The 57,671-nt window shown below is 41.9% G+C and carries 44 protein-coding genes, 1 tRNA gene and 2 pseudogenes (2 of these 47 running past the window's edge); 23 read left to right on the top strand and 24 right to left on the bottom strand.

Going from position 1 to position 57,671, the window contains the following annotated elements:
* Window positions 1-2,482: the 5' portion of a hypothetical protein gene (locus GUY17_RS07670; protein ID WP_162022777.1), read on the bottom strand. The gene continues 17 nt to the left of window position 1, outside the view; the window shows 2,482 of its 2,499 coding nt (coding positions 1-2,482); its start codon is at window positions 2,480-2,482; its stop codon lies beyond the left edge, outside the window.
* A gap of 223 nt (window positions 2,483-2,705) precedes the next feature.
* On the opposite strand from GUY17_RS07670, the gene GUY17_RS07665 reads away from it, so the two are divergent.
* Window positions 2,706-4,016: a dicarboxylate/amino acid:cation symporter gene (locus tag GUY17_RS07665; protein ID WP_277949095.1), complete on the top strand. Its 1,311-nt coding sequence runs from the start codon at window positions 2,706-2,708 to the stop codon at window positions 4,014-4,016.
* 200 nt (window positions 4,017-4,216) lie between these two features.
* Window positions 4,217-4,894 carry a LysE family translocator gene (locus GUY17_RS07660; RefSeq protein WP_059745481.1) on the top strand — a complete coding sequence of 226 codons (678 nt, stop codon included), beginning with the start codon at window positions 4,217-4,219 and terminating at the stop codon, window positions 4,892-4,894.
* A 140-nt stretch (window positions 4,895-5,034) separates the two neighbouring features.
* Here the strand turns inward: GUY17_RS07660 and GUY17_RS07655 are convergent, their stop codons facing one another.
* Genes GUY17_RS07655 through GUY17_RS07645 form a run of 3 tightly spaced genes read right to left on the bottom strand, consistent with a single transcriptional unit; the run spans window position 5,035 to window position 8,141 of the window.
* The gene (locus GUY17_RS07655; RefSeq protein WP_101088031.1) at window positions 5,035-6,552 is read right to left on the bottom strand and encodes an ABC transporter permease; all 1,518 of its coding nucleotides are present in this window, start codon (window positions 6,550-6,552) and stop codon (window positions 5,035-5,037) included.
* 57 nt (window positions 6,553-6,609) lie between these two features.
* The gene (locus GUY17_RS07650) at window positions 6,610-7,287 is read right to left on the bottom strand and encodes an ATP-binding cassette domain-containing protein (RefSeq protein WP_101088029.1); all 678 of its coding nucleotides are present in this window, start codon (window positions 7,285-7,287) and stop codon (window positions 6,610-6,612) included.
* A complete protein-coding gene (locus GUY17_RS07645) occupies window positions 7,287-8,141 on the bottom strand; it encodes a putative selenate ABC transporter substrate-binding protein (protein ID WP_101088027.1) in 855 nt (284 codons plus the stop codon). The genes GUY17_RS07650 and GUY17_RS07645 overlap by 1 nt, the downstream gene beginning before the upstream one ends.
* Window positions 8,142-8,381: 240 nt before the next feature.
* Here GUY17_RS07645 and GUY17_RS07640 point away from each other — a divergent pair, with 240 nt between their 5' ends.
* Both GUY17_RS07640 and GUY17_RS07635 read left to right on the top strand, forming a co-directional pair.
* Window positions 8,382-9,056: a response regulator gene (locus GUY17_RS07640; protein WP_101088025.1), complete on the top strand. Its 675-nt coding sequence runs from the start codon at window positions 8,382-8,384 to the stop codon at window positions 9,054-9,056.
* On the top strand, window positions 9,047-10,399 hold the full coding sequence (locus GUY17_RS07635; RefSeq protein WP_101088023.1) for an ATP-binding protein: 1,353 nt from the start codon (window positions 9,047-9,049) through the stop codon (window positions 10,397-10,399). Before GUY17_RS07640 ends, GUY17_RS07635 begins: the two co-directional genes overlap by 10 nt.
* 70 nt (window positions 10,400-10,469) lie before the next feature.
* Here the strand turns inward: GUY17_RS07635 and GUY17_RS07630 are convergent, their stop codons facing one another.
* Window positions 10,470-11,165 carry a 2OG-Fe(II) oxygenase gene (locus tag GUY17_RS07630; protein ID WP_101088021.1) on the bottom strand — a complete coding sequence of 232 codons (696 nt, stop codon included), beginning with the start codon at window positions 11,163-11,165 and terminating at the stop codon, window positions 10,470-10,472.
* Window positions 11,166-11,280: 115 nt separating this feature from the next.
* Between GUY17_RS07630 and GUY17_RS07625 the strand changes: the two genes are divergently transcribed.
* Window positions 11,281-12,531, top strand: a complete 1,251-nt coding sequence (locus tag GUY17_RS07625) for a DUF3391 domain-containing protein (protein WP_101088019.1) — start codon at window positions 11,281-11,283, stop codon at window positions 12,529-12,531.
* A gap of 158 nt (window positions 12,532-12,689) precedes the next feature.
* Here GUY17_RS07625 and corA read toward each other — a convergent pair whose 3' ends face one another.
* Entirely contained in the window at window positions 12,690-13,637 is a 948-nt protein-coding gene (gene corA / locus GUY17_RS07620; protein ID WP_101088017.1) for a magnesium/cobalt transporter CorA, read from the bottom strand.
* A gap of 450 nt (window positions 13,638-14,087) precedes the next feature.
* Complete coding sequence (gene yejK, locus GUY17_RS07615) at window positions 14,088-15,116, bottom strand: nucleoid-associated protein YejK (RefSeq protein WP_162022776.1); 1,029 nt, start codon at window positions 15,114-15,116, stop codon at window positions 14,088-14,090.
* Between the two features lie 183 nt (window positions 15,117-15,299).
* Between yejK and GUY17_RS07610 the strand changes: the two genes are divergently transcribed.
* The 3 genes from GUY17_RS07610 (at window position 15,300) to GUY17_RS07600 (ending at window position 17,748) form a co-directional block, all read left to right on the top strand.
* Window positions 15,300-15,512 (top strand): YejL family protein, encoded by a 213-nt coding sequence (locus GUY17_RS07610; protein ID WP_011637946.1) that lies wholly within the window; start codon window positions 15,300-15,302, stop codon window positions 15,510-15,512.
* Between the two features lie 85 nt (window positions 15,513-15,597).
* Window positions 15,598-17,388 carry a DUF3413 domain-containing protein gene (locus GUY17_RS07605; protein ID WP_162022775.1) on the top strand — a complete coding sequence of 597 codons (1,791 nt, stop codon included), beginning with the start codon at window positions 15,598-15,600 and terminating at the stop codon, window positions 17,386-17,388.
* A 283-nt stretch (window positions 17,389-17,671) separates the two neighbouring features.
* Window positions 17,672-17,748 (top strand) — tRNA-Pro (locus GUY17_RS07600).
* Between the two features lie 116 nt (window positions 17,749-17,864).
* Here GUY17_RS07600 and GUY17_RS07595 read toward each other — a convergent pair.
* The 4 genes from GUY17_RS07595 to GUY17_RS07580 all read right to left on the bottom strand — a co-directional run bounded on the left by GUY17_RS07595 (window position 17,865) and on the right by GUY17_RS07580 (window position 23,911).
* Window positions 17,865-19,304: an ankyrin repeat domain-containing protein gene (locus GUY17_RS07595; RefSeq protein ID WP_162022774.1), complete on the bottom strand. Its 1,440-nt coding sequence runs from the start codon at window positions 19,302-19,304 to the stop codon at window positions 17,865-17,867.
* A gap of 116 nt (window positions 19,305-19,420) precedes the next feature.
* Complete coding sequence (locus GUY17_RS07590; RefSeq protein WP_162022773.1) at window positions 19,421-21,499, bottom strand: hypothetical protein; 2,079 nt, start codon at window positions 21,497-21,499, stop codon at window positions 19,421-19,423.
* A 957-nt stretch (window positions 21,500-22,456) separates the two neighbouring features.
* The gene (locus GUY17_RS07585; protein WP_162022772.1) at window positions 22,457-22,768 is read right to left on the bottom strand and encodes an EthD family reductase; all 312 of its coding nucleotides are present in this window, start codon (window positions 22,766-22,768) and stop codon (window positions 22,457-22,459) included.
* A gap of 288 nt (window positions 22,769-23,056) precedes the next feature.
* Window positions 23,057-23,911, bottom strand: a complete 855-nt coding sequence (locus tag GUY17_RS07580; protein WP_162022771.1) for an AraC family transcriptional regulator — start codon at window positions 23,909-23,911, stop codon at window positions 23,057-23,059.
* 392 nt (window positions 23,912-24,303) lie between these two features.
* Here GUY17_RS07580 and GUY17_RS07575 point away from each other — a divergent pair, with 392 nt between their 5' ends.
* Window positions 24,304-24,960, top strand: coding sequence for a glutathione S-transferase (locus tag GUY17_RS07575; protein WP_162022770.1), 657 nt, complete (start codon window positions 24,304-24,306; stop codon window positions 24,958-24,960).
* Between the two features lie 184 nt (window positions 24,961-25,144).
* Here GUY17_RS07575 and GUY17_RS07570 read toward each other — a convergent pair whose 3' ends face one another.
* The 3 genes from GUY17_RS07570 to GUY17_RS07560 form a co-directional block, all read right to left on the bottom strand.
* A complete protein-coding gene (locus GUY17_RS07570; protein ID WP_162022769.1) occupies window positions 25,145-25,903 on the bottom strand; it encodes an ATP-binding protein in 759 nt (252 codons plus the stop codon).
* Window positions 25,904-26,333: 430 nt separating this feature from the next.
* Window positions 26,334-27,218, bottom strand: coding sequence for a DMT family transporter (locus GUY17_RS07565; protein WP_242445193.1), 885 nt, complete (start codon window positions 27,216-27,218; stop codon window positions 26,334-26,336).
* A 345-nt stretch (window positions 27,219-27,563) separates the two neighbouring features.
* Window positions 27,564-29,270: an AMP-binding protein gene (locus tag GUY17_RS07560; protein WP_162022768.1), complete on the bottom strand. Its 1,707-nt coding sequence runs from the start codon at window positions 29,268-29,270 to the stop codon at window positions 27,564-27,566.
* A 582-nt stretch (window positions 29,271-29,852) separates the two neighbouring features.
* Here GUY17_RS07560 and GUY17_RS07555 point away from each other — a divergent pair.
* From GUY17_RS07555 to GUY17_RS07545, 3 genes are all read left to right on the top strand, one after another.
* Window positions 29,853-33,188: an MHYT domain-containing protein gene (locus GUY17_RS07555; RefSeq protein ID WP_162022767.1), complete on the top strand. Its 3,336-nt coding sequence runs from the start codon at window positions 29,853-29,855 to the stop codon at window positions 33,186-33,188.
* Between the two features lie 14 nt (window positions 33,189-33,202).
* Entirely contained in the window at window positions 33,203-34,198 is a 996-nt protein-coding gene (locus GUY17_RS07550) for a two-component system response regulator (protein ID WP_174839634.1), read from the top strand.
* 115 nt (window positions 34,199-34,313) lie between these two features.
* Complete coding sequence (locus tag GUY17_RS07545) at window positions 34,314-35,519, top strand: MFS transporter (protein WP_123882708.1); 1,206 nt, start codon at window positions 34,314-34,316, stop codon at window positions 35,517-35,519.
* Window positions 35,520-35,871: 352 nt separating this feature from the next.
* Here GUY17_RS07545 and GUY17_RS07540 read toward each other — a convergent pair.
* Together GUY17_RS07540 and GUY17_RS07535 are read right to left on the bottom strand one after the other, a co-directional pair.
* Window positions 35,872-36,959: pseudogene (locus tag GUY17_RS07540) on the bottom strand (IS3-like element ISShfr8 family transposase).
* Window positions 36,960-37,026: 67 nt separating this feature from the next.
* Window positions 37,027-37,317, bottom strand: a complete 291-nt coding sequence (locus GUY17_RS07535) for a hypothetical protein (protein ID WP_174839633.1) — start codon at window positions 37,315-37,317, stop codon at window positions 37,027-37,029.
* Between GUY17_RS07535 and GUY17_RS07530 the strand changes: the two are divergent.
* Window positions 37,294-37,524: pseudogene (locus tag GUY17_RS07530) on the top strand (IS110 family transposase); the annotation flags it as partial. The gene GUY17_RS07535 and the pseudogene GUY17_RS07530 sit on opposite strands and share 24 nt — an antisense overlap.
* A gap of 33 nt (window positions 37,525-37,557) precedes the next feature.
* Here the strand turns inward: GUY17_RS07530 and GUY17_RS07525 are convergent.
* Window positions 37,558-37,854: a hypothetical protein gene (locus GUY17_RS07525; RefSeq protein ID WP_162022766.1), complete on the bottom strand. Its 297-nt coding sequence runs from the start codon at window positions 37,852-37,854 to the stop codon at window positions 37,558-37,560.
* Window positions 37,855-38,093: 239 nt separating this feature from the next.
* Between GUY17_RS07525 and GUY17_RS07520 the strand changes: the two genes are divergently transcribed.
* Together GUY17_RS07520 and GUY17_RS07515 are read left to right on the top strand one after the other, a co-directional pair.
* Window positions 38,094-39,332 (top strand): cation diffusion facilitator family transporter, encoded by a 1,239-nt coding sequence (locus tag GUY17_RS07520; RefSeq protein WP_162022765.1) that lies wholly within the window; start codon window positions 38,094-38,096, stop codon window positions 39,330-39,332.
* Between the two features lie 8 nt (window positions 39,333-39,340).
* A complete protein-coding gene (locus tag GUY17_RS07515) occupies window positions 39,341-39,748 on the top strand; it encodes a MarR family winged helix-turn-helix transcriptional regulator (protein ID WP_011637970.1) in 408 nt (135 codons plus the stop codon).
* Window positions 39,749-39,924: 176 nt separating this feature from the next.
* Here the strand turns inward: GUY17_RS07515 and GUY17_RS07510 are convergent, their stop codons facing one another.
* From GUY17_RS07510 to GUY17_RS07490, 5 genes are all read right to left on the bottom strand, one after another.
* Complete coding sequence (locus tag GUY17_RS07510; RefSeq protein WP_101087984.1) at window positions 39,925-40,260, bottom strand: DUF6488 family protein; 336 nt, start codon at window positions 40,258-40,260, stop codon at window positions 39,925-39,927.
* 55 nt (window positions 40,261-40,315) lie between these two features.
* Window positions 40,316-40,837 (bottom strand): hypothetical protein, encoded by a 522-nt coding sequence (locus GUY17_RS07505; protein ID WP_162022764.1) that lies wholly within the window; start codon window positions 40,835-40,837, stop codon window positions 40,316-40,318.
* 13 nt (window positions 40,838-40,850) lie between these two features.
* Window positions 40,851-41,549: a HupE/UreJ family protein gene (locus GUY17_RS07500; protein ID WP_162022763.1), complete on the bottom strand. Its 699-nt coding sequence runs from the start codon at window positions 41,547-41,549 to the stop codon at window positions 40,851-40,853.
* A gap of 157 nt (window positions 41,550-41,706) precedes the next feature.
* Window positions 41,707-42,687, bottom strand: a complete 981-nt coding sequence (locus GUY17_RS07495) for a M56 family metallopeptidase (protein WP_162022762.1) — start codon at window positions 42,685-42,687, stop codon at window positions 41,707-41,709.
* Window position 42,688: 1 nt separating this feature from the next.
* On the bottom strand, window positions 42,689-43,072 hold the full coding sequence (locus GUY17_RS07490; RefSeq protein ID WP_101087978.1) for a BlaI/MecI/CopY family transcriptional regulator: 384 nt from the start codon (window positions 43,070-43,072) through the stop codon (window positions 42,689-42,691).
* 410 nt (window positions 43,073-43,482) lie between these two features.
* Here GUY17_RS07490 and GUY17_RS07485 point away from each other — a divergent pair, with 410 nt between their 5' ends.
* The gene (locus tag GUY17_RS07485; RefSeq protein ID WP_157822828.1) at window positions 43,483-43,656 is read left to right on the top strand and encodes a DUF6435 family protein; all 174 of its coding nucleotides are present in this window, start codon (window positions 43,483-43,485) and stop codon (window positions 43,654-43,656) included.
* Between the two features lie 241 nt (window positions 43,657-43,897).
* Window positions 43,898-44,227, top strand: coding sequence for a hypothetical protein (locus GUY17_RS07480; protein WP_102037716.1), 330 nt, complete (start codon window positions 43,898-43,900; stop codon window positions 44,225-44,227).
* A 12-nt stretch (window positions 44,228-44,239) separates the two neighbouring features.
* On the opposite strand, the gene msrQ is transcribed toward GUY17_RS07480, so the two are convergent.
* Both msrQ and msrP read right to left on the bottom strand, forming a co-directional pair.
* Window positions 44,240-44,845, bottom strand: a complete 606-nt coding sequence (msrQ, locus tag GUY17_RS07475) for a protein-methionine-sulfoxide reductase heme-binding subunit MsrQ (protein ID WP_162022761.1) — start codon at window positions 44,843-44,845, stop codon at window positions 44,240-44,242.
* A complete protein-coding gene (msrP, locus tag GUY17_RS07470) occupies window positions 44,845-45,882 on the bottom strand; it encodes a protein-methionine-sulfoxide reductase catalytic subunit MsrP (RefSeq protein WP_101087972.1) in 1,038 nt (345 codons plus the stop codon). Before msrP ends, msrQ begins: the two co-directional genes overlap by 1 nt.
* Window positions 45,883-46,191: 309 nt before the next feature.
* Here msrP and rmuC point away from each other — a divergent pair, with 309 nt between their 5' ends.
* The 6 genes from rmuC to recC all read left to right on the top strand — a co-directional run.
* Window positions 46,192-47,688 (top strand): DNA recombination protein RmuC, encoded by a 1,497-nt coding sequence (gene rmuC / locus GUY17_RS07465; protein ID WP_101087970.1) that lies wholly within the window; start codon window positions 46,192-46,194, stop codon window positions 47,686-47,688.
* 155 nt (window positions 47,689-47,843) lie between these two features.
* On the top strand, window positions 47,844-49,772 hold the full coding sequence (locus GUY17_RS07460; RefSeq protein WP_101087968.1) for a transglycosylase SLT domain-containing protein: 1,929 nt from the start codon (window positions 47,844-47,846) through the stop codon (window positions 49,770-49,772).
* Window positions 49,773-50,185: 413 nt separating this feature from the next.
* Window positions 50,186-51,097 (top strand): MoxR family ATPase, encoded by a 912-nt coding sequence (locus tag GUY17_RS07455; protein WP_101087966.1) that lies wholly within the window; start codon window positions 50,186-50,188, stop codon window positions 51,095-51,097.
* A 12-nt stretch (window positions 51,098-51,109) separates the two neighbouring features.
* Window positions 51,110-52,228, top strand: a complete 1,119-nt coding sequence (locus GUY17_RS07450; RefSeq protein ID WP_101087964.1) for a DUF58 domain-containing protein — start codon at window positions 51,110-51,112, stop codon at window positions 52,226-52,228.
* Entirely contained in the window at window positions 52,225-54,294 is a 2,070-nt protein-coding gene (locus GUY17_RS07445; RefSeq protein ID WP_162022760.1) for a DUF3488 and transglutaminase-like domain-containing protein, read from the top strand. The genes GUY17_RS07450 and GUY17_RS07445 overlap by 4 nt, the downstream gene beginning before the upstream one ends.
* A 103-nt stretch (window positions 54,295-54,397) precedes the next feature.
* On the top strand, window positions 54,398-57,671 hold the 5' portion of the coding sequence (gene recC / locus GUY17_RS07440; RefSeq protein WP_162022759.1) for an exodeoxyribonuclease V subunit gamma. It continues 542 nt past the right edge of the window; the window shows 3,274 of its 3,816 coding nt (coding positions 1-3,274); it begins with the start codon at window positions 54,398-54,400; its stop codon lies beyond the right edge, outside the window.

The raw sequence follows: 57,671 nt of genomic DNA, 5'->3' as shown, positions 1-57,671 counted from the left end.
CAATGGATACCACTGGAGTAACCAGACCATTTGGCGACTCAACTTCAACGAGGAATACACCAGAGTTTGGTTCATCTTCGCCTTTAATGGTTGTAGTAAACTGACGACCACCATTGTAATTAGTACTTGGCCATGTATATTCGCTTGAACTCACCACCGAGCCCGCTGATGTGGTAAATCTTACGATCGAACCGGCTGGCATTTGTTGGTTATGTAAGTCAGAGATAGTAAATGTTGCAGAAGCAGCACCTTTGCCCACGATGATCATGTCACTAGCACCAGAGTGTGTTCCTGTGCTATCAACAACCACTATATTGGCAGGATTAGTAGCATACGCTGCACTACCAGACATCACTAAGGTTAAGCTTCTGCGGACAAACAATGACTTTGAATCACTGACGCCATCAGCACATGCACTGTGTACAGGGTCTGAACAAAGCACACCATTATATTTACCGTCTTTGACATCAAATGTACCGTTGGAGTTAAAATCGATTAACTCTTCCAATGTGCCACCAGCTTGGCCACCGGTTTGCTGCGGATTAAATAAACCGTCTTCATTGTAGTCGTTATAAGCATCATTTAAATCAAATGCTTGACCAGTGACATCTGTCCCAGTAAGAAACGTATTTGCTTCTGATGCATCAAAGCGACCATTACCATTTAAATCCGGGAAAGACTCTTCACCAATAGCAGTTGCGGTAACCGTTGCACGGCCACCATATTTTTGGTCATAAAAATTGCCATAAACAATATTGGCATTAAGACAAGTGATATCTTCGGAACCATCGCTTAGGTTGTAACATTTTAAGCTAGCTTGAGGGTTTTTCACTTGTACGCCTAACCCATCAAAAAGAACAACACCTTCAGGTCTTGGTAACTGGCTTATCCAAGATACCGAACATGCACCATCTACGGTTTGACATGCATCTTCAATAGAACCACCTTCAGTGGTAAAAGATACCGTTGTGCCATCGGGTACAGGGTTGTTAAACGCATCGGCCATACGAGCGGTAACCTTAACAACAGTACCATCTACATCCCAACCTTCTGCATTAAACAGTTCAGCCGATAAAGAAAAACTGTCTTGATCAGGAATACCCGTAGACACAATTAACTGGCTAGACTGACTCGATACTGCAGGAACTGCACCATTGTCTACCGTCGCAGTCACTCGTAAAGAAGTCGCGACTGTACCTGTGGTTACTACCGTTTGCACAATACCACTATTATCTGTAGTAGCTTGCAGGGGATCAATTTTAACCCCACCTACAGTAGTATTTAGTGCAAATTTAACATTTTGGTTAGCAACCACATTGCCATTTTTATCCAAAACTTTAAATTTAACCACTGATGATTCAGTACCACCAGTACCTAGAATACTTATGTTTTCAGGAATCGCTGATACAAACACAATACTGCCAACATCAGCCTGCAGTATATTGATGGTACCAACTGCAGATAAACTGATGCCACCGGCATTGGCTGTGACATTAATTTGATCTTCACCAACACAGCCCTCGGCACGATACGTTGAGGTTGCGACGCCATTACTTGACGACACAGGCGAGCTAATCACTGCTTGCGCAGGGCTTTTGGTCGCACAAGTAGATGAAAAGTTTACATCCACAGGTTGTGTAAAGGCATTACCTAAATCATCTTGAATAGACACGGTTACCGTTGCCGTTCCACCCGCAGATAAATCAGTAGCACTAATAGCTGCGACACCTTCAACAAATGGTGTACCACTGCCCATCACGACGTTGGTTGCTCCAACAACAACAATAGTTGAACCGGTTTCATTGGTTGATAATGTCGCAGTTGCTTCACCAGCACCTAACGAACTGCCAGCATAAATATCAACGGTAGCTTTACCTTGTGCATTAGTTACTGCAGTTTTAACGGGTAAATCACCAATTGGGCTAGCAAATGTAACAATTGAAGACTTTGTAATACCAGTGACTGTCGCAGTTAATTTACCTGGTGATAAAGTGCTAATCGATTGAACAGCGTTACCAGCGGCATCAGTTAACACCAATGACACTTGAGCCCCACCACCTGCAACACCGCCATCACCCGTCATAGTGACAAATAATGATGCACTTTCACCAGACGTGGTAGTCGCGGTTACTGTTGCTCCGGTATTAATCTCAGCCGTGTTGAGTTGGATAGTGGCGACACCGCTTGAATTGGTGACAACTTCACCGGTACTTGGCGCAAATGTACCGTAATCATCATTATTAAGCGTAAATGAAACAAGCGTACTGACAGCGGCACCTGTTGAGTCTTTTACGGTTGCAGTAATAACTGCAGGTTCTGCAACAGAAACTTGAGTGTTGTCGATACTTAACGAAATAGATATGGTTGGGTCTGGTGTAGTCCCACCTCCGGTTCCATCATCGGTTATACTGCCACCGCCGCCACATGCGACGAGAAAAAAAGAACATAAAAGCGCAAAATAAACTTTATATGCTGACCTCATTGTCAGGCTCCCTGTTACATTAAAATAAACTTAAGAATTATTATAGTTACTTATACATTAACAATACGCAAACATCTTATAACTTTAGCATAACTCTACTATTTTATTCGCTATTTATTGGCGAAAACTTTCACTTTTATGCCATTTCCTAAGTTGCCGATACCTGCTAATCTTTAGCGCATTCAATAAAGACATAAAATAATATGATGAGAAGGAACACTCTGTGAGTAATCAATACAAGCTCGGACTCACGAGCAAAATTTTAATTGGCATGGCATTAGGCATTATATTTGGCCTAGCATTGAGAAACTTTTTCCCTGGTAGTCAATTTATTCAAGAGTACATTACCGATGGATTCTTACATGTCATTGGTACTATCTTCATCTCAAGCTTAAAAATGCTTGTCGTACCTTTGGTATTTATCTCATTAGTATGCGGTACTTGCTCCCTTAGCGATCCATCTAAACTGGGACGTCTTGGTGGCAAGACCATATCCTTCTATTTATTCACTACCGCTATTGCGCTTACTATTGCGATTCTAGCAGCCGTGTTAATCCATCCAGGTAATGCAAGTTTGGCCGGTAACGTATTAGAATACTCGGCAAAAGACGCGCCTAGCCTGTCTGAAGTCATTATTAATATTGTACCGACAAACCCTATGCAAGCCATGAGTGAAGGCAATATGTTGCAGATTATCCTATTTGCAGTTGTTTTTGGCTTTGCCATCTCACATATTGGTGAAAGAGGTACGCGTATAGCGTCATTTTTTAACGACTTAAATGATGTGATTATGCGTGTGGTTACCTTAATTATGCAGTTAGCACCTTATGGTGTGTTTGCACTGATGGCGACCCTCAGCTTAACGTTGGGCTTAGAAACCTTCGGTAGTGTTGTCAAATACTTCCTCCTGGTGGTTGCCGTTTTATTTATCCAAGGCTTAGTGGTTTACCCTACTCTACTAAAACTGTTCTCGGGTCTCAGCCCGTTGATGTTTTTACGTAAAATCCGCGACGTACAGCTGTTTGCTTTTAGTACCGCAAGTTCCAACGCAACATTGCCGGTAACCATTGAAACCGCAGAGCACAGAATGGGCGTCGACAACAAAATCGCGTCATTCACCTTACCACTTGGTGCCACTCTCAACATGGATGGCACCGCCATTATGCAGGGTGTTGCAACGGTATTTATTGCCCAAGTATTTGGTATTGAACTGAGCATCATGGATTACGCGACTGTAGTGGTAACGGCCACACTGGCATCTATCGGTACTGCGGGTGTGCCTGGTGTCGGCCTTATTATGCTGGCAATGGTGTTAAACCAAGTAGGCTTACCGGTTGAAGGTATTGCCTTAATTATTGGTGTAGACAGAATGCTAGACATGATCCGCACTGCAGTAAACGTCACTGGTGATGCAGTGGCTACGGTGATCATTGCCAAATCAGAAGGCGAATTTAATGAAGAAGTCTTCAACGATTCGCAAGCAGGTAAAGCAGCCAAAAGTTTTGAAGAACAAGTGCTTAACGCCAAAAAATAACACTTAAGTTCACCTTATATAAAAAAGCGCTAATTTAGCGCTTTTTTATTATCTTTTTCCTACATAAATGTGCCATTATCATCAACTTACATTGAAATAAGCTCTCATAGATATCAACAAATGGATATCAACAAATGGATATCAACAAATGGATATCAACAAAATCTAGCCAGCTTTAACTTATAAAAAACGGAATAAATATGGACATGACTTTATTGGCGGGTTTAGCGGTTATTCACATTGTGGCATTAATGAGCCCAGGACCTGACTTTGCCATTATCGTTAAAATGGCTACGCAGCAAACACGCTTAACCGCACTTTATTGTGCCTTCGGCATTGCTGTCGCTATCTTAATTCACACTTTTTTGTCGTTGATGGGCATCAGTGTGATGATACAACAGTCTCATGTTGCCTTTATGACCGTACAACTAATTGGCAGTAGCTATTTAGCATGGATGGGATATGGGGCGCTCAAGTCAGCTATCACCAGTATGATTAGCAAACGTCGTAATTCAGATATTTCATCAACGCAACCTAATGTGGCAAAAGCGGCGCTGATATCGTCATTAAAGGGATTTAAAGTTGGACTATATACCAATCTACTGAATCCTAAAGCGCTGATCTTTTTTATTACTTTATTTTCTGTATTGATTACGCCACAAGTCAATTACTCAACTAAAATTGCCGCCACGGTATTGTTATTTGTGTTGTCATTGGCGTGGTTTAGTTTACTCGCACTGATCCTATCTAAACCTCGGGTACAACAAAAATTACTCGCGGCCAATACCATTATAGATCTACTCGTTGGGATTATTTTTATTGCCGTTGCAGTCACGATTGCCAATAATATAATTCATCAAATTATCGGTCAGTTTTAAACATGATTAAATTCGATTAAGTAAGCAGTTGAATAAGTTGACTATTTTTATCAAGCAGTTACCTGTTTGAGCCACGATGCTTACCCGTTTATAGCTTTAAACTAAGAGACTTTATTTAGCAAGCCTGAAACCAAGAGACTTTAGCAAGCCTGTAAACGGCTGCGAGGATAATGCAATAATCGACGTGCTAAATAATCTACAACCACATTCAAACCCGCAGTGAAAAACAACAGCAACAATGCCCCACTAAAGCGAATTTCAGAAAAATTACTGTCGACATAAAAACCCAACGTCATCACCCCAAGCATGCCCAAGATAGCCGTTTCACGGATAATCACTTCAAATCGATAAAACAGCAGTCCCATAAAATGTGGGTATATAGCAGGTAGCACTAGATAACTGTACTGATCAATCCTAGGCTTGTATGTCAACGGCACACTAATGCTGTCAGCTTGACGTGACATTAAAAAGACCATCAAGCCGCTATTGTGCAGCGCTAACGCGATAATCGCTGGCAACATCGAGGGCCCTAGTAGCATCATAAACACAAAAGCCAATAAATATTCAGGCAATGAACGTAATATTAAATTCACCGCCCTCATGATTAAAATAACCACTTTTGGCATCATCAAGTGGGTATTAAAAGGCAATAATACCAACGTCAACACATGAGTTAACCCCAAAGCACAAAAAGCCAGTACCAAGGTAGCAACCATCCCGGGAAACACTTGCTGGCTGATTAATGTATAACTCCAGTTAACGAGCTTCGACAGGTTATCTGTGTCAAACCAGCTCAAGAAGGGTTGTCCTTGAAGCATCGGTGGTAAAACATCAACACTGATAAAACGCCAAATAAGTTGCGAGTCGATAACAGGAATGGGAGGTAAGAAGTACACAGCAAGCGGTAAATACAGCCAAAGCATTATCGGTTTAGCCCAAAAACGTATGCTACCAATTAACAACACAAATAAGATTAATAGTGCACCGCCTTGTTGATAATGCCCCTGACGAAAAGCGGATTCTAAATAAAACCCTAATGTCGGCATACCAATAAAGCCCAACACAGCACTACTACGAAGCGCGCATTCAAAACGGTAACGAATATAATCGACAATCTGCGGATACATGTGCATCCATCGACCATATATAAATGCCGACAGTTTATCGGTGCCCTTAGGCAGTGAAAATAAGGTATGCATTGGCGCTTGCTGTAAAATATCAGCAAACACACGGGCAAAAGTAGCAGCATAAGGAAGCGCTATGGCTAAAATACCGGTAATGGCTGAAAGACCAAATATCTGTAAGAATATCAATGCCCAAAATATCTCATGGATAGCACGGATAAAGGCACACATTGCCGCCACTACAGGATGTTGATACCACAATGCTAATGGAAATCCCAATAGCAACCCAATCGTAATCCCAAGCAGCGCAAAACTAATGGTTTGCCACAGCGCATCAAGTAAATACTCTGTCGCGAAAAAGTCAGGGTGCACAAAGCCTTGCCACATGCGACCAAGCTCAGACCAAGGATCGAGTGCAATCACCTCGGTATCAGCAAAAAACCAACACACCGAGACCATGAGTAAAAGCAACAGAGTGATTTTCTGCCAATGCCCTACAAAAGAGTAGCGACTGTGAGTCATCATTTTAGGCATTATAAAAACGGGGATAGAATGAAGATAAATAGTTTAGCTGCATCGACATATTCATATTTATGCCACTGAATGGTTTGGTAAATCGGCTAATGCATAATGCTGTGATAAATGAGCCAGAGATAATTGGCTCGCTTTGTCATCCAGTACTACTTTGCCATCACTAATGACAATAATACGCTCAAAGTTTGCTAACGCTAGTTCGGCATCATGCAACACACAAATAACACTCTGATGCGTTTGCTTAATCAAGTTTAGTAATCGTAAGCCCATTAGCGGATCTAATGCAGAAAAGGGCTCGTCGCCCATAAACACCGCTTGTTGCTGAAATAACGCTCTGGCTAAAGCCACTCGTTGGCGCTGACCACCAGACAACTCATTGACTTTCTGTTGCAAAGGCACGGTCAGTTCTAGTTGCTGGCAAATAGCGGCGATTTGTTGTTGCGGCTTATTAAACGGCAACAACAAATTAGCCAAATTATACCAACGGGAATAACGCGCTAACCCACCAATAAACACATTGTGATATATCGACAGGTTATCAACTAACCCCTGTGCTTGTGAGCACAAACAGGTTTGCTCGGCCAATTGTTGATAAAGGTGATGCAACAGCGTGGTTTTACCCACGCCTGAAGGGCCTAAAATAGCCACATGCTCATTTGCCTTAAATGACAAATTCACTTTAGGTAATATAATTTGCTGGTTATAACCTAAATCAACATCAACCAACGACAACATTAATCGAGCATTCCAATTGTTTTTGCCACGCGCTCAATCGGTTCATAATCGCTATTTTTAGCCGGTACAAACGACTCACGTGGGAAGCTGGCTAACAAATCTTTATCCGTCATACCAATTAACGTTTTAGTCAGCTTTTCTTTAAAGCCTGCACCAAACGTCTCATCAACACCCGAATGCACCGTCCATTGATAATCAGGGTAAGTAGGGCTTTCCCAAATGACTTTCACTTTGCTGGTATCAACTTCACCTTTCTCAACGGCGGTGTCCCACACTTTGTAATTAACCGCGCCGACTTGATAAACACCTGCTTCAACTTGGCTGATAGTACGGCTATGGTCGCCAGAAAAACCAATGCGTTTAAAAATTTGTTCAATTGGCTTACCGGTATTTTTTTCAATAAAATACTGTGGCATCAAACGGCCTGAAGTTGAGTCTTTAGAACCAAAGGTAAAGGTATAATCATTCAATGAAGGAAAATTAGTTGAAGCAGCCATTTCAGTAGATTTATGAGCAATCAAATAACTCTTGAAAAACTGATCTTCAAAACCTTGGGCAATAGCCTCAGAACCTGGCACTAAACGACGCGCTTGCACACCAGATAAACCACCAAACCAAGCAAGTTGTACTTGGTTATTACGAAATGCTGTTACCGCTGCAGAATATGACTTTACCGGAATATATTTCACTTCCACGCCCAACTGCTCGGTTAAATAATCAGCCACTTTATCAAAGCGAGTCCGAAGCTGACTTTCATCTTCATCAGGGATAGCCGTAAAGGTAAACGTTGCACTTAATGCAACTGTCGAAAATAAACTTAAAAAGCTAGCCGATAATAAATGTGTTAGTTTCATCTCAATCTTAAAAGTTAGTCTGTCAATAACCCTATTCTAACTTACCTGATACCTGATTACACCGACAAAGCCCATTCAGTGTGAAATGTTAGCAAGAATAATTACTACGATGACCATAATGATAATAAGTTTTAATATAACCATCATAAAAAGTTTGGTTAATATTTAACCGTACCAACTTGTAGGGTAATATTGGCCAAGCACATTTCACATAAAGTGACGGCTTAACAAGGATGGATTATGCGCATATTGGTTATTGAAGACGACCCTCTGTTGTCACACCATTTACAGGTGCAGTTATCAGATCAAGGTAATCAAGTGCAAGTGGCATTAACCGCAAAAGAAGGATTTTATCAAGCCACTAATTATCCTATTGATGCTGCTATTATTGATTTAGGCTTACCCGATCAAGATGGAATAAGTCTAATCAAAATGCTGCGTAATGCAGATGTTAAAGCGCCGATTCTAATTTTAACCGCTCGACTAACGTGGCAAGATAAAGTCGAAGGGCTCAATGCTGGTGCAGACGACTACTTAGTTAAACCATTTCAAAAAGAAGAACTCATCGCCAGACTTGATGCCATAGTGCGCCGCAGCAGTGGTTTTGTTCGCTCAACCATCACCAGCGGTGCTCTGCAAATAGATGTCGCGGCAAAACATGTAACGCTAAACCAAACACCATTAGACATAACTGCCTTTGAATACCTTATTCTGGAATACTTGATGCGCCATTGCCATGAGGTTGTCGCTAAACAGCGTTTACTGGATGTGGTCTATGCCGACAAAGAAGGCGATCCCAACACTATTGAAGTGATGGTCAGCCGATTAAGAAAGAAACTTGCTCAAGGTGGAATAGAACAGTCCATCATTACCCTTCGCGGCCAAGGATATAAATTTAACCACCCATGCGACTAATTTTACGACCTAAAAAACGTCTGCTTACCAGGATGTTCTTAACCTCCTTGGGTATTATCGCGTTAGTAGGATTTGGTCTGGCCTGGTTAATTACCTTGCTCCATGCCCAAAATCGCTATAACCAAACCACCAGCGCCTTAATAGCTCAACTACCCATCATTGCCGCTGAGTTTCGCGAAAACAATCTAATCCCTATCACCCAGGCCCGTGAAGGTGACGACGTCGACACGCAATACATTATGGCTACCTGCAATAGCAGCTATAACACCTTATGGCGTTCTGACTTCGCTATCAGCTTAAACTTGAATAACATTTGTGAACAATATCTTGATATAAAAGATGATTTCCCACCGTTCTACCTCAATTTTAATGACCAACAAAGTTACTTTGCTTACTTGCTCAGCATTGACGTTGAAACCGAAATGTATCATCTATTGATTTTAAAAGACGCCACCGCATTGAAAACTGAACTCAGTCAATTTAATCGACTCACTTATTTTAGATTGGCAATGGTAATGGCTATTGCACTGTTACTGCTAGTAAGTGCAGCCTACTGGGGAATGCGGCCATTAACGAAGCTGAAACAAGAGTTGATACAGCTGCAACAAGGACATAAAAAAAGCCTATCACAAGATTACCCCGTTGAATTACAAGGCATCACCACGGCATTAAATCAACTTATGGACCAAACAGATCAACGTCAAACGCGCTATCAAAATGCCATGAACGACCTTGCTCACAGTTTAAAAACGCGTCTCGCCGCCAGTATTGCCATCATTGACGATGACTCATTAGATCGTCAGCAACAGCACAAAAAAATACTTGAACAAATAAATGACATGGATCATTTAGTACAGTATCAACTCAAGCGTGCCATGTTAGGCCAACAAGGCTTACGTCAACAACAAACCGCTATCGCACCGATTGCTCAACAACTTGCGCAAATGCTCGATAAAATATATCGAGACAAACATGTCATATTCACCCTAAACATATCAGCATCATTGCAACTACCACTCAGCAAAGGCGATGTAATGGAGCTATTGGGTAATTTACTGGAAAATGCATTTCGCTTATGTGGCAATAACGTCATGATCAGCGCCGCGAGCCTCGATAACAATATCATCCAACTCAGTGTTGAAGATGACGGCCCCGGCGTAGACCACGCCATTAAACAAAAAATAATCCAACGCGGTATGAGAGCCGACACTCAATCATCGGGACAAGGAATTGGTCTAGCAGTATGCCATGAGCTCGTTAGCAGTTATGGCGGCACAATGACCATTGGTACTAGCGAGCTTGGCGGAGCAGCTTTTGTCATTCAACTCCCCGCAACGGCATAAGCACGCAGCAACAAAGTCATCAATCAAATAAGCATATAAAGCCACAACTGGTTTTACCCAACAGTAATCACTAACTTAATGGCGCATAAAGTTGCTCGGCACGATTAAACATCGCCCAAGAAGTCGCAATATATTTATCGTTACTAATGGGCACATTGCCACGATGGCTGTGTGTAAAACCGGCTGGAGCAATCACCATAGTGCCTTTTTTAGGGCTTATTTTACGTTGTTGATAATAAAATTCTGTTTCGCCGCCCTCTTCAACATCATTCAGGTAAAACATGTATAACACCACCCGATGAAGCGCCTCATTATGGCCATTCTGTGGATACTGCTCTGAATGCCAATGCGGATATCCACCCACACCTTGCTGATAATGCTGCACATTAATCGTACCACTGCGATACAAATATTTAGTTAATGCCGCTGCCCTTGGCCGACCCAATACCTCAAAATTATCAGGCGTTAACGTTTGCGGTTGACCATTTTCATCTGCTACTTGTACAGAAACCGCTCCCATTAAGGTTAACGAGTATTGGGTAAAATAATCGCTAATATGGGTAAATGTCGCCGCTAAAAGTTCATTTTTTAATTCAGCTAAATCATCAAAAGCATCTAACATTAAATCACGACTGCGCTTTTTCTCGGTATCTACGCCAAAACCTGTATGGCCTGGCCCTACACTCGGATGCGTTTCAAATGCTGCAATTAAGCGATCACATAAATCATTACTTATCGCGTTGGGATATACTTCAATAAAATCCATAGGGAGTGACTATTGTTAATTTATTTATAGTAGTATGCTGCCACGCAATTAAAGTGCCTGTAAAGGGCAATACATAACATAGCTCATTGTTCTTCAAAGTAACTATCGATTGAATATGAAAAAAAACCAAAAAATCGCTGTAGAACAATTAGAAGTGGGTACCTTTATCCGCTTGCCAATTTCCTGGAAAGACCACCCTTTCCTGTTTAGCAGTTTTAAAATTAAAGACGCTGCACAAATTGAACTTATCAAAGGCTTAGGGCTAAAAGATGTTTTTTTTGATCCCGAAAAAAGCGATATTGAGCCTGTAACGTCCGAGAATGCCAACACCTCTAAACCCGACGAGCAGGCCCTCAACGCACTAAAAGAGCAAATGATTAACCAGAAGTCGGCCAAAATAGATGAGCAACAAAAGCTCAAACGAGATTTAAAGAAAACCGAACAACAATTTAATCGCTCAGTGTCGATGATGCGTTCAATGGTCTCTAAAATCAGTAGCCGACCACTCAATGCGGTCAGTGAAGCGAAAGACCTCATCAGCAACATGACCACCATGCTACTCAATAGCGATAATTTAGCCTTACATTTAATGGGCGATGCCAAAAATGATGAGCATATTTATCACCATTCACTCAACGTCGCCATGTTGTGTATGTTAATGGCAAAAGAGCTAGGTTGGAGCCGCGAAGAAGTTGAAACGATTGGTATTGGTGGGTTATTTCACGATATAGGTAAACTCAAAGTTCCGAGTAACATTATCAATAAGCGAGTGCCTCTTACCACACCAGAAGAAAACTTCATTAAACAACACCCATTAATGAGCATTAATTTTCTTAAACTCGCTGACAGCTTTCCAGACGAAGCCAAACCGTTAATTGCTAATCATCACGAATTTTTAGATGGCAGTGGCTACCCACAAGGGCTCAAAGCCGACAAATTAGACAAGCTGTCGCAGTTAATCGCCGTGGTTAACGAATACGACAATTTGAGTAATGGCACCAACCAAACCAAAGGAAAACCGCCAAGTATCGCCTTGGGGTTACTGTATAAAAACTATAAAAACAAACTCAATACTGAATATATTAGCATGTTAATCAAAATGTTAGGTATTTATCCGCCTGGCAGCATTATTGAATTATCCAGTGGCCAATTTGCCATGGTTATGTCGGTAAACTTGCAAAAGCTATTGTGCCCTAACATTGTGGTTTACGACCAACTGGTACCCAAAGATTTAGCCCCCATCATCAGTTTACAAGATGAAGGCTTAACTATTGTTCGCAGTCTACCTGCCGCAGCGTTGCCAGAAAAAATCCATAAATACCTCAATCCTAGAGAACAAATCAGCTTAGGTATTGGCCAAAACTAGTGTGCTGCAGATAACATAGACTATTTCATCTCTTTAATGAGTGACTTACATAACACCATTTCAGTTTATTTACCCTAGCCAACTCAAGTATTTGAGACATAAAAAAAACCATCAATCGGCAACAATTGATGGCATTATTTTGTCTAAAATAAATTGCGTTATAACCAACCTTTCCGTTTAAAGAAAAAGTAGGTTCCTGCTGCACTGGCTAGCATTAATGCCACTGCCATTGGGTAGCCAAACCGCCAGTCGAGTTCTGGCATAATATGAAAGTTCATCCCATAACTGCTGGCAATTAACGTAGGGGGTAAAAATACTACCGCCGACACCGAAAATATCTTAATGATTTTGTTTTGTTGCAAGCCACTGAATCCCATCGCTGCATCCAGTAAGAATTGTAACTTGTCGAAAATAAACTGGCTGTGTGGCATCAATGATTCAATGTCAGATAGCATCTCACGAATGTCTTTCAAGTTTTCATCTGACAATCGGTCACGATAATAACGTTGCATATAACGTAATGAACGCTGAGTATCCAACAAACTCAATCGAATTTTACCGTTCGAATCTTCTTGCAAGGTAATCAGTTTAAAAACACCGTCAAGCTCTTCGTCATTAAATACTTGCTCGCCAACATTTTCTAAAATACTATAAATATCTTCAATTAAGTCAGATAGATAATCAACTTTCAAAGTAAAGAGCTCTAACAATAAGCCTTGTGGAGTGGTAATATCCAAGCGCCCTAAACGTAGGTAATTACGCAGTAAACGAATAAGGCCGACATCTTCTTCACGTATTGTTAGCAAAAAACGTTCTCGCAAGTTAAACGACACGTTCACTGCGCGTACATCTGAACTCACCCGCTGTGGAAACAACGAGTTAATGTGTAAACCGTCTTGGTTTTGGTAAAAACGCGCCGAAGCCTCAATTTCTTTAATATCTTCTTCGTCAGGTACTTCTTCAGCAGAGAATAGCCTCAACCATTGACGCTCTTCGTCGTCGGGTTTTAATAAATCTAACCACAATGTCGACTCAGGCACTTTATCGCCCACACTCAATTCGGTGGTGATTAATTCTCTATTTTGATAGGCGTATGCAGTGATCATCGCTCCCCCAAAGTCCGTTAGGCTATTACAAGCATAACAAACAAAAACACTCAAAAAGTGGCGCTAGTTTACTCAACTACAAATGAATGAAAAGTAAAATATTCAACTGCGCCAAAAATCGTACCAGTTAGATAATTTGATCGGTAATTTGCTAAATAAGCCATGAGCTAAGCCGTTATATAAATCCAAATAAAACGTTGCAAAGTTCACCGCCATTGACACGATTTAAGCATCAGTAAATTGATATAAAAATCTGCGTAAATTAATGTCACTCTGCACGCTATTGAACCCAAAGTTCACACGCAACACTAGATCCAACAACATGTTAGCTCGCTTTACTCGCTAACCCACCAAAGCATAGCACGCGTTAAACCTAGACTCGCTATTATCTTCGCTCATAAAAAAGCGCCCAAATAGGACGCTGTTGTAACAACACCAAATAAGCTTAAGTTATTCGCCTTTTAAGCGACGGTCTAATTGGTCTTTCAAATTGGCTGGCACGCCTTTAATCAAAATAGTGTCAGATATCGGATCATAAATAACCCGTTCACCTAAATGGCCGCCATCAAAGCTCAAGGTAACTCCGCCGCCTGTGCCTGAAAACTTCTTCAAGCTGCGTAGACTGGCTTTATCGGCCGGAAACTCATCGTCTAACTCATAACTGCCGCCACACGCAAAATCATAAAATGAATCCATACCAGAATCAGCTAACTCATCGGCTAAATCTTTAACTTCAATCACATCACCGGAACCTGCGCGTTCAGAACAATAATCAAATACCTTGTTACGACAATCTTGGCGTTCATCTTTGGTAAGCTCACTACCTGCGACAAAATCTTCAACTGCATGGATCAGGGTTTTGTTTTGCGCTTTAATGTTAACGCCTTCAACACAGCCCATAAAGTCTAAAAAGAAATCGGCAACTTTACGGCCAGCACGACCACGAATAAACGAAATATACTTACGCGAGCTTTTATCGGCCTGCCATTCAGTTAAATCAATGCGCGCAGCTAATTGAATATTGTTTAAATCTAAATGGTTGTTTTGCGACAATTCCATGTCATCTAATACTGTCATCGACGACTTAGCGCTTAATAACGCCACAAATAAATAGTCGCTCGTCATGCTGGTATAGCAAGACATCAACAAAAAACCGCCTTGGCTAAAATCGTACTTGGCCAGTTCTTGTTGCAACAGTTGGCTCGCTTGACCACTAAACTCAACAAAACCTAAATCGCCTTTGCGATAACCGGTTAGTGCATCAGAAAATTCACTGTTGGCTTCGCCATCATCGCCATGGGCTCCAAAAAAGCCAAACCCCTTACCCGCTTTACCCGAATAGGTTTGATGTAACTCTTCTAACATGGTTTCAACGGCGTGAGTATTCAACAACGGTTGCGGGCGTAAACGACAACGCATTTGCCCCTGACTGTCTTGAGAAATTTCGTGAATAATTGCTTGCTCAATACTAATGCTCATAAACCTTGTTAATCCTAGTCTGTCGCAGATGATAATTTAAAAAAGAATGATATCAGACCAACCGTATAAATCGAACAAGGGTTTACAATATTCCTCACATGCAGCGAATAAAACTTGAGGCGAGCGTCGGCTAAATCCGTTATTATGTGCAGCTAATTCATTATTTATTGAAGTTTTCTGACTATGGCAATTCAATCTAAATACACAAACACTCAAGTTGAAGCACTTATCAGCGAGCTGCTTGCAGTACTAGCTAAGCATCAAGCACCTACCGATTTAAGCCTTATGGTATTGGGCAATTGCGTGACCCATTTACTCGACAAAAAAGTCCCTGGTGAATCACGCCAAAAAGTTGCTGAGCAATTTGCCAAAGCCTTAACACAGTCGGTTAAGTAATCGACTAAATAAAATTTATCACTAATGCTAACAATCAGTTACACTGAAAACAGCCTGTGATAATAACGTAGGAATACGAGTTAACATGATCGAGCGCAAAAAGCAGCAAATGACGCGTGATAAAGTGTCACGCTTAGTTAATTGGGGTCACTGGTTTGCCTTCTTTAATGGCATATTAGCGATGTTAATTGGCGCTCGATATATTGGCAGTGTCGGCTACCCAGAAACCATTATTGGTTGGGCTTACCTGTCAATCAGCACCATAGGTCATTTTACCTTTTTAGCCTTTATCGGTTACTTAATTTTTATTTTCCCGATTACCTTATTATTACCTTACTCCAAAATCTTACGTGGTTTTGCTGCATTTATTGCCTCTCTTGGTTTATATGCCCTACTGTATGACACCATTATTTATGACGACTACGGTATCCATTTAAGTCCTTTTGCGTTCGACTTAGCCTGGCAAGATCTCAATGCGCTATTACACAGCACTTCATACATAGTGACACCTATCGTCATTGTGATTGTTGAGCTTACCGCGGCCAATTATCTGTGGAAACGCATCGACAAAATTCAGAAAAAACAATGGGGCAACAAAGTAGTGCTGTTTGTCGGTATCTGTTTTGTCAGCAGCCATTTATTTCATATCTGGGCCGACGCGACCAATATGACTGAAGTCACCCGTTTTGACGACGCCTATCCAGTGTCATACCCTGCGACAGCACGCTCGTTCATGGAAAATCACGGCATTGACAGCAGCATGCAGTCAACAGAGTCTCGCAACACTAAATCACGTAAGCTGAGCTATCCCATCAGCCCGATGCAATGTACTGCAGACAGCCAACCCAATGTTATGGTTATCAGCATAGACAGCCTACGAGCAGACATGGTCGACAGTGTCACTATGCCGTTCTTAAGCCAGTATCGTATTCAAAATCAGCGCTTTATGAATCACTATAGCGGTGGCACCGACTTTGAAACCAGCATGTTTACCCTCATGTATGGCTTACAAGGCAACTACAGCGATCGCAAAGAGTTTGATAGCACCAGCCCAATATTAACCAACACGTTGTCACAGCAAGGCTATCAATTAGCCATGTTTGCGCCTGAAAATGATCAATACGCCGCTAATAGCGCCATGTTCAGCGGTATAAACATTCATATCAGCGAAGGCGATAATGGCAGCGCAGATGCCGATATCAACACCATTAATGCGGTGAATGCTTGGCAGCCAAAACAAACACAACCGTGGTTTGCCTTAGTGAATCTTACCGCACCAAAAGATTACGACACCCCAGTCGGATTTTTAGGCGTACAAACCATCAAACCGCACATGCCATTAAAGCCTGCGCAAAAGGTGCTGTTTAATCAATATCGTCAATCACTTAACTTTATCGACCAACAACTGGCAAGCCTATTCAATAACGTGAGTGATGATACCATTGTGCTCATCACTGGCACTTACGGCCAGGTCTTTACCAGTAATACCAGCGACGCCCGCAGCGATTTATCGCCAGGTAATGTTAAAGTGCCGCTAATAATCCATTGGCCCGACAGCCATGGTAATAAAGTGAATTACCGCACCAGCCATTACGGCATAGCGCCAACCTTGCTAAGCCATGTGTTAGGTTGCACCAATCCAAGTACAGATTACAGCTCAGGCCGCAGCTTGTTAGAACCTAATAATGAAACCTGGGTTTACATAGGCGACAGCCGCCGCTTTGCCATTTATCAAAAAGCTGAAATAACAGTATTGGATCGTTTCGGTAAATACCGCATTTACGATTTAGACTATAAAAAACGTTTAGATAAGAAAATGAGCGCACCAGAATTAATCCAAGTCATGCGTGAAGGTCGTAGACTTTATAATCAATAAGATATTTTATAAAGAATAAGATATTTAGTTTAAATATTGTAAACGAGCGAGCTTTTCATTAAGCGCTATCATGCTTGCTTATGCATAGATAAGGTCGAGTGTTTTATTGAATGGATAGTTTATAATCAATCGATAACCGACTGATAACTAACTACTTGCGTAAACAAATGGCAATTGATACAGTAATTATCAACTTAGTAACCCCCCAAGGCTCTCAGCCATGCTAAGTGATTGGCATTTATGATGATATTTTCATTATATCTAAAGTCAAACGAAGTAATTTCGGTATGTAGCGCAGCCCGGTAGCGCACTGTCATGGGGTGTCAGGGGTCGGAGGTTCGAATCCTCTCATACCGACCAAATTAAAAATAAAAAAGCCTGTACGCATCAACTGCTTACAGGCTTTTTTGTATCTAAAAACAAAACGTGAATTTTATAAATCCGATCAAAAACTAAACTCGATATCCTTTTCAATCTCAACATCCATCGGCGTTATATTTAGCTCCCTTTGTGCATAATAACGCTACAACATTTGCATGCCCTTGCTGCTTGGCGCGCATTAAAACGGTTCGGCCTTTATTATCGCGTAAATTGACATCTGCACCTTGGGCTAATAACAGCTGCATGATGTCGATGTGTTGCTTGTCGGCAGCGTAGAACAATGGCGTAAAATGCTTATTATCATATCGATTGACCTCAGCACCATGAAAGAGGAGTGTTTGCACTATCTTGAGCTGACCTTGCTCTGCCGCAGCCATTAATGGTGAAAAATCATCACTGTTTGTGCCATTAACATCAGCTCCGTTATCTAGTAAAAGACTAATAGATTCAATATCGTTATGCTCAATGGCCAGTAATAGTGGCGTCATCTTACTTTCAGCGCTTTGTAACTCAGTTTCAGCGCCATGTGAAAGCAATAAACTCACCATTGCCACATTGCTAGTGGCAACCGCATATAACAAAGGAGAGGTGCCGCCATTATCTTTGATATTTATATCAGCGCCATGGTTGAGTAATAACGTGACTATGTTTAGGTGCGATCGATTTGCCGCCCAGTTAAGTGCGGTATGGCCTGTTCTGTCTTTTAAATCCACACTGGCACCTTGTTTAAGCAGTGTATTAACCACGTTTTCATGACCACTCAATGCCGCTAGCATTAATGCTGTTCGCCCTATTCTGTCTTTTGCTCTGGCATTTGGGCTTGATCCTTGCTTGAGTAATGCTTTTACCGCTGGCTCGTCGCCAAATGCGGCTGCATGAAGTATTCCTTTGCGCTGTTGGTTAATGATCGCACGTGTTTTGACCTTATTTGCTGAAGCATCAACCGATGGTTTATTTGTCTGTACATCACTATTTTGTTCGGTTGGTTTAGTCTGTACTGGAGACGTATCAGCTGGAGTAGTCTCTATTGATTCAGCCGGAAAGCGTGGCGGATGTTGATATTGCTGATGTTGTGGGTAAGCCGAGTCTCCCTCACCGCGGTAGCCAGGAAAACCTACATCTGCACCACTTTTGCGCTGGTTATCTATGATTGATGGCGCTTTTGATTGACTCTCTTGGTTGTTGATTATGGGTTGAGCATCAGATACAACCTCCTTCTCACCACGATAATTGGGATCACCTTTGCCAAGCTTGGGCATATTTTTTTGGTAATCGTGACCCATTGCCGGTTTTTTCGCACTTTGCTTAGGCGCTGGCGGGGTTACTGCAGGGTTTGCTATTACTGGCGTGACTGGCACTGCCGGAGTTATGATGGCTGGCGTGACAGCTGGCGTAACTAGCTCCGGCGTGGTTGCAGTAGCCGGTGGAATGGTAGTTGCGGGTTGAGTTGGATCGCTGTTTTCTTCAGCGAATAACGAGGTAATCGCCGAAGATAAAATAATGGCCGAGACAAAGATTATTCGTATGATGCACATTTGCTATTCCTATCTTCTAAGTCCGTAAAGACCGTTAATAACAATATCAATTAGGTTAAGTTAAAAGGAGAGAAACAAAAGTTCTCCCCTTTGATTCACCTGCTAATCCTTAATTATCATCTACGGATTTTTGTTGTTGCGGTGGCAGTATCGTTATCACTATTAAGATCGCCTTCTGCTGTCACCGTCGCCGTCCAGCTAACAGCGGACGTTCTGATGATGTTGGCTGTCCAACTTGCATTTAATGAAATCGTATCTCCTTCAGCCAAGTCGCTGAAAGCCATCGGCGGCAGTTCAATAACCACGCCTTGGTTAGTGACTCCAGTAATGGTTACCTCACCACTGACACTACTGGGTTTAAGATTGCTCACATCGACAACCATTGCTACCGTTTGATTAAAGGACACTGTAGCTGATGCTGCAAAAGCAGTCAGTGCAACATCGACATCAGTATTCACCATAGGAACTTCGCCTTCATATTCGATAATGAGCTGTGCGTTATATAAGGCTGTTGATTTACTATCGCCCTTAATGTAAACCGCAAGGTCAAAATCTGACGTCATCGGTAAACCATTGCTGGTAACCGCCGGTTCGCCGTCCTCAGTGACAATAGTGACATACTCATTTGCCGTCACATCAACCCAACCTCTACTGGTTGCCAGCGGAGATATCTCTCCCTCTTCCCAATCCAGTAAATTGATCACTGTGGTCGTTGGCGTACCGACCTCATACTTAATATTTTCTTTGGCAAAAGGCGGCGCGCTACATTCAATCAACGGGATCTCAAGTCCAGGCAAGTCTTGACCAAACTTATTAGGTTTAAGTCTCCAGCGAGGGCCTGAGACAAGCTCACCGAGCGACGCATTTGGCAGTGCACTACCGATGAAATCCTGAATTTTTGGGTCAGGGTTAGCATCATAAGACCATTCAAAGGGGTCACGATTGATGGTGGTATAGTAAGCATTAGAATAGCCACCAGCGAGATCTGATGAGAATGCATAAGGGTGCTCTGCAGCGCTTTCACCTGTTGTAGCCAAAGGGTCCAGTGCTTTAGGGGTATTCTTTAATATTGTACCGACACCGATAAAGGATGGATCGAAAGCGCCACTTTCAGTATCGATTATATCGCTGTCGCCTTCATAACACGGAACAGTACTTTTCCATACGGCTGCGTCACCATCACCTTCAATTCTATAAGAAGGTTTACGCCCTGTTGCAGCTTCGTTTTCCAAGTCTTCTGGACGAAGTTGGTCATTAGGGTTATTGGTGATCCAGTGATTAACCACAAGCTCTGCACGAGTAACGACAAAGTTTTCTGTGGATGTTTTCCATTCTTCAGGAAGCGCCAACTGGGCATACATGCGGATATCGTTCGGCCGTTTATGTATTCCGCCCCAACCATAAAGTGGCTTACCATCATCTTTAAGCTGCACGGAATAATCACTGCTTAAGGCGATGTTATCGAGCATGTTGGTCTTGTCGTTAGGAAACATCTGGCACCCTTCAGGCTGACCATCTGTTTCACAGGGTATCGCATTGGTTAGGCGATAGGCTTGTTGTCCACCCACTAACACTTGAACATTATCATCTAGTGGCGCGCCAGCGCAGTCATACGACAGAGTGCCGTCTGGGGTTGATATAATGGCTTGGGTACCGTCTGGGCTGGCAAAAAAGTATGGAATGGTCTCATAACAACTAAGCGCATGTTCCATAACAGTATAATGCTCTGTTTCACATTTTACCGAGGTGCCACCGAGCCCTTGACACCATGTTCCTAATGGTGGTTTTACCTTGTATTTTTCGGTGGCGGCATTGGCAACTTGAATACCAATCACCCCTCCGCCTTCGTCAATATTACCAACGAATCCTTCGAGGTAATCGCCATTACGCGCTTTGGGCTGCGCGCCTAGAAAATCAACCACATAAAAGCCAAACTCGCTATCCACTGGATATAACATCACCCCCGACTTGTCGAGAAGCGCTGGATTATCATCAGGACAACTCACTGGGCCAAGGCCACAAATGATCGTTTGGTCGTCTGCGAAAGTCACTCCATTCAACCCTCCCAGTACGTCATTAACAGAAAACACATGCACTGGCGATTCATAAGCCACCGCACTTCCTATTGAGGCCAGCAATGCTAAAGAGATAGCAAGGGCAATCGGCCTTTTATTAAAGTATTTAACAAATAACATAACAACCTCCTGTAATTATTGTTGGGGTTAAACTAGTTAGACATAACGACCTCCTGGATTTATTTTTAACCAAAACACGTCAGCTCAGTGTCAACACCTACACGCACTGCAAATTAACAAACAGGTCGTCATTCGATGATGAAATGAATGACAAGTAAGTAATAAGTAGTAGGTTATTTTTACGGCTACATAATGCTATGTCTCACTTTTACAGCACTCGAGATATTTACTTATGCGCCTGCTATTAACCATAGAAAAATCATGGTTAAATTCAAGAGGCAAAAAATCATAAAAGTAACGCTAAACACGTTTTTGGCGGGGGAAACCCTTCAACATCAATCTATTAAAATAATACGGGGTCAGATCAATAAAAAGTCATATTTTCATCGTTATTACTCAATAGGTTAGCGTCGTAATTCTTTTGAATGACACCTAAATAAAAATAGCGAGATCGGACAAAATAGGCTGTATTGGCTAGTAACATCGAAATGAATCAGGCGATGATATTATGGAGACAAAAACCACGTTTTAGATACTACCAAAAGGTTATATTGAAGCGAAAACAGGGTGATTTTAACGAATAGATCATACTAAATAATTATTTATTTTTATAACTTATAACAATAAATACCTACAAAGTGATACTAAATCATTTTAAGTTTGGTGCGCATTGTTAATGGTCAAATACACACTTTAGATAACAAAAATTATAAGGGGAGTACAAGTTGCAGATTGAATAAAAACCACCGTTTTGGAACTGTCACTTCGATGTAAGCATCGATAGTAACTTCACCAATAGATGGGCTGGGAATAAAGCTGCGGTGATACGCATTTATAGTCAACAGTCGCATCGCGAATTAGACGGTAAGGTTAATACCAATGCGTCCTAAATGATTTTATTCATTTAAGACGCTAAAATGGCAATGCTAGGGTAACGTACATTAGACAGGCATAATATTATTGAGTAATGTTACTAATTTGTATCACGGGATGGGTATTTGTGAAATTAACTATATCTGCCGCTATCACAGCTTGATGTGGGCCAAATGATTGTTTAAATGTTTCTACAGATTCAAATGTAAGATGACCCATTGCGATGTACATAGGAGGCTCACCGGGTACAACACTAGCAAGGCCAAGGTCTGCACTGGCTGAAATAAGTGCTTCACCTACTAAATCTGCAACAAGTGGTAAATGGGTTTTACAGTAGTAATCCATATCGAAAGTAGCACTTTCACTATTTGGGTACAATACACTGACTTTAATCATGACATTCTCTCTTTTATTAATCGTTAAGTTCTACAGTATTCAAACATAGTGGCGACAGGTTAACACTTTGGCGAAAACCTTATCTACACAATGCCCAGTCACCATATCGTTTTTTAAAATTGTTGCCCATGCTCATTGCTTCGTTTGCAAAGTGTTAGTTACATTTAATGAGGCTAGTCTACGCAACAACTTGTATGGGTACTTATCAGAAAAGCTCAGTTGATGGTCACTTTAGTCCAAAACGAATTAACGCGACCTCCATTGCTACATATTAAGGAATTGCCGTTGCTACATACTAAGGGATTGCCGTTGGCGATACTCAGACGGCGAGCAACCGATATGTTTTTTAAACACACGATTAAAGGTTGATATAGATTCAAAGCCTGTTTGAAAAACAATGTCGGAAACCCGAGAGCTTGGTTCGTCTAGCAAACTAATGGCTTTATCAATTTTTAATTGGCTGATATGTTTTTTAGGGGACTGTCCATAAACCTCGTTGAATTTTCGTTTGAAGCTCGACACACTCATATGGCACAACGCGGCCAATTCTTCGATGCTTACATCACTGAATAAGTGATGCTGGATAACTTGTTCGAATTTGACAAAATTAGGCTTAAACATCGATGCTAAAAAATCTAATTCTGATGGGGCTGACACCTTTTGGGTCATCAACAACACAAATTCACGTAACTTGGTTTCTATCATCAAGGGCGTTGCCAAATCAGGTGTGTCGAGCAATATAGAAATACTGTCCCGAAAATGTGTCAACAATTGGTCCACTTCTACTTGCTTTAAGTCGTAATCGACTTGATAGTCCGATTGGGTGAAATCGAAATGAAATAAACGTTGAAAAATATCGGGAAACAAGAAAACACCAATCACCTCACCACGGCCTTGCTCTAACTGGCCACTTACGGTTTCATAGAAATAATTGACGCATTTGGCAAGTAAGCCAATCTCACGGTTTACCGTCAATACTCCTGTTGCAGTACGCACCTGGTACTCACCTTCGGTAAAAAAAGCAAAACATGCTTCGTTAGATGCAAATTCTCGAGCAAAACGCTTAAAAGCTGGAATAGTAAGTTTTTTAAAAACAACATGACCTTTGTATTCAAGTGTTTTCTCAATAGAGGAACCCTGCATGAATAAACAACCGCATAATTGAACAGTCGTTAAAGTATGTAATACAGCTGTCTTTTACGCCAGAGGTTTGTGGTTCAAGACCTAACGTTAAACGAAAAATCGCGCCATAAGTATTGGATAACAAGGCGCAGTTTCTTATATCTCGTAGCGTCATTCGTTACCTATATCAAGGTAATGAATACTCTATAAAAACTGATTTTTAATCGTTTAATACTCTTGTTCTGAAGTTAATCATTTAACACTTAACCTAGAAAAATGAGCTTCAAACAATACATTTGAATCTTCAAAAAAGACTCCCGTAATCAATATTTAAAGGGTTAGGTATTAGTGATAAAATGAACAGGATTATTTTGCTAACTGCATTACCTGACTGAGAGATAATAAACAACATCATGGTATTACCTGTACTCTATTCGTTGAGAAATTGTCCTTACGCAATGCGCGCTAGACTGGCTATTTATGCATCCAAACAGCAAGTAAACCTGCGCGACCTAGTGTTAAGCAACAAACCTGCAGAAATGCTTACGGTGTCGCCCAAAGGTACAGTGCCAGTTTTAGTCACCACAGATAATCAGGTCATCGATGAAAGTTTATCCATCATGCTATGGGCTTTTTCACAAACAGACCCTGACGATTATGTTAAAAAAGCAACGCCAAACGCGTTAACTGAAATGTTGGCGGTTATTGCGATATTTGATAATGAATTCAAAGGACATTTAGAGAAATACCGCTGCTCTAAACGTTACCATGAACCGTCGCTTATAGAAGATAGACAACAATGTGAGCGTTATCTTGCGGATCTGGAATCAAGGCTTTGCCAGCACTCATATTTAATGTCTGACCAACCAAGTTTGACAGATTTAGCATTAATGCCGTTTATTCGTCAGTTTGCCAGAGTTGAGCGACAATGGTATTTACAATCACCCTACCCAAAATTACGACAATGGCTTAATCACTATTTACAGAGTCGAATGTTCAGCAAGGTGATGGTACAAAACCCAATGTGGTTAGACTCAAAACAAGAAATTATTTTTGGGGCCAATGTATAAGGCTGGCTTGATAAGCCAGTCATCAAAACTCGCGGCGACAACATTAAAATATTTCGCCTCAGAATATGAACTAACAACCGTCTAAAATAAAAGACATCTAAGTTAAACGTCGTCGAAAATAAAAATCATCTAAGTTAAACGTCATCAAAGATAACAATCATCTAAGATAACAATCGATAGCCTATCAACCTTGTGCATCGCAGAGTAAGTTGGCGTAACGTTCCATCGGAATACTCATTTGCTCTTGTAACGCTTTGCCTTTCGCCAGTAGATCGTGTCTTTTTATCGCAGGAATGTCGCTTTTGAATGCGAGCACGATGGTATTGCCGCTTTCGACGTCAAAACTGAGTAATCGATTTTCAAATTCGAGCGCGAGTAATTCATCTAACTCTTGGCGTAATTCAGCTGACGTATGCCAGATATTGAGCACCAAAACCCCCTGTTGATTAAGCGCATTTTTACAATCGTGTAAGTAGGATGATTGTACTTGTTTCGGCTCCATACCTTGTGAGTTGTATAGATCTGAAAAGATAATATCGCTTTTTATGTCGGTATTTTTAATGTAATTCACCGCATCGTCTATATGAATAGCAAGACGATCAGTTTCAGGTAAGTAAAAAAACTCTTTCGCGGCCTTCGCGACGGCTTCACGGTATTCAACCGCGTGTACCTTCAAATCGGCGAAGCTACTGAGCAATATTTTAGTCATTGAACCTGCACCCAGCCCCATGATTGTGGCTGTTGTTACTGCGGGAATAAAAAATAAACCTGCCATCATGGCTTGGGTGTAGCCTAGATGTAATCCATTAATATCATTGATTTTCATGCAACTTTGATAGATTTTTCCATCAAAACTGAGAATGCGGCTGTTTCTTGTTTGATAAACATAAATGGGGCCGTGCTCATCTGCTGTAGATGAAATGCAGGTTCCTTTGATATCCATGGTATTTTTGATACCTCTTAAATATGGGGTTGTAGCGGGTAAGGCAGTATAACGGAAAATAAGCTTAGGTCTTTGTTATTGATTTTTATCGTTTAATAAATGAAAGTATTTAGTGAGTAGCCACTTTTATTTGCTACCGTTGTCTCGCAACAAAGTATGAAATTTCACGCTACAGAGTATGAGCTTTAGATCAAAAACCTCCGATTTACAAAAATGAACCTTGCACCGTTAATTTAACGTTAGTCGCTTTTTATCCGTCATCAAGCTTATGCGAAACATCTTATCTATCATTAATGTCTATCGTTAATATCTAACCTAGTCATCTCTAATCTAATAATCTCTAACTTAATAATATCTAGCCTAGTAATCTCTAATCTTATAGTGTTTAACTTTGCTATGCCTTACAGCAGAGTGAATCAATTCACTCTGCTCATGCGCTATTTTTTATCAAACTTGCTGAGACTGTTTTACGGGTTTGAATTAGGGTATATCCACCACTTAATACCACCAGCAGACTTCCAAGTAGGGTTGCTAAATCTGGCGATTCTCCAAATATAAATATCCCCAAACCTAAGGCAAATAATAAACGGGTATAACGAAAAGGAGAAATAACCGATACATCGCCCGCGCGCATAGCGATTGTGAGGGCATTATACGCCATCACCCCAAACACAATTGCACCGATAATTTGCGCTGCTGCAGTGGAACCAAGTTGTAATGGCTCGTTTTGGTATAATTGTATGGCAATGCCTGCTGGAATTAGCACAAAAAAACCATACACCCCAAGTTGCATATTAGACAACACTGGTGAAGCTGCGCGAGTTGCTAAATCACGACCCGCAAAACCTAAGGTCGCGACAACTGCAAATAAAGACGTTGCTTCAAAGCCATCAAGACCAGGGCGAATAATCATCAACACGCCACAAAAACCAATCAATACGGCAATCCAGCGTTTAAAACCAACCTGTTCACCAAACAATAAAGCGGCACCTATCATTGCGATTAATGGCGTGGCCTGCAAAATGGCCGATGCACTTGATAAAGGCGTTAGCGTGATAGCCAATGCAAAACAGAAACGACCAATAACTTCGCACACCGCACGGATGAGTATTGGCGTAGACAATATCGCTGGGTGTAAAATTGTTTGCCCTTTACGCCAAGTCAGCAGCATAAAAATCAACATTCCGCCCAATCCAAATAACGCTAAAATCAGACCAATAGAAGTGGTTTCGGCTGCCGATTTAATCAGCATGTCTTCAATAGAAAATGCTGCCATCGCGGCAACCATAAAAAGACTACCTTTAGTATTATTCAAAATAACTCCAACAATGGGTCGATTGTATCCAGCTGAAAAAGCGGAAAAGCTGACGAACTCAGCCGATAAAAATATAAGCCGGCAATGGTATCACTCACCAAATGCTATCGAGAAAACATCATTTGTTTACAATTGTGTTTAACTCAAACCTAAACTCAAACCTAAACTCAAACTGTTTATCGAAAGTAAGGCTGTTTCAATTATGCCAATGTTTATGACACAGCTATTTAATGCGTTACTTGTCTGTGCGTGTAATATCAACTTCACTTGCAAATAGATTGCCCATCAATATTAAAGCCCAGTGCGATAACTCAACACTGGGCTTTAATGACTACACGCAAAATATCAATTTATGGCTTCATGTAACTCTTGATACATCAACTCACGCATCTTAAATTTTTGAATTTTCCCCGTCACTGTCATTGGGTATTGGTCAACAAACTTGATGTAGCGCGGTACTTTAAAATAGGCAAACTTTTCGGTTAAAAAGTGACGAATATCGTCTTCGGTGATGTCGGCATTGGCACGGACCTTAATCCACGCGCATACCTCCTCGCCGTATTTGTCACTCTGCACGCCAAACACGGCAGCATCCTGCACGTCCTTATGGCTATAAAGTTTTTCTTCAATTTCACGCGGATATATATTCTCACCGCCGCGGATAATCATGTCTTTTATACGGCCAACAATTTGCACATAGCCTAATTCATCCATTTGGCCGATATCGCCCGAATGTAACCAGCCTGCGCTGTCGATGGTTGCAGCCGTTTTGACTGCATCATTCCAATACCCTTGCATGATGCAGTAACCTCGACTGCACACTTCACCGGGTTGACCAATAGCAACCACGTCGCCAAACTCATTGATGATTTTCACTTCGGTATGCGGCAATGCTCGGCCAACGGTGAGCACTTGTTTTTCGATTGGGGAGTCAATTTCAGTAATGTGATTTAACGGACTGCATTCGGTTTGTCCGTAACCAATTAGCACTTCTTTCATATACATTAACTCTTGTACTCGGCGCATGACTTCTTCGGGGCATGTGGCGCCCGCCATAATGCCTGTGCGCAATGAGCTAAGATCAAACTGGTTAAATTGTGGATGTTCTAATTCGGCAATAAACATGGTTGGTACGCCATGTAGAGCTGTGCAGCGCTCATTTGCGATTACTTGTAACGTGGTAAGAGGATCAAAAGACTCACCGGGATACACAGCTGCTGAAGCATGAATAACACAGGCTAAACTGCCTAACACCATGCCGAAGCAATGATATAAAGGAACCGGCATGCATAACTTGTCAGTTGAGGTAAAGCCCATGGCGTCAGCCACTAAATAAGCGTTATTTAAAATATTGTGATGTGATAACGTCGCGCCTTTAGGGCTACCTGTAGTACCTGAGGTAAATTGAATATTAATCGCATCATGAGTATTGAGAGAGTCAGCAATGGTGGCCAACACATGTTGAGCTTCGTCGTTAACCTCCAGCAGCAAATCATTAAAGTTGAGCATGCCGGGTGTACGGTCGGTGCCCATTCGAATAACATACTCGAGTTCAGGCAGTGCGAGTGTAGTGAGCTTACCTGCAGTGCTGGTGCTTAACTCTGGCAGCAACTCATTTAACATCTGTAAGTAATCACTGGACTTAAATTTATCGGCACAAATCACTGCTCGACAGCCCACATTACTTAAAGAGTATTCCAGCTCTTCAGGCCGATAAGCCGGATTAATACACACCATAATGGCACCAATTTTAGCCGTAGCAAATTGGGTTAAACACCACTCAATGTTGTTAGGAGACCAAATTCCGACTCTATCCCCGGGCTGAATACCTAGCGTTAATAAGCCGGTGGCAAGCGCATCAACCTTTGCTTGAAACTCACGGTAATTCCAGCGGATTTGTTGATGATGAACGACTACCGCAAGATTGTCTGGGTAAGCACTGGCAATATCATCAAAATATTGACCAATGGTTTTATCGGTAAGCGTCGTTGAAGTGACACCATGATATTCACTTTGAGTAAGCGGTAGTTGTGCTTGATGTTGATTGACCATTAAAGCCTCCTTGCATGTGCTTCGTCATGCTCAAGCTAACCAATTAACGGCCTGACTCACAAGTAAAAAAGCACTACATTAGACTAAAGAGGCATGGTGAGTAATGTTTACAGCAAAGGCTAATATTGACAGTAACGCATTCATTTTTGTCAGTAACGGTTTGATGATGATGTCTAAACAACCTTATTAAAACGACTTTTTAACGCCCCCTAAAAACAATAAACAAAAGTGAACGACGAACTGGAGTGATAACCGGAGCGATAATTGAAACGATAGACGAAATCGAAAAATTAACCATAGCCCAAACTAAATACCTAAATACCTAAATACCTAAATACCCAACACCTAAACACCTAAATACCTAAATACCACCGACTATTAACATTATTACAACAACATCATGTAAGTTAACTACAGAATGGAATTGAAAAACACAAAACTATTAACCACAACCCGCACTAAATCATTTAAACGTTGATCTAGCGCAAGCTTTAGTTAAAAATCGAACAAATACTGATGTTTTTTAATTCCAAGCCGATAGCTTCCTTATATTTATCTAAAAGTGACATTCATCTAATTATTATGCTTGAGACAATTCGCACACTATTTTCCGTTACAGATGAAAGCCTTTTAGTCGTTGGTGACTTTCAACCTATAGTCGTTTTCATCTCTATCGCTATCGCGGTTTTCGCCTCGTTTATGGCATTACAAGTCGCGTCGCAAGCGCTATTAACGCTCAATAAATATAAACGATACTTACTCACCAGCTGCGGCAGTATTGCACTTGGTGGCGGTGTGTGGTCGATGCATTTTATTGGCATGTTAGCGTTCAGTTTATGCACTCCGGTGAGCTACGATTTCGGCTTAACCGCGTTATCGTTTATTCCGAGTATTGCCGCATCTTGGGTAGCCTTAAATGTCATATCAACAGCCAAACCAAAACTAAGCCAATTTGTGGTGGGCGGTATATTGACCGGTGCAGGTATTGGTACCATGCATTATGTCGGCATGGCGGCTATGGAAATGGCTCCCCTACTACGTTACGACTTATTCTATTTTGGCTTATCAATAGTTATTGCCATTATTTTGGCCATTGTCGCACTGTGGATACGTTTTAGCTTGAACCATCTAGGTCGCTTTATCTTAAGCGACTTACATAAAAATGCGATTGCGGCGATGGTGATGGGTTGCGCTATTTCCGGCATGCATTACATCGGTATGGCTGCGGCTCGTTTTGTCCGCCCACCAGGATTTGAATTTTCTGAACAAACCACAAAGATGTCACTGTATTTAGGCATTGCCGTTGCCACGATTACGGTGGTGATTATTTTATTGGTGTTAGGCGTCAACATGCTGATTAAATACCAAACCTCGTTACACCAAGCCAAATTATCTGAAGCACGCTACCGCGCGACCATTAGTACCGCCGTTGACGGTATCATTACCTTTAACGCTAAAGGCCGTATTGAAAGCGGCAACCAAGCGGTAGAATTACTCCTGGGCTGGCGACTTGAAGATGTGTGTCACCAAAATATTCGTGACTTTATACCAGGCCCATTTATCGAAGAATTTAACGCCCGCTTAGACAGTTTTTTTAACCACAACATAGCGCAGCAAAAAAGTACTGGCCGCGATGTAGAAGCGCTACATGTTAACGGTACGGTCATTCCGGTTAGGGTATCTATTGGTCATGCATGTATTGAAGGTAAAAGCCTGTTTGTGATGTACATAAGCGACTTACGTCACCGTATTGAAATGCAACGTGCACTAATTAAAAGCGAAGCCCAGTTTCGCTCACTTATCGCCAATATTCCCGGTATCGCCTATCGCTGTTTAAATACTGAAAACTGGCCGATGGTATTTATTAGCGACGCGGTTGAAAAGATCACCGGTTATCCAGCAAGCGACTATATAGGCGCAACACCAAAACGTCATTTTTACCAACACGTACACCCAGATGACCTTGAGCAAATAGGTAATCAAGTCGTCACAGAGCAAGTGTTTAAGCTGGAATACCGTATCTATAATGCCAACGGCGATATTCGCTGGTTGCTCGGTTATGGTGCTCATGTTGACGGGATAGATGTACAAGATAAATGGCTCGACGGCTTTATTATGGACATCACCGATCGCAAAGAAATGGAGCAATCTTTATTAATTGCCAAAGACAAAGCGGAACAAGCAGCATCAGCTCGTTCGGCATTCCTAGCGAACATGAGCCACGAAATTCGCACCCCAATGAACGCCATTATTGGCTTTAGCGACATTTTACTCGACGATTCGCTACCCGCTGAACAGCAAAAGCATTTACGTACCATTAATCAGTCTGCTAAGTCTTTATTGCACCTATTAAACGATGTTCTCGATAGTGCTAAGTTAGATAAAGGCAAGTTCGATCTCGAATTACGCGATTTCTCTGTTATTGAAGAAATTGATTCGGTGGTATCGACTTTATGGTTACAAGCTAGCTCTAAAGGTCTGTTCTTAAATGTGAATGTATCAGCAGATGTGGCAATGTCCTATCATGGTGCTCCAGACCGAATTCGTCAGGTATTGACTAATTTAATTGGCAATGCGATTAAATTTACCGCCGAAGGGGGTGTCAGTATCGATGTGAGCGTTAAACCAAGCGGTTGCATTGAATTTGCCATTAACGATACCGGTATTGGCATGACGCCAGAACAATTAACCTTAGTGTTTGATGCCTTCGCTCAAGCAGATGCCAGCATGAATCGTCGTTTTGGTGGCACAGGTCTTGGTACGACCATCAGCAAACAATTGGTTGAATTAATGGGTGGCAAAATTACCGCCAAAAGCACATTTGGCCAAGGCAGTTGTTTTGGTTTTGCCTTGCCATTAACCGCGCCCAAACACATCAACAGCACGTTGACCCCGTTAACAAATAGTCACATTAAACCATTGGCCATTTTGATTGTTGATGACATTCAGCAAAATATTGATTTGCTCACCATTATGATGAAGCGCCAAGGTCATAGCATCATTACTGCCCGCGACGGTAAACAAGCCCTACTGCGGATGCGCAGCGACAAAATTGATATTGTATTGATGGACGTGCAAATGCCTATCATGGACGGATTAACCGCCTCGCGTACTCGTCGTGAACAAGAGCAAAATGAACAGTTACCGCATATGCCAATTATTGCATTAACGGCCAGCGTATTGCCTGAAGACAAAAAAGCAGCCTTGGATGCCGGCATGGATGGTTTTGCCAACAAACCTATCGATATGATGCTGCTTAATCATGAAATTGCCCATGTATTGAAACTTGAACAAAGCAATGTGGCCGTCGATAACCCCGCTGTTGATATCGACAACAGGCAAGTGGTTAATGAGAAAAAAGGCGCTTCGATGTGGGGAGATCAAATGACTCTCGTGAAAGAAATCAGCCTATTTATGACTAAACAACACGATAGCAACCAACAGCTTAAACAATTAATACAAACTGCCGACTGGCCAGCTATTAGTCAACAACTGCATGGACTCAAAGGGCTGTCTGGCAATTTAGCTCTAATGCAACTGACACGGTTATTTAGCGATGCTGAACGCTCAGCCATGACAAAATCCAGCACAGAATTACTGACCTTGTTGCCAAAGATTGAACAGGCTTTTGCGCGCATCGCAGCCTATCTTAGCACTCAAGATATCAGTCAACACCCAGATAAAGCCGCAGAAAAAGATCCTATGAGCGTCGATGAGTTCATCCAAATCATTAACCTTATTCGCTTAGCTGCAAAAGAAAATCAATACAATGAACACGATGTCGATACACTAATTGCAGCCACTCCGGCGGCATACCGACAGCAATGTATCAACATACAACATGCTCTAGACGACTTTGAATTCGAACAAGCAATAACACAACTCAATACTCTTGAGTCCGATGTTACTGCACAGTAAAAAGACTGAATTGAATGATATATAACAACCAAGACCGTATGCCGACAATTTTAGTTGTCGACGACGAGCCCGCTAACCTCAGAGTATTAAAGAAAATGCTTGAGGATCAGTACAGGCTGATATTTGCTAAAAGTGGCGAAGAAGCTCTGCGTTTAATTGAACGCGACCTGCCTGATTTGATTTTACTCGACGTGATGATGCCAGGTATGACTGGTTTTGAAGTCTGTCAGCAACTAAAAACAGAGCAACGCACCAAAGCAGTACCGGTCATTTTTGTTACGGCGTTAAGTGACGAAGTAGATGAAGCCAAAGGCTTTGATGTTGGCGCGGTAGACTACATCACTAAACCCGTGTCCCCAGCGGTGGTTAAAGCACGTGTTCGTACTCATTTGTCTTTAGTGCAGGCAGACGATTTGCGCCGTACTCGTTTACAAGTCATTCAACGCTTGGGCCGAGCATCAGAATACAAAGACAACGAAACCGGTATGCATGTGATGCGCATGAGCCATTTTTCTAAAATCATTGCCCTCGCCTATGGTTTATCAAAATCGGCCGCCGACAATTTACTCCATGCAGCACCAATGCACGATATTGGTAAAATTGGTATTCCCGACAGCATTATGCTTAAACCGGGTAAGCTCACCGATGAAGAATTTGCCATCATGAAAAAGCACCCTGAAATCGGCGCCGAAATTCTAGGTGAATCAGATTCAGATTTGATCGCCTTAGCCAAAGTCGTCGCCATGACTCACCACGAAAAGTGGGATGGCAGCGGCTACCCTCATGGACTTAAAGGTGAAAATATTCCTATTGAAGGACGTATTGTGGCAATTGCCGACGTATTTGATGCTCTCACCAGCAAACGCCCTTACAAAGAAGCATGGACTGTCGACAAAGCCATGGCATTTTTACATGACCAAAGCGGCATACATTTTGACCCACAGTTAGTGACACTATTTCAGCAATCTTTGCCCAGTATTTTATACATTAAGCAGCGCTGGCAAGACTAATATGCCGTAATTGGCACGTTAGTTTTTGTTATGCTCAAACGGGCTTAGCTCAGTGGTTTAGCCCGACATCAATTGTTAAATTCACCGTATTTTATTATCACCACTAGGATTTTTTATGACACCGGCTGCAGCATTACCAAGCCAACTGAATACTACCGCCATTTTGTTAGTGTTAGCCTTAGGCACATTTATATTGGGATTATCAGAGTTTTCGATGATGCCAATGCTGCCATTAATTAGTGAAACATTTTCCTCAACACCGTCACAAAGTGGTTATGCGATTAGTGCTTACGCGATAGGCGTTGTTGTCGGCGCCCCTATTTTAATGCTGACCACAGCCAACATGAAAAAACGCCATGCCTTGGCAATATTTCTGACCTTAATGTTTATCTCTAATGGCTTAAGTGCCATGGCAACCTCACTTGAACAGCTTATTGTATTTCGCTTTTTAAGTGGCCTACCCCATGGCGCTTATTTTGGTGCCGCTATTTTATTGGCTGCCGATATTGCTCCTCAAAATAAACGTGCAAGTTACATGTCTAAAGTGTTTATGGGCCTAACCATAGCCACCATTGTAGGGGTTCCCATTGTCACTTTAGTCGGCCAAAACTTAAGCTGGCGCTATTGTTTAGCGGGTGCATCTGTCCTCGCCTTAATTGCATTAGTGTGCGTATATGTGGTGATCCCTAAAATTGAAAATAACCAACCATCAAATTTAATCAATGAGTTTAGCGTATTAAAGAATAAGTTGGTCTGGTCAATTCTTGGCATTGTGATTATTGGTTTTGGTGGTGTATTTTGTATTTACACTTACATCGCCGATACCATTTTAGTGGTGACGGAAACGCCGGCATACACCATTTCAATCGCGATGGTAATGTTTGGCATTGGTTGTACCTTAGGCAATTACGTATTAGGCAAAGCAGCCGATCGCGCAGCCTTAAAAACCACTGGTATTGCCTTAGTGTGTACGATTATATTTTCGCTTGCTTACGTCAGTGCCAGCCATAATATTTGGCTATTGTATGCGGTAATTTTCTTTATTGGCTGCAGTGTGGGTTTAGCGACACTGATTCAAACCTTACTGATGGACGTATCGCCAAATGGTCACGCGATGATAGGGGCATTAGTACAATGTTCATTTAACACCGCCAATGCTATCGGCCCTTGGGTGGGCGGCATGTTTATCGCACAAGGCGCAATGCCTAACGAGACAGGCTATGTAGCGGCAGTGTTATTTGCCGGCGGCTTAATGATGTGGCTGTTAAGTTATCTGCAAATGAATAAGAAAAAGGCTCAACTGGAACAATGTTCTGCATAATCAGGCTTTCTAACTTATTCTTTAACGAATTTTATAACAAATAATCTAACTAATTATCTAACTAACTCCCTAACGAATTATCGAACAAATTGCCGGGCTCAATACCGATAACATTGTCGGTAACATTGTCGATAACCGTTAGGGCAAGTAGTTTGAACGTCTGAGAAACACCTATCTCGGCGACTTATCAAACCATTAAAAGCGTCATTTATATTACGTGATGAAAATGTATCAATATCAATAATGTAAATTAATTAACTATTATTTAATCTCAAATTTTTGCATCCATTTATCACAACGAGCGTCATCAAGGGTAATCTCCCCATTTTTAGCTGAGATCAAAAGTAGAGACTTAGGCCACTAGTGCCAGTTTTTGCTTTGGTGGGACACCACCAATTGCTGTATTGGGTCTTTCATTGTTATAAAACCATAGCCATTGTGTCGCATGTTCCTGTACCTCGGCAATACTATTCCAAAGATATTGGCTCAGCCATTCGTATCGCACAGTCCGATTATAGCGTTCTACATAGGCATTCTGCTGTGGATTGCCAGGCTGAATAAATTTCAGTTCTACATTGTGTTTTTCAGCCCAGGCAGCCAGTACCGCACTTATATACTCTGGACCATTATCACTGCGTATCTGTTTTGGTTTTCCACGCCATTCGATGATTTAATCCAATGTTCTCACCACACGCTCCGCAGGTAAGGAGAAGTCGACTTCTATCGCCAAGCCTTCACGGTTGTAATCATCAATCACGTTCAATAACCTAATGCTGCGACCATCTTCCAGTTGGTCGTGCATAAAGTCCATGGACCAACATTCATTGATTGCCTCTGGCACCGCCAATGCGTCCGGTTTATCACGCTTCAAGCGTTTCTTCGGCTTAATTCGTAGATTTAGCTCCAATTCTCGGTAAATCCTATACACCCGCTTATGGTTCCATCGGTAGCGTTTCACGTTACGTAAAAAGTAATAACATAGCCCAAAACCCCAACACCGATGGGTTGATGTCAGTTGCTGTAACCAGTCGGCTATTGCAGCGTTTTCATCACTGAGTTTTGCCTGATAGCGATAACAGCCCTCACTGAGTCCAAACAAGGCACACGCAAATGCGATCGAAATGGCTTTATCTTGCACCGCCTTTTGCGCCAGCTCCCGCCGCCGCGACGGCTTTACCACTTTTTTTCGATGGCCTCTTTGAGTATTTCAGCTTTGAGTCGCTCTTCGGCATACATTTTTTTGAGTCGTGAATTCTCAGCCTCTAACTCCTTCAATCGCGCCATCATAGAAGCGTCCATGCCACCGAATTTGGCGCGCCATTTGTAGAAGGTCGCAGAGCTCATGCCATGCTCACGGCAAAGCCCCGGAACTGGGGTGCCAGCTTCGGCTTGTTTAAGGATTGCTAGGATTTGGCTGTCGCTAAATTTTGATGTTTTCATGCAGAATCTCCCTGCGTATATATTACGAGAAAATTCTACTTTTGAAATCTACTATTTTTAGGGGGGATTACCCAAGCTCTTCATAAAGATGCAGTGCAGGTAATAATTCAAGCTCAAAACTTTCCTCGCTAGAATTAGCAATCGCGGTTAACAGCATGGTAAACCAAGCCGTTATTCCACCTTGAGGTGGCGCCTTGAATCGAGGAAAACTAGGGGCAGTTGCAGTGCCAATTAACCAGTCTTTCGCAAGTTCAGGGGCTATAACTAACGCACGCGCTAATTCAACAAAATCAACATCGCCACATTCTATTACTTTTAATGCCTGAGTATAGGTTTCAAAGGCCATCGAAAAATTCAAGGAGGACGACACCACGTTAGAACCGTTTTATACATGGCCATGATGTCAGCGATACAATCTAACCTCGTTTCCAAAGGGACTTATCAGCGATTAGTTGCTGCAGAAAAACCAAACAAAGTGGCTATTATTGCCTACATCAGAAAGATGGTTATTAGTTTAAATTCGATGCTAAGAGATGGTGTTTTATGGGAAGCGCCAAAATCTTAAATTAACTATTGACGCCATAGTCTCGTATTAATATTACTCTTTAATACGCCAACCTTTTGATTTTATACATGAAGCGTTTGCGCTAAAAAAAGATAAAAGTTGAATACTAGCAAAAGCGACTTCAAGCTCTTCTGAGTTTTCATTTAATGTTGCACTACTAACACCTTGCCTAGCTTCTAACGCACAATCACTCGCTTCTTTTCGAAACAGTTCGTTGTCAGCTGACATCTCACCGTATTCGTTATGAACAACAATTGGTGGAGTCGTAGAGCAAGAGCAAATCATAGACAATGTAAATGCCAAAGAAAGTATTCTTGTGTTTATAACCATAACTTTTCAACAAATCCTCGTAATGCTAACGTTTCACAGTAAAACATTTCTAGCTTTATCTCTTGCAATCTTACTCCCTCCCCTGAAAAAACTGCAATGCTATTCTTAATCAAAAAGATAATCCGAAACAAGACTCTCAAATCAGCTTTTTGAATGCTTAAAATTGATAACCAACTTATTTACTTTGACTATCAAACAATATAACATCGAGAATTACTTGATAATCAAACTATTTTCTTATGAATAAAATTGCCGAAAAATATATCCACCAACACAATTTCACCTCCGTTAACGAGCAAAATGTCAAACGTACTTGGTATGTGCTTGTTATCACAGTCATCACTATGGCCATCGAAGTGATAGCGGGGACGATATATGGCTCTATGGCTCTGCTCGCTGATGGTTGGCATATGGGGACTCACGCAGCCGCTTTTTGTATTACGCTATTCACCTATAGCTATGCAAAAAAGCATGCTAATAGTGACCGATTCTCTTTTGGCGTAGGAAAAGTCGGCGTTCTCGGTGGATATACAAGTGCAATCGCATTAGCCATTGTCGCTATTATTATGCTGGTTGAATCTCTACACCGTTTATGGTCACCTATTGAGATCCAATTTAACCAATCAATTCTTGTGGCTATCGTAGGCCTAGTCGTCAACATCGCCAGTATGTTTATATTGGGTCATGAACATCACGGCCATGACCACGGTGACCATAAACATCATAGTCATAAGCATGATGACCACAAACATCATAGCCATGAACATGATGACCACGAGCGTCATAGTATCGAGCATGATGACCACAAACATCATAGCCACGAGCATGATGACCACAAACATCATAGCCATGAGCATGATGACCACAAACTTCATAGCCATGAGCATGATGACCACAAACTTCATAGTATCGAGCATCATAGCCACGAGCATGATGACCACAAACTTCATAGCCATGAACATGATGGCCACGAGCATGATGACCACAAACATCATAGCCACGAGCATCATAGCCACGAGCATCATAGCCACGAGCATCATAGCCACGAACATCATAGTGGTAACGACCACAATCTGAAGGCAGCTTACTTCCACGTACTCGCTGACGCATTAACATCGGTGTTAGCAATTTGTGCACTTTTGGTAGGAAAATTCCTTGGATGGTATTGGTTAGATCCCATCATGGGAGTCGTTGGTGCGGTGGTGATTACTAAATGGGCTTTAGGTTTAATGAAGCAAACGAGTCCTATTCTATTAGATGAAAATATCGACGAAGATTACCAATTAGACATTGTTAACACCATTAATGATGAACAAACCAAGGTCACCGATATTCATATTTGGAGAATTAGTGCCGACCACTATTCTGCCTCTATCGCAATCTGCACATCCACAGATACCAACGTTGAATCATTTAAACACTTATTGAATAAGTTTGATAAGCTAAGCCACTTAACTATCGAAGTGAATTACTGCTGAGGCCCTTTATGCATTCTTTGAATAATTTAATCATAGAGTTTTACGACAAACTGTCTTCTTGGGAGCAGTCTGTCGTTAAAGATACCGGTTATTCACTGGCACAAGTGCACACCATTGAGGTGTTAGGCTCTCACGGTTCCATGAGAATGAAAGAGCTAGCAGATAGGCTTGCAATTACCACTGGCACCTTAACGGTTCAGGTAGAGAAACTGGTAAATTTTGGACTCATTACTCGCTCTCCACATGAAGACGATAGACGTTCAATATTAGTTGGATTAACAAGCGAAGGCATTGCGCTCCATAAGCACCACAATCGCATGCATATACAACTGACAGAAGATATTACTCGTCATTTAGATCAAAATTCGATAGATGTTCTGACCAAGAGTTTTGAAAAAATGAACCGAGAATTCTAATCTTCAGATTATAGAATATGATGTTACAACGTCAAATGAAGTGCGAATAAGAGAACAAGTAAATCGTTTTTATATCAGTATATTGGGCGTAAAAACAATTTAGCTAGTGCTTGTTTTGTTTTTGAATCAACGTTAGTTTTGGACACACAACGTTTGTGTCCAAAACTATTTATCAATTATTTAAAAGTGTTACTTTCAGATACTGCCATGACTTCACCATCGTCAGCAATTTGAAAATATAACGTCTTTTTATCTTCTGTATTAGTGGCACTCACAATATAAACGCCTCCTGTAACGCTAAAGACCGTTACATCAGCAACGGTAATATTTTTCCATGATACCGGAAGCTGACCAACCGCATAGCCGAAGTCCTTAAATGTCATTTGTTTTGCAGACTTGATGACAACACTGATGGCAGCATTATCATTCATATGGCCATGGCTTGAATGTGCCAGCGAATAACTGCTGATTAAACAGCTCAAAAGCACCATGGTAAAAAGTAATGTTCTCATAAATTTCTCCTTATTATTTTAAATCGATCATTTTAAACCGATCATTTTCAACCGATCATTTTAAACCGATGACTTTGTATTGTCCTTTTACCAATAACTGTACTGCTACCGGTTGATTAGACTTATTTTTCCAATACCATCCGTGGGAACCAGCAAAAGGTGCCGTAAAACTACCTTTCATATCAGCCGACGTCGCGATGACATAACTTTCGTAATATCCTGAGGTATCTCCCTTTGGCTCACCATGGAGGTCAACAAATAAAGCTGTCCCATCTGTTATCCATTCATAGGTCATTTTTTCAAATTTTTGCATGTCGAATTTATATTCTATTCCACGCCCTGCAGGCACCATCACTTCTATCGTTTGAAACTCATTAGAGCCTTCGGCAAGAGCGCTTTGTTGCACTTCTGGTTCTGCCGCTTGCGCTAATACTGTGACACCTATTTTTTGTCCAATTCCAGTCGGATCGAGGTTGTATTCGGCGGGTAAAATTAGCGTAACTAAAACAATGCCTGCTACGACAATCGCCGATAGAGCGGCTTTAATTAACGTGCTGCTGCTGACTGTATGTTGCATATTTATCTCTTTTTTATTTATTAATTACGTAGCCAGTCAGTTGATACACAATCAACATGACACCCGCGCTCATTAGTAGTGTGTTTGTAAGCGTAGAAAAACGCTGAAATGAAGGCCATTTTCGCCATACATTAATGACAATCAAAATAACCACTAGCGCAGCAAATTGACCAATTTCTACCCCAATATTAAAGGCCACTAAATTGGTAAAAAGGCCTTCTTTTGGTAAATTGAACTCCTGCAACTTAGTCGCTAAACCTAAACCATGAAACAATCCGAAAATTAATACTGCCCATTGGGTATTAGGCTGCCAATGAAAGCAACGCTTAAAGCCGCCTAAGTTATCAAATCCTTTGTACACGACAGATAAACCAATAATCGCATCAACGAGGTAGGCATTAACTTGAATATCACCTAAAACACCAAGTAGTAAGGTAGTGCTATGGCCAATAGTGAACATCGTGACATATAAGAAAACATCCCGGCTTCTATATAAGAAAAAGATAACACCAACCAGAAATAATAAGTGGTCATAGCCGGTAATCATGTGCTTAGCACCAATGTAGAGAAAAGGTACAAACTGCACGCCACTATTTTGTTCTAAAAAAGCTCGAGTGTTGTCATCAACCCCATGGGCAAATACTTCGATACTGATAAAAGCACAACCAATGAGGATTGCGAACAAGCAATAGCTTGATAATTTACTTAGCATTGGATGGCTCCAAAGTGTCTGTTTCAGTCAAAATAACTTCCTTATGGGTATGTAACATTCGATATAGTGGAGTGTGGTAAGCAAAACAAATAAATCTGTTGGTCATCGGTTTTTTTACTTTTACGGTTCTAACGAATTGATTGATTCATAGTCTGATTTAATGGATGAAATAAGTTTCAATTAGATGGTGAAAACCATCTACCATTAATACCGTAAACAGCATTGCAGTTAGAAAACACAGTCCCGTAAATACCAGAGTAAGTTCGGATATTTGGCTCTGTGGTGATAGAAGCTTTTGTACCCGCAAAGTAATTTGATCATGACTAAAATGACTAACCACACTCCCCTCACAACGATGAGGAAACTGACGTTGTTTCTTGGCGACTGAAATTAATGTTTGTGCCACATCAAGGTTATCGTGATAACCCGTTACGGCGGAGTCTGCTTGTTGTTCTGTGAGCAAAGTAAAATGCTGTTGTAAAATGCGCCGAATTGGCTTTGGATAAAGCAGACAGAAAAAAGAGTAAATACTTTTAAATAGAGGATCTCTTGCACGTACATGTGCTAATTCATGTTGGATAATGATATCCAGAGCCAATGGTTCAAGTTGTTGAAGTAATCCAGTGGTAAGATAAACCCTAGGCTTGAGCAAGCCAATTGTAAAAGCTGCTGGAATGCTTGATGCAATAGAAAAAATAGTCTGATTATTATCACAACTTATAGGTTGCACATCTGAAAATTTAAAAAGGTTGTGCATCGCGATTGAGTGTCGACGAATTTGAACAAACGCAAGGTTAACCATCACAGCCAATATGAGGGCTGCAACAACCAACGTTAAGCCATGCCAGCTTGTAAACTTGAACACATCAATATGGTGCCAATGAGCAATTTTTTCCATCAAAGCGATTACATTATTAGTATCTTGACGTGGAAAAAATATGACAACGCAACATAAAGCTATCCACCAAGGCGCGGTTGCTAATAGCCATAACGTTCGCTTTCGAGCAATAAAACCAAATGAATTGAGGTTATTTTTAATCAACGGGATAATGGCAGATATTAATATCGTCACGATAACGAAAGCCGTTATTGCAACACTCATTAAATTCAACAAAATAGCCTCGTTACCCTCTAGCATCTTATATTTTCCTGCTACGTAACTGGCGTTGCTGTTCGATAAGTTTTTCCAACGCTTCAAATTGAGCATCATCGAGATTGGCTGACGAGGAAGCAAAAGCAGCAATAAGACTATGCTCGCCATCTTCGATAAAATCGGCTGTAACATCTGTAATTAACGTGGCGATGAGCGATTCACGATCGACTATAGCGGTATACAAATGTGCATGCCCCTGCTTAGTTCGGCTTAACAGACTCTTCTTAAATAATCGATCTAATGTAGTTTGAATCGTGTTTAACGAGTTACCACGACTCATCCCAACTGCAATATGAACACGCTTCGCATCGGCTTCTTTTTCAGACCAAAGGAATTGAAGTACTAACTTTTCTAGATCGCCTAATTGCATTACAAAGTTCTCTTAACAAGGTACGCAATAGTATGTCAAACTAAAAACCTATCGGCAATAGGTTTTTGTAAGTGTGAGTGATAGAGAACCTATCGCATTGATAATTAATAATAATTTATCACTGAAACGATTTCTATTTTAACCTCAGAGTTAGTAATTCTAACGATAATTTAGCAGCACTAATCTTTCGATGCCGTTCATTGCCAGCACGGTAATGATTTGTTTTTATAGTGAAAATGAATCAATATCCATAAGGCCAACCACAGTATCCTTTGAGCAATAACTCGCTGTATCCTCAGTAATACGATGTGCATAACGAGGAACATAGTGGAAAAGAGCGTGAATGATATTGGGCTGAAATCCCACAGCACTCGTACCATATGCAAATAATCATCACTAAGGGTTACACAATGTTTTCATTTTTAAAGCCAGACCCAGTCAAAAAATTACGTAAAAGCTATGATTTAATACTCGAACAAGCCATGCAAGCCCAGCGTAAAGGCGATATTAAAACCTATTCATTACTCACGGCTGAATCAGAACAGGTTTGGGCTAAAATTGCCGCTTTAGAAGCTGCAAAATAAAGGTCATTTGTTTTGCTAACAAGGCGCAACGCCGTTAGCGGAACAAAGATCGGTTTGATAGTCGTTAATATTCTAAGCAGATGTAATTAAGTAATATGTGAACCACAATCAAGATTCGGCCCCCATTTAACGTTATGCTGCGTCAGTCAAGGTCAATTTATACGCTAGTAATACTGGCAATGATGTTATTGACTACGTTACTGATGACATTTGTTATCGCACGTTATTGAGGAGAATTGGTATGTGGTGGCGAGTAACCATTATTAGCTTGGCTTACCTATTATTGGGCGCACATTTCTTACGATTCGATCAGCATATAATGGCTATTATCGCCATTTGTTTACCATTGCTGATGTTCATTAGACATTCATTTGTGCGTACATTACTCAAACTGGGGTTACTGATCAGCGTGGTATTTGTGTGGGCGGTAACCACGTTCAATTTCATCGATATGCGCATTGCACTCGAACAGCCTTGGTTAAGATTGGCCATTATCATGATATCAGTGATGATATTTACCGTGTTTGCGGCATTTTCAACCAACGGCCTCAATCAAAGATTGAGGCGTTAGCCATAGCTTGGGTTATTTTTTCGGCTTCAACCATTTATAAATACTGCCTTTGCGGTAAAACAATAGCACCGCAAATAGCGCAATATAAATGCTAGGTTCAATAATTTCAGACTTTACCGACCAATAAAAGTGGATAGGTGCCAATATTGCAGCCAGATAAATCCAATTGTGCAATGATTGCCAGCGCTTACCCATACTGCGTTTAATCCGGTTCGGAGAGGTTATCGCCAGTAATAAAATGATAATCAAGGTCGCCGCGCCAACTAAAATATAAGGCCGCTTTATGACCTCTTCAAACAATAATCCCCACGCAAACAACAAATCTAAGCTAATAAATGCACTGATGTGCAACAACGCATAGGCGCACACATACAAGCCCACTAATCGACGAGTTTGTATCAGTGCTGCTATTTTAAAACGCTTGGCGATGGGCGAGATAAGCAATGTCGCTAACAGGCTATTGATCGCGCCCATGCCGGTATAGTGAATAATATACTGCACCGGATCGCCGCCCGCATTGTCTGTTAACACTAGCGCCACGAGATAAAAGGCTGGCAATAAAAAGCTAATATGCAACAACACCTTTAACCAAAACAGACCTCGAGGGCTTATCCGCATTAGTAAAACTTCCTCAAATCGATATTTTTGTATAAATCGGCCACTGAATCGCCATAACCATTGAACATTTGCGTAGGAATACGTTTAGCAGAAAATAAGCCGCCTTCACCAATACTACGTTCAGATGCTTGCGACCAACGAGGATGGTCAACTTCTGGGTTTACATTGGCGTAAAAACCATACTCACTCGAGGCCAATTGGTTCCAGCTTGTCGGAGGCTGTTTATCCATCACCCGAATACGCACAATAGACTTAATACTTTTAAAGCCATATTTCCAAGGCACGACTAAGCGGATTGGGGCACCATTTTGTGGCGGCAAGGTTTTACCGTATAAGCCAACGGCTAAAAACGATAAATCATTCATTGCCTCGGCAACCGTTAAGCCCTCAACATACGGGTAATGGATCCCACCACCCATTAAGCGACTCTTTTGACCAGGCATTTGGTCCGGGTCAAACAGGGTTTCAAAAGCAATGTGAGTCGCATTACTTTGCACGCCGGCTTGTTTAAGTAAGCTGGCTAACGAAAAACCGACCCACGGAACCACCATCGACCAAGCTTCAACACAGCGTAAGCGATAAGTGCGTTCTTCAAGGGCAAAACGGGTTGTCAGCTCATGTAAATCTAGGGTAATCGGTTTATCGACTAAACCATCGATGGTTAGCGTCCATGGATCAACCTTAAACCCTTGGGCATTATCAACTGGGTCCGATTTGTTGGTACCAAACTCATAGAAATTATTGTGACGAGTCACCTTGTCTTCTGGGGTTTTCGGATTAGGTAACACAAATTTGGCAGGTGTAGCGTATTGCAAGCCTTGAGTGACAAAAGGATTTTGTGCTTTTTGCTCGCCAAACAAATCAAAAATACCGGCTTGAACCTGACCAGGTAAACTCGCTCCTAAGGCACCTAACCCTAAGGCTTTAATAATGTTACGACGATCATTAAATACCGACTCAGGCGTAACTTGGTTATCAGGAATATGCCAAGAAGCACGTTTTTGTATGCCTTGAGTAAAACGTTTTTTACCGGTCATAAATCACCTCGTTAAAATATTTGTCGACAGCCAAGTGTCACTATAATCTGCCTTACGTCTCTCAATAGACAGGTAAAAAGCTATTTTTATTTCAGCTGATGGTTAAAAACAACTAAAAAACCGCTAACCTTTATCTATTCGCAAAATAGCACACTGAGCATGTCATCATAGTTGTCTGTACGCACCAATATTGCGAGTAGATTTAAATTTAATCATTAACAACAATATTTCATTAAATCCTTAGTTTACCCCTTGCAGCTGCTTATTAGCCGTGCGACCCTTAACCATTATTTTCTATCGGTTTTTGTTATGCCTTTTGCAGTGTCGTTAACTCCTCCTCAAATTGCAGCTGTGATTGCTGTCGCGTTTGTTGCCTTTTTAATTGGCGCCCTAATCAATCAACGATTAACTCGTAAACGATGGGAGCAACTTAAACTTCAACATGAACAACAAACACTTCAACAGCTCAACGAAGTTCAAATAGAAATGTCGAGATTACAAGATAATCTCGATGATAAAATCGATCACAGTAATCATCTGCAAAGCAAGATAGAAGATTTGATTGGCCAACTTTCCAGCGCAGAAACCAAAGCAGACAGGGTTAACCTCGTCGAGCAACAAATGGTCGACACCCAACATCGTTTAATGGAATCGCAGCTCAACTTAGCCAAGTCAAACGCGGTGCAACAAACGATTTTGGTCAAAGCAGAAACAGAGCAAAAGTCATTACAAGATAAAATCGTGCTACTCGAGTCTGCTGAAGAACGCCTTAAACTGCAATTTGAAAACCTGGCTAATCGGATTTTTGAAGAACGCAGTGAAAGCTTTAAACAACAAAATGTCTCGCAAATTGACGGTGTTCTCGGGCCACTGAAACAACAATTAGAAGGTTTCAGACGTCAAATTCAAGAGTCGTATACTCATGAGCAATCTGAACGTAGCGCATTGAAACATCAATTAGATAATTTGCGCGATCTCAACTTAAAAATGAGCCAAGACGCCATTAACCTGACAAAAGCGCTTAAAGGTGACAACAAGCAGCAAGGTAATTGGGGTGAAGTCATTTTAGAGCGCGTACTACAAGAAAGTGGTTTACGCGAAGGCCATGAGTACCAAACCCAACAAGATTTAAAAGACGATAACGGCAAGCGTTTTAAGCCCGATGTGATTGTGCATTTACCCGAGCAAAAAGACGTAGTAATCGATGCCAAAATGTCGTTAGTTAGCTATGAACGTTACTTTAATAGCGAAGACAAAGTTATTCGCGACCAAGCCATAAAAGAACATGCATTATCAATTAGGCAGCATATTAAAGGCCTTAGTCAAAAAGATTATCATAAGTTGCATGGCCTTAAGAGCTTGGACTATGTGCTAATGTTTATTCCCATTGAGCCGGCATTTTTACTGGCCATTGAATACGACCCAAGCTTAGTCAATTTCGCTTTAGAGCAAAATATTATGCTGGTCAGTCCGACTAACTTATTAGTGGCTTTGCGTACTATCAATAATATATGGCGTTATGAGTACCAAAATCAAAATGCCCAAAATATCGCCAAACAAGCAAGTCGTATTTACGACAAATTATGCGGCTATTTGGAAGATATGGAAAAACTCGGGCGCGCCTTAGATACGGCAGATAAAAGCTATCAAAGTGCCATGGCAAAATTGTCTTCGGGCAAAGGTAACGTCATTAGACAAGCGCATTACATGCAGCAATTAGGCGTAGACACCAGTAAGCAGTTAGATAAACAATTGCTCAACCGTGCACTTGATGAGTCAGTCGAAAAGCACGCCAGTAATAGTTAATCGATAAAATGAGTGATGATTAATCTTTATTTAAGCAACAAGGTTAATAGTCACTCAAGCCGTAACATATTTATTTACAGCAACACTTATTAGCAATCATTTATCAAACACATACTGATAGCAAACGAAATACAGAGGCGGAGATTGTCATTTAAATGCGTAAAACTTGGGCGAACACTTTAATTACAGGCGCATTATTACTTAGTACATCATTGGCCTTTATTAGCCAAGCTAATGCGCTGACTTCACAACAGCAACGCTATCTTGATGCTCGCCAAGCTCTGGATAAAAAACAGCTCGACAAGTATCAAGCCCTTCGCAACCAACTCGGCGACTATCCATTAACGGTTTACCTTGATTACCACGCAAAAATCGACAGCATAGTGCAATCTCCTGGCGACAAAGCGCTCAATGCCATCAACCAATTTGATACCACGCCACTTTATAACAATGCGCGTTATCGCTACCTGCTCAATGCCGGTAAAAAACAGCGTTGGCAAGACTTTCTAGTGATAGCGCCAGACACTCCTAACGATGTGCGCTTACAGTGTTATTACTACCAGGCTCAACTTGATGCTGGTAACGAAACCATGGCTTACAAAGGCATAGAACGTTTATGGGTTCATGGCTATTCACGTCCCAATGAATGCGATGCGGTGATAAACCAATGGACTAAAGCGGGCTATCGCACCCAGGAGCTCATTTGGGCGCGGATGTTGCTCAGCTTTAATGCTAGTCAATCCAGTTTGCTGAGTTATTTATCGCAAAAAGTCACCCAACACGATAATGAAGCCAAACTACTATTGTCGGTTTATCGCGACCCTAATATTTTACGTCACATGAACAAGTTTTCCAGCTCTAAACCCATAGTGGGCGATATTGTTGATGCCGGCTTACGTAAGCTAGCGCAAAAGGATTTACATCAAGCGATTAAATTGTATGTTAAATATCAAAAAGCCAACCGCTTCAGCGACCTTGAAGCGCGCCAGCTCAATCGCTATTTAGTCCGCCGAGCGCTGATTAAGCAAGACGCCAAACTGGTGGCGCATATTGATACCATGCTGCCATTACTGAAATCGGACGATTTATACGAAATGCGCTTACGTTGGGCTATTCGAGAGCAAGATTTCAGCACAGTAGAAAAGTATTTAGCGTTATTGAGCGATCAAGGTAAGGTCGATTCTCGCTGGCAATATTGGCAAGCTAAAATGACCTCGCGCCATGACAAAAACCGCGCAACCCAATTACAGTCAACCTTAAGTGGTGAGCGTAATTTTTACGGTTTTAATGCGGCTGAAGCGTTAGGCAAACCTCTGGCGATGAACGACGACAATTTAGCCCCTAATCCAGCGTTGCAAGCAACATTAAACCAAGACCCTGGTTTAGCGCGCGTAGTGGAATTAATGGCTTTAGATAAGCAAATTGATGCTCGCAACGAATGGCTGTATTTAATGCGCCGCCACAACAGTGAAATGACCGCCCAATATGGTCTATTTGCCTTAAGCAATGGCTGGCATGCGTTTAGTGTTGAATCCAGTATTCAGGGCAAATTATGGAATTCACTTGTACTGCGTTTTCCTGAGGCGGCTAACGATGAGTTCCTCAAAGCCAGTAAAAAGTTCTCGGTAGACATTGACGAAATCCGCGCTATTTCTCGTCGAGAAAGTGCGTTCTATCTGTATGCCACCTCTGGTGTGGGGGCTAGAGGTTTAATGCAATTAATGCCTGCTACCGCCAAACAAACGGCCAAAAAGAACAAAATACCTTTTAATAACGTAAAAGACCTGTACGACCCTAAAGTAAACATTATGTTAGGCAGCGCCTATTACAGTGAATTACTTAAACAGTTTGACCAAAACCGCGTGTTGGCAACAGCAGCGTATAATGCTGGTCCTGGTAGCGTGAGACGTTGGTTAAGACAGTCTAATGGCAGCTTAGATGTGATGAGTTTTATTGAAACGATTCCTTACACTGAAACTCGCGAATATGTTCAAGCGGTGTTGAGTTATCGAATGATATTCCAACAGCAAAAATCGTTAAGTGAAGGAATGTTTAGTTCAAAAGAACTCAGCTACCTTTATTAAGCACGATTAATTGTTAGTTACCTTTTTAGTTGCTAGCAGTTAGTTTTTGTTAGCAGTTGTTATTCGTTTTTATTCGCAATAGCCGCCACGCTGTGGCGGTGTATTTTGTTTCACACCCGTCAGCAAGATAACGTATGCTTTAAATATGGTACAGACTGGCTGATTATTGAAGTCCACTTGTGGGTAAATGCAATAGGCCATATGGATCAGGCAATGAGCAATCGTGGCAATATATCAAAGTTAGAAACCGAAGCGCTAAAACATAGCGAGAAATCATAGCGAGTAACCATAGCGAGTAACCATAGCGAGTAACCATAGCGAGAAATGGCTTTAGAATAAAACGACAAACCATCACTACAAACCGTCATTTACAATAAACCCACAACGGTTTATTACTAACAGTTGGAGTTTTCGTGTCGCAATCAACTATTCAAACATTACTTAACCAACTAAGCCAAGTATTGCTCGGTAAACCTGAGCAGATAAAACTTGCCGTCGCTTGTATCCTCGCCAAAGGTCATTTACTGATTGAAGATCTACCCGGCATGGGCAAAACCAGTTTGTCTCAAGGTATTGCCAGCAGTTTAGGCATGAGTTACCAGCGGATCCAATTTACCAGCGACATGCTACCAGCGGACATTCTTGGGGTGTCCATTTACAGCAAAGAACAACAACAATTTATCTTTCATAAAGGCCCAATATTTAATCAAATGTTGTTGGCCGATGAAATTAACCGTGCCAGCCCCAAGACCCAAAGTGCTTTGCTTGAAGCTATGGCTGAACAACAAATAACCATTGATGGCATCACCCATCCGCTGAGTTCACCTTTTTTTGTTATCGCCACCCAAAACCCAGTTGATCAAGCCGGCACCTTCCCCTTACCAGAATCGCAACTCGATCGATTTATGATGCGTATTTCTATCGGTTATCCCAGTGCAGAAGCCGAGTTAGCCATGTTAAAATCACGCACTCAAGCCAATAAACCAGCATCATTATCACAATGCTTAACGCCGCAAGAGCTAATGCTACTGCAACAACAAGTGGCGCAAGTGTCGGCATCTGATGCGGTACTGAATTATTTAATTGCCTTGGTTGATTTTTCTCGGCAACACAATGTCGCTAACGGTTTATCGCCACGAGCCAGTATTGCTTTGCTACAAGCAGCCAAAGCATGGGCTTTTATCAATCAACGCCAGTACGTGGTACCCGAAGATATTCAAGCGGTATTTGCCTCGGTTGCCGAACACCGCATTCGCAGCAGTAGTCAATTTCAAGGCCAAGCGTTGTCTGACACTATTCTCGCCAGCGTCAACCCAATACGTTAACGGCGCAGGCACATGGCTAAATCGACGACAGCAAACAAGCACTCTTCAACAACCTATGCCAATGGCGCTATTAAGCCGTCTCGGTTACGTCGGTTAATTCCAGCATCGTTAATCCAACGCTGGTCAAGGTGGATAAGTAAGCGCCTGCCACCGCAAAAGCAGATTACCCTCAGCCACAAAGGTATTTTTATTCTCCCCAGTGGTTTTGGATTAGTGTGGATTGGGTTGATCGTTTTACTGTATTTGTTTGGCACCAATTATCAAAATAACTTGGTGATTGGCTTAAGCTTATTGCTCGCCAGTGTGTTCCATACTTGCATAATTTACAGTTATAAAAATCTTGCAGGGTTAACATTTAATGCCGTCACGCCACCGCAAGGTTATGCCGAAGACAGCATGCCATTTCCTATCATGTTAACCGGCCATACTCGCCAAAATAATCCCGACACCACCCACCAACAAATTTGTTTGCAATTTAGTTACCAGCGCCATGTTCGGGTTAAACAAATGCACGAGCAAACTATTGCAATTGTGCCGTTTGAACAGCCTAAACGTGGCAAATTAAACCCTGGGCGAATCAAAGTCTCATCCTACTTTCCGTTAGGATTATGCCGCGCATGGTCCTATGTCGACTTAGATATTCATCATGTTATTTTCGCTAAACCAGAAATGTGTGATATCGAATTGGCAAGCCATATTAGCGATAATGATAACCACAATGAACACGGTAAATTGCGCCCAGGTGTTGACGACTACAAAGGCTTACGCAGCTATATTCCCGGTGAATCACTTAAACAAGTGGCGTGGAAAAAATGGGCTCAGGGCAAAGGCATGTTATCCAAAGAATTTGCTGAGCCAGAAGGATTACCCGTTTGGTTAACCTTGGCCAGCACATCGGGCAATGACATTGAACACAAGCTCAGCAAACTCGCATGGCAAGTCGATAAGTTAAGTCAATCGCAGCAAATATTTGGCTTAATTCTGGATGAGCATATTATCAATCAGCAAACAGGCGAAGCCCATCGAGTGGCTTGTCATACCGCCATTGCAACTTATCATGCACCCACACATATGAATCCCGATTTTAATCCAGGTAATGTGGCAACCTCATCCGTGGGTGAACCATCATGACCGATAACTTTGATACCATCATTAGCCGCAATACCTTGTTTTGGTTGTTAATCACCAATGTAGCCATCCTCAGCCCTTTACATCAACAAGCGACCCTGTGGAGCATTGGTATTTGTGCCATTTGTTTTGTTTGGCGCGTGGGGATTTTTCTCGGCAAAGTAGCCGCTCCACCTAAACTATTGGTAACCACTTTGGCCATTGGCGCCGCTACCACCCTCGCCTTAGTGTCGAGTGAAATCGGTTTGCTCAATGCGTTGGTGAACTTATTAATTTTAGGTTACGCGTTAAAATATATTGAAATGCGCGAACTGAGAGATGTTAAAGCCATTGTGTTAGTCGGCTATTTCCTTATCGGCCTGACCTTGCTTGATCAACAAAGCATGCTTAATACCCTGCACTTATTGGCGGTAGCGGTGCTCAATACCGGCGTATTAATCAGTGTTTACCAAGACAAATCGAACAAAGTCGCTAACCTCAGTTTTAGCCTTAAAATAATATTACAAAGTCTTCCGTTAGCCATATTACTGTTTGTGGTGTTCCCACGCCTTGGGCCATTATGGTTAGTGCCTAATATGAAAACGGCCAAGACAGGTTTGTCTGATGAAATGTCATTTGGTGACATTAGTAAGCTCACTCGCTCAGCAGAATTAGCCTTTAGAGTGGGTTTTGATAATCCAGATGGCAGCACCCTAGGACCTGCCAATCAGGATTTGTATTGGCGTACTCTGGTGATGGAAAATTATGACGGCAAAACCTGGCGTCAAGACCCCAGTATTCAACAAATTCAGCGACAGGCATACTTTAACAAGCCCATGCGCCAAGCCCCTAACAACGTTGCTAGTGCTAATGCTAATCCTAGCAGTAAAAAAATCGACTATGTGGTCATTAGCGAACCCAGTCATCAAAAATGGCTATATGGCTTAGATGAAGCGTTTAGCAGCAATGATCAAGTGGTTGAATTAGCAGATTATCGTTTGTATTCGTTAAGGCCTGTCGATCAGCGAATGAGCTATAGAGTGACCTCATATCCTGAGACGATCATGGGTCTCAAACTCGACTCAAATACCCAACAGCTAAACCTTGCGTTGCCAGCCAATAGCAATCCAAAAACCCGAAAACTCGGTTTGCAGTTCGCCAAAGATTATCCAGATCCACAAGCGCGTATTAATGCGATGATGAATTACTTTGCTGAACAAGCCTATTACTACACCTTGAGCCCGCCTAGTGTTGGCGAGCAACAAATTGATGATTTCCTGTTTGAAAACCGTGCAGGATTTTGTGCTCATTACGCCTCTGCGCTAGTGTTTATGGCACGCGCTAGCGGCATTCCGACTCGTATGGTGACCGGTTATCAGGGCGGCGATTATAATGCCAAAGCGGGTTATTACAGTGTTTATCAATACATGGCCCATGCATGGACCGAAGTGTGGTTTGAAGGCCAAGGTTGGCAGCGTTTTGACCCTACCGCAATGATTGCACCGCAGCGGGTATTAGATGGATTTGACGCCACCTTTGACAGCCAAAGCAGCTACTTACAAGACAGCCCTTTTAGCACGCTGCACATGAAACAATACCCATGGTTAAATGAATTGCGCCAACAATTTGCCAGTATCGATTACTACTGGAGTGTGTGGGTATTAGGTTTTGACGAGCAACGTAAACAGCAAGTGTTAGCAAAATTATTGGGTGATGTTAGCAGCACCAAAATCGCCTTACTGATGATTTTTAGCTTCATCATTATCGCACTGGTTATTGCCTATTACGCCGGTTTGTTCAATGTTGATCGCCACCAAGATCCGCTTAATAAACGCTATCAACTCATTTGCCAACGCTTAGCTAAAAAAGGCATCGCCCGTCAACAAGGTCAAGCAGCGTCTGATTACGCCGCAGCGGTTAACGCACATTTAAGCGCCCTTACCCCTCAAGTGGCAGCGGACTTTACTGCCCTAAGCAGTGCCTATGTAGCACTTAAATATCAACCACTGTCGGAATTACAAATCCAGCAACAGCAGCAACGCTTTAGGCAGTTATATCGCCGATTACGCTTACGGCTGTTACGCAATTGATCTTGCGCACAACATCAGCAATCATCCTGATTATTAACGGTTTTGATTGATGATTTAAGGCAGAGTCCATAGAATGAATTAATCTCAAATTAGCGGGTCGCCCATGCTTACTTTAATTCAATCTAATCAGATGGAAGTGTTATCTGAACAACTGGCCAAACTGTTGGCTATTCGTTTAGATAACGTTAGTTTATTAGCCAGTGAGCATGTGTTAGTTCAAAGCCCGGGGATGTCGACTTGGCTGCGTTTAGAAATCGCTAAACACAATGGTATCGCCGCCGCATTATCGTTCCCGTTACCCTCGAGTTTTACCTGGCAGTTATGCCATGATTTACTGCCCGATGTACCCAAAGATAACGCCTTTACCAAAGCGGCGATGACGTGGAAATTAATGGACTTATTACCAAGTCTGTTAGATAACCCTGACTTTAGCCCACTCAAACAGTACTTATCGCCTCAAGTTGATACCACAACTGATATCGCTGATACCGATGTTCTTGATACAGATGTAAACGCAAATACTGAAACTGATACCGATACTAATACTAATACTAATACTAATACAGCAAACACCCACGCCATATTGCAGCTCAATCAGTCACATGACGCAATTAAACTATTTCAACTGTGTGGCCGCATTGCCGATATTTTTGACCAATACTTAGTCTATCGCCCTGAGTGGATTTTAGCGTGGGAGCAAAACCAGCCATTATCGAGCCTAGACAACCGCTTGGCGTTAGATGAAAACCAGCTATGGCAACCGATCCTGTGGCGAGCATTAATCGATTATAACCAACATCATTTGCACGCCAGCCATTATCATCGCGCCAATTTACATGCCGATTTAATTGCAACCCTGGCTAATCCAGATACCGATTTATCGATGTTGCCCGCGCGGTTATACGTGTTTGGTATTTCATCCATGCCGCCACAAACCCTCGATGTGCTGTACCATTTAGCCAGTCGAATTGATGTCATTATGTTATCTCTCAGCCCTTGCCAGCATTATTGGGGCGATATTATTGAGCCGAAAACCCGCGCCCGCATGGCACTGCAATATGCCAATAAAAAACAACTCGACCAAGACTGGGAAGACAAGCTCGAAGTGGGTAACCCTATACTGGCCAATAATGGTCAAATGGGCCGCGAACTGCTGGATTTATTACTGTCTCTGCCGCCAGAACACACCGACTTTGGTTACGACTGTTATGTTGAGCCTGAGCCGAATAATCTGCTGCACGGGGTGCAATACGATATCTTACAAATGGAAACACTCGGCCAGCCATTAGGGCCAAACGCCAGTTTGTATCAAGACATTCATGCCCGCCGCACCTTATTGCCAAGTGATGACTCAATTACCTTACGCAGTTGCCACAGTGCCCTGCGCGAAGTTGAAACCTTACATGATCACCTTTTAGAATTGTTATCAAGCAACAGCGACTTAAGCCCTAAAGACATCGTGATCATGATGCCCGATGTCGCAGCGTATGCTCCGTATATTGATGCGGTATTTGGCACCGCCAACAGTCAGTATTTTGCCGACAAAAATCCGCAAAAAGGCGATTACTACATTCCCTACGCCATTGCCGACAGGGGCGCAGCGCAAGAGTCGCCGCTGATTAATAGTTTTTTAAGCCTGCTAAATATCAATCAAAGTCGCTTTGGCCTCACTGATATTATCGGTATTTTAGAAGTGCCTGCTATTTTGCGTCGCTTCCAACTCGATGATGACGAATTGTCATTAATCCGCCGCTGGCTAGACGATGCGAATGTCCGTTGGGGACGCAGTGAGCAAACTCGTAGCCAACTAGGTGTGCAGCCTTTTACGCAAAACTCATGGGCATTTGGCATTAAGCGTTTAATACTGGGCTACGCTTTTAACGACGATGCCGATATTTATCGCGATACTTTAATGGTGCAAGGCATTGAAGGTCAGTCATCGCAAGCATTAGGTAAGTTGCTCAACTTTTTAGAAACCATCGATACTTATTTCAACTTATTTGCCAATGACTACAGCACCGCAGAGCGCCTTAAACAATTACAACAGCTACTCGCCGATTACTACGACACCACAGATGATGAGCGTGAACAAATTCAAGCCATTCGAGATGCATTAGTTACCCTAGACACTGAGCTTGAAAGCGCCGGTCATCAAGGCCAAGTCGATATTGAAGTCCTAAAGCAGTGGTTTAATCAGCGCTTAACTGAATCTCGGGTCGGCCAGCGTTACCTTGCTGGTAGTGTGAATTTTTGTACCTTAATGCCAATGCGCTCAATCCCCTTTAAAGTGGTGTGCTTGCTGGGAATGAATGACGGCGTTTACCCGCGAGTTCAACATCCTGTCGGGTTTGATTTAATGGCGCATTTTGGCCCTAAAAAAGGCGATCGCTCGCGTCGATTAGACGACCGCTACTTATTTTTAGAAGCATTACTGTCGGCCAGGGAACAACTTTACATCAGTTATATTGGCCACAGTGAGCGCGATAATGCTGAGCGCATTGCCTCAATGCTAGTGTCTGAATTGGTCGAGTATTGCCAACTCAGCTACCTACCGCAATCCTTACAGCAACAGCTTGAACAACAAGCCGAAATCAACCTTGATGATGCCGATAAAACCGTACTGGCACAGCTTATTCAAGCACAACCTTTGCAGCCTTTTGACGCTAAACTATTTCGAGAAACACCACAATCTGCGCATACCGTGACTAAGCTGCAACACAGTTATAATGCCCAATGGTGCCCGCCACCAGCCAATGCGACCATTAACAATCACTTTTTTGAGCAAGCATTACCCTTGTCGGCTGAACAGGCGGATGAAGTATTTGCCCATACTCATATTAATAGCGAAGGCATTAAAGTGGTCGAACTCGAATTGTCGGCATTAATCCGTTTTTATCGTAATCCAGCGCAATTCTTTTTCAACCGCAGTTTAAAAGTCGATTTATCACTGGATATTCAAGCCGATGACAATGACGAACCGTTTAGCTTAAATGCACTCGAGCGTTATTTATTGCAATCACGCATGCTCGACAATGCTATTGAACATCAACTCGACAGCCCAGATCTCGAATTACTCAGCAAACTCAAAACCAGCGGTGAATTGCCAATGGCGCCGTTCGACAACTTGTTAATTAATCAATATTTACGCGATATATCGCCGTTGATTAATCGGGTGCAGTTTTTACAAGACCAACAAACCATGCACACGCTGAATGTTGATCTTAACTTTGATTTACCGATGCAGGATTTTCCAGCGCATGCTCTATCTGTGCAGGGTTTACCAGAACAAGCAGATACAACCCATTCGTCCACCGTGCGAGTCAATCTTGTCGGCCGTATTGACGACATTCTGCCTAAAGGCTTAGTCAATTACCGCC

Source organism: Shewanella sp. Arc9-LZ (assembly GCF_010092445.1).
Lineage (GTDB): Bacteria > Pseudomonadota > Gammaproteobacteria > Enterobacterales > Shewanellaceae > Shewanella.
The sequence above is the reverse complement of the archived record's forward strand: the minus strand, read 5'-3'. Positions and strand labels throughout refer to the sequence as shown.

Excerpts from the sequence above, each read along its gene's own strand:
- GUY17_RS07520 (WP_162022765.1), top strand. The coding sequence starts at position 38,094 with ATGAATAAAATTGCCGAAAAATATATCCACCAACACAATTTCACCTCC.
- GUY17_RS07630 (WP_101088021.1), bottom strand. The coding sequence starts at position 11,165 with ATGGATTTTATTGAAGTATATCCCAACGCGATAAGTAATGATTTATGT.
- GUY17_RS07500 (WP_162022763.1), bottom strand. The coding sequence starts at position 41,549 with ATGCTAAGTAAATTATCAAGCTATTGCTTGTTCGCAATCCTCATTGGT.
- msrQ (WP_162022761.1), bottom strand. The coding sequence starts at position 44,845 with ATGCGGATAAGCCCTCGAGGTCTGTTTTGGTTAAAGGTGTTGTTGCAT.
- GUY17_RS07495 (WP_162022762.1), bottom strand. The coding sequence starts at position 42,687 with ATGCTAGAGGGTAACGAGGCTATTTTGTTGAATTTAATGAGTGTTGCA.
- GUY17_RS07635 (WP_101088023.1), top strand. The coding sequence starts at position 9,047 with ATGCGACTAATTTTACGACCTAAAAAACGTCTGCTTACCAGGATGTTC.
- GUY17_RS07595 (WP_162022774.1), bottom strand. The coding sequence starts at position 19,304 with ATGTGCATCATACGAATAATCTTTGTCTCGGCCATTATTTTATCTTCG.
- GUY17_RS07510 (WP_101087984.1), bottom strand. The coding sequence starts at position 40,260 with ATGAGAACATTACTTTTTACCATGGTGCTTTTGAGCTGTTTAATCAGC.
- GUY17_RS07550 (WP_174839634.1), top strand. The coding sequence starts at position 33,203 with ATGATATATAACAACCAAGACCGTATGCCGACAATTTTAGTTGTCGAC.
- GUY17_RS07610 (WP_011637946.1), top strand. The coding sequence starts at position 15,300 with ATGGCAATTCAATCTAAATACACAAACACTCAAGTTGAAGCACTTATC.
- msrP (WP_101087972.1), bottom strand. The coding sequence starts at position 45,882 with ATGACCGGTAAAAAACGTTTTACTCAAGGCATACAAAAACGTGCTTCT.
- GUY17_RS07575 (WP_162022770.1), top strand. The coding sequence starts at position 24,304 with ATGGTATTACCTGTACTCTATTCGTTGAGAAATTGTCCTTACGCAATG.
- GUY17_RS07515 (WP_011637970.1), top strand. The coding sequence starts at position 39,341 with ATGCATTCTTTGAATAATTTAATCATAGAGTTTTACGACAAACTGTCT.
- GUY17_RS07525 (WP_162022766.1), bottom strand. The coding sequence starts at position 37,854 with ATGGTTATAAACACAAGAATACTTTCTTTGGCATTTACATTGTCTATG.
- GUY17_RS07460 (WP_101087968.1), top strand. The coding sequence starts at position 47,844 with ATGCGTAAAACTTGGGCGAACACTTTAATTACAGGCGCATTATTACTT.
- rmuC (WP_101087970.1), top strand. The coding sequence starts at position 46,192 with ATGCCTTTTGCAGTGTCGTTAACTCCTCCTCAAATTGCAGCTGTGATT.
- GUY17_RS07590 (WP_162022773.1), bottom strand. The coding sequence starts at position 21,499 with ATGTTATTTGTTAAATACTTTAATAAAAGGCCGATTGCCCTTGCTATC.
- GUY17_RS07660 (WP_059745481.1), top strand. The coding sequence starts at position 4,217 with ATGGACATGACTTTATTGGCGGGTTTAGCGGTTATTCACATTGTGGCA.
- GUY17_RS07645 (WP_101088027.1), bottom strand. The coding sequence starts at position 8,141 with ATGAAACTAACACATTTATTATCGGCTAGCTTTTTAAGTTTATTTTCG.
- GUY17_RS07570 (WP_162022769.1), bottom strand. The coding sequence starts at position 25,903 with ATGGATATCAAAGGAACCTGCATTTCATCTACAGCAGATGAGCACGGC.
- GUY17_RS07555 (WP_162022767.1), top strand. The coding sequence starts at position 29,853 with ATGCTTGAGACAATTCGCACACTATTTTCCGTTACAGATGAAAGCCTT.
- GUY17_RS07585 (WP_162022772.1), bottom strand. The coding sequence starts at position 22,768 with ATGATTAAAGTCAGTGTATTGTACCCAAATAGTGAAAGTGCTACTTTC.
- GUY17_RS07605 (WP_162022775.1), top strand. The coding sequence starts at position 15,598 with ATGATCGAGCGCAAAAAGCAGCAAATGACGCGTGATAAAGTGTCACGC.
- GUY17_RS07640 (WP_101088025.1), top strand. The coding sequence starts at position 8,382 with ATGCGCATATTGGTTATTGAAGACGACCCTCTGTTGTCACACCATTTA.
- GUY17_RS07445 (WP_162022760.1), top strand. The coding sequence starts at position 52,225 with ATGACCGATAACTTTGATACCATCATTAGCCGCAATACCTTGTTTTGG.
- GUY17_RS07485 (WP_157822828.1), top strand. The coding sequence starts at position 43,483 with ATGTTTTCATTTTTAAAGCCAGACCCAGTCAAAAAATTACGTAAAAGC.
- GUY17_RS07560 (WP_162022768.1), bottom strand. The coding sequence starts at position 29,270 with ATGGTCAATCAACATCAAGCACAACTACCGCTTACTCAAAGTGAATAT.
- GUY17_RS07655 (WP_101088031.1), bottom strand. The coding sequence starts at position 6,552 with ATGCCTAAAATGATGACTCACAGTCGCTACTCTTTTGTAGGGCATTGG.
- yejK (WP_162022776.1), bottom strand. The coding sequence starts at position 15,116 with ATGAGCATTAGTATTGAGCAAGCAATTATTCACGAAATTTCTCAAGAC.
- GUY17_RS07505 (WP_162022764.1), bottom strand. The coding sequence starts at position 40,837 with ATGCAACATACAGTCAGCAGCAGCACGTTAATTAAAGCCGCTCTATCG.
- GUY17_RS07625 (WP_101088019.1), top strand. The coding sequence starts at position 11,281 with ATGAAAAAAAACCAAAAAATCGCTGTAGAACAATTAGAAGTGGGTACC.
- GUY17_RS07450 (WP_101087964.1), top strand. The coding sequence starts at position 51,110 with ATGGCTAAATCGACGACAGCAAACAAGCACTCTTCAACAACCTATGCC.
- GUY17_RS07650 (WP_101088029.1), bottom strand. The coding sequence starts at position 7,287 with ATGTTGTCGTTGGTTGATGTTGATTTAGGTTATAACCAGCAAATTATA.
- GUY17_RS07580 (WP_162022771.1), bottom strand. The coding sequence starts at position 23,911 with ATGCAGGGTTCCTCTATTGAGAAAACACTTGAATACAAAGGTCATGTT.
- corA (WP_101088017.1), bottom strand. The coding sequence starts at position 13,637 with ATGATCACTGCATACGCCTATCAAAATAGAGAATTAATCACCACCGAA.
- GUY17_RS07480 (WP_102037716.1), top strand. The coding sequence starts at position 43,898 with ATGTGGTGGCGAGTAACCATTATTAGCTTGGCTTACCTATTATTGGGC.
- GUY17_RS07490 (WP_101087978.1), bottom strand. The coding sequence starts at position 43,072 with ATGCAATTAGGCGATCTAGAAAAGTTAGTACTTCAATTCCTTTGGTCT.
- GUY17_RS07545 (WP_123882708.1), top strand. The coding sequence starts at position 34,314 with ATGACACCGGCTGCAGCATTACCAAGCCAACTGAATACTACCGCCATT.